The 55309-nt window shown below is 64.7% G+C and carries 58 protein-coding genes and 2 pseudogenes (2 of these 60 only partly in view); 18 read left to right on the forward strand and 42 right to left on the reverse strand.

Annotated features, from left to right (window positions below):
* The 8 genes from phaC to ppsR form a co-directional block, all read right to left on the reverse strand.
* On the reverse strand, positions 1-307 hold the start of the coding sequence (gene phaC / locus AC5P8F_RS17375) for a class III poly(R)-hydroxyalkanoic acid synthase subunit PhaC (protein WP_046431281.1). Its footprint begins 761 nt before the window's first position; 307 of the gene's 1068 nt are visible here — the first part of the coding sequence; the start codon lies at positions 305-307; its stop codon lies off the left edge, out of view.
* Complete coding sequence (gene phaE, locus AC5P8F_RS17380; protein ID WP_495220549.1) at positions 304-1383, reverse strand: class III poly(R)-hydroxyalkanoic acid synthase subunit PhaE; 1080 nt, start codon at positions 1381-1383, stop codon at positions 304-306. The genes phaC and phaE overlap by 4 nt, the downstream gene beginning before the upstream one ends.
* A 22-nt stretch (positions 1384-1405) precedes the next feature.
* Positions 1406-2020, reverse strand: a complete 615-nt coding sequence (locus tag AC5P8F_RS17385) for a CDP-alcohol phosphatidyltransferase family protein (RefSeq protein ID WP_014647547.1) — start codon at positions 2018-2020, stop codon at positions 1406-1408.
* Between the two features lie 455 nt (positions 2021-2475).
* The gene (locus tag AC5P8F_RS17390; protein WP_495220548.1) at positions 2476-3837 is read right to left on the reverse strand and encodes an MATE family efflux transporter; all 1362 of its coding nucleotides are present in this window, start codon (positions 3835-3837) and stop codon (positions 2476-2478) included.
* A gap of 118 nt (positions 3838-3955) precedes the next feature.
* Entirely contained in the window at positions 3956-4573 is a 618-nt protein-coding gene (locus AC5P8F_RS17395; protein WP_032956104.1) for a DUF2239 family protein, read from the reverse strand.
* A 124-nt stretch (positions 4574-4697) separates the two neighbouring features.
* The gene (locus AC5P8F_RS17400) at positions 4698-5186 is read right to left on the reverse strand and encodes an NUDIX hydrolase (protein WP_014647550.1); all 489 of its coding nucleotides are present in this window, start codon (positions 5184-5186) and stop codon (positions 4698-4700) included.
* A 41-nt stretch (positions 5187-5227) separates the two neighbouring features.
* A complete protein-coding gene (locus AC5P8F_RS17405; protein WP_032956108.1) occupies positions 5228-5737 on the reverse strand; it encodes a DUF1249 domain-containing protein in 510 nt (169 codons plus the stop codon).
* Positions 5738-5915: 178 nt separating this feature from the next.
* A complete protein-coding gene (gene ppsR / locus AC5P8F_RS17410) occupies positions 5916-6737 on the reverse strand; it encodes a posphoenolpyruvate synthetase regulatory kinase/phosphorylase PpsR (protein WP_014647552.1) in 822 nt (273 codons plus the stop codon).
* Between the two features lie 144 nt (positions 6738-6881).
* Between ppsR and ppsA the strand changes: the two genes are divergently transcribed.
* The gene (ppsA, locus tag AC5P8F_RS17415; RefSeq protein ID WP_014647553.1) at positions 6882-9260 is read left to right on the forward strand and encodes a phosphoenolpyruvate synthase; all 2379 of its coding nucleotides are present in this window, start codon (positions 6882-6884) and stop codon (positions 9258-9260) included.
* A gap of 148 nt (positions 9261-9408) precedes the next feature.
* Positions 9409-10302 carry a mechanosensitive ion channel family protein gene (locus tag AC5P8F_RS17420; RefSeq protein ID WP_136191781.1) on the forward strand — a complete coding sequence of 298 codons (894 nt, stop codon included), beginning with the start codon at positions 9409-9411 and terminating at the stop codon, positions 10300-10302.
* Between the two features lie 89 nt (positions 10303-10391).
* Here AC5P8F_RS17420 and AC5P8F_RS17425 read toward each other — a convergent pair whose 3' ends face one another.
* The 5 genes from AC5P8F_RS17425 to AC5P8F_RS17445 form a co-directional block, all read right to left on the reverse strand.
* Complete coding sequence (locus AC5P8F_RS17425) at positions 10392-11507, reverse strand: alkene reductase (protein WP_014647555.1); 1116 nt, start codon at positions 11505-11507, stop codon at positions 10392-10394.
* 200 nt (positions 11508-11707) lie between these two features.
* Positions 11708-12580 (reverse strand): EcsC family protein, encoded by an 873-nt coding sequence (locus AC5P8F_RS17430; protein ID WP_495228646.1) that lies wholly within the window; start codon positions 12578-12580, stop codon positions 11708-11710.
* A 170-nt stretch (positions 12581-12750) separates the two neighbouring features.
* Positions 12751-13323: an oligoribonuclease gene (gene orn, locus AC5P8F_RS17435; RefSeq protein ID WP_495228648.1), complete on the reverse strand. Its 573-nt coding sequence runs from the start codon at positions 13321-13323 to the stop codon at positions 12751-12753.
* Positions 13324-13398: 75 nt separating this feature from the next.
* Positions 13399-13923 (reverse strand): tRNA adenosine(34) deaminase TadA, encoded by a 525-nt coding sequence (gene tadA, locus AC5P8F_RS17440; protein ID WP_014647558.1) that lies wholly within the window; start codon positions 13921-13923, stop codon positions 13399-13401.
* A 75-nt stretch (positions 13924-13998) separates the two neighbouring features.
* Positions 13999-14358: a winged helix-turn-helix transcriptional regulator gene (locus AC5P8F_RS17445; RefSeq protein ID WP_049441669.1), complete on the reverse strand. Its 360-nt coding sequence runs from the start codon at positions 14356-14358 to the stop codon at positions 13999-14001.
* A 78-nt stretch (positions 14359-14436) separates the two neighbouring features.
* On the opposite strand from AC5P8F_RS17445, the gene AC5P8F_RS17450 reads away from it, so the two are divergent.
* Complete coding sequence (locus tag AC5P8F_RS17450) at positions 14437-15204, forward strand: NAD(P)H-dependent oxidoreductase (RefSeq protein ID WP_111205482.1); 768 nt, start codon at positions 14437-14439, stop codon at positions 15202-15204.
* A 68-nt stretch (positions 15205-15272) separates the two neighbouring features.
* Positions 15273-15710, forward strand: a complete 438-nt coding sequence (locus tag AC5P8F_RS17455; RefSeq protein WP_111205483.1) for an acetyltransferase — start codon at positions 15273-15275, stop codon at positions 15708-15710.
* A 33-nt stretch (positions 15711-15743) separates the two neighbouring features.
* Here the strand turns inward: AC5P8F_RS17455 and AC5P8F_RS17460 are convergent, their stop codons facing one another.
* Positions 15744-16280 carry a GNAT family N-acetyltransferase gene (locus AC5P8F_RS17460; RefSeq protein ID WP_414615647.1) on the reverse strand — a complete coding sequence of 179 codons (537 nt, stop codon included), beginning with the start codon at positions 16278-16280 and terminating at the stop codon, positions 15744-15746.
* A gap of 228 nt (positions 16281-16508) precedes the next feature.
* Between AC5P8F_RS17460 and AC5P8F_RS17465 the strand changes: the two genes are divergently transcribed.
* From AC5P8F_RS17465 to AC5P8F_RS17475, 3 genes are read left to right on the forward strand one after another with little or no spacing between them, the layout of a single operon-like run.
* Positions 16509-17165 (forward strand): hypothetical protein, encoded by a 657-nt coding sequence (locus AC5P8F_RS17465; RefSeq protein ID WP_229653708.1) that lies wholly within the window; start codon positions 16509-16511, stop codon positions 17163-17165.
* A 43-nt stretch (positions 17166-17208) separates the two neighbouring features.
* Positions 17209-17862 carry a hypothetical protein gene (locus AC5P8F_RS17470; protein WP_014647564.1) on the forward strand — a complete coding sequence of 218 codons (654 nt, stop codon included), beginning with the start codon at positions 17209-17211 and terminating at the stop codon, positions 17860-17862.
* The gene (locus tag AC5P8F_RS17475) at positions 17859-19187 is read left to right on the forward strand and encodes an XVIPCD domain-containing protein (protein ID WP_111205485.1); all 1329 of its coding nucleotides are present in this window, start codon (positions 17859-17861) and stop codon (positions 19185-19187) included. Before AC5P8F_RS17470 ends, AC5P8F_RS17475 begins: the two co-directional genes overlap by 4 nt.
* 54 nt (positions 19188-19241) lie before the next feature.
* On the opposite strand, the gene AC5P8F_RS17480 is transcribed toward AC5P8F_RS17475, so the two are convergent.
* From AC5P8F_RS17480 to AC5P8F_RS17595, 24 genes and pseudogenes are all read right to left on the reverse strand, one after another.
* A complete protein-coding gene (locus AC5P8F_RS17480; RefSeq protein ID WP_414615646.1) occupies positions 19242-20513 on the reverse strand; it encodes a hypothetical protein in 1272 nt (423 codons plus the stop codon).
* 96 nt (positions 20514-20609) lie between these two features.
* On the reverse strand, positions 20610-21617 hold the full coding sequence (locus AC5P8F_RS17485) for an XVIPCD domain-containing protein (RefSeq protein ID WP_075075582.1): 1008 nt from the start codon (positions 21615-21617) through the stop codon (positions 20610-20612).
* 57 nt (positions 21618-21674) lie between these two features.
* Entirely contained in the window at positions 21675-22211 is a 537-nt protein-coding gene (locus tag AC5P8F_RS17490; RefSeq protein ID WP_069118276.1) for a hypothetical protein, read from the reverse strand.
* A 490-nt stretch (positions 22212-22701) separates the two neighbouring features.
* On the reverse strand, positions 22702-23664 hold the full coding sequence (locus tag AC5P8F_RS17495) for a hypothetical protein (RefSeq protein WP_321186029.1): 963 nt from the start codon (positions 23662-23664) through the stop codon (positions 22702-22704).
* A gap of 27 nt (positions 23665-23691) precedes the next feature.
* On the reverse strand, positions 23692-23859 hold the full coding sequence (locus AC5P8F_RS17500) for a hypothetical protein (RefSeq protein WP_321186030.1): 168 nt from the start codon (positions 23857-23859) through the stop codon (positions 23692-23694).
* 269 nt (positions 23860-24128) lie between these two features.
* Positions 24129-24623 (reverse strand): DUF4189 domain-containing protein, encoded by a 495-nt coding sequence (locus tag AC5P8F_RS17505; RefSeq protein ID WP_495228649.1) that lies wholly within the window; start codon positions 24621-24623, stop codon positions 24129-24131.
* 318 nt (positions 24624-24941) lie between these two features.
* Complete coding sequence (locus AC5P8F_RS17510) at positions 24942-25487, reverse strand: DUF4189 domain-containing protein (RefSeq protein WP_321186032.1); 546 nt, start codon at positions 25485-25487, stop codon at positions 24942-24944.
* Positions 25488-25522: 35 nt separating this feature from the next.
* A pseudogene (locus tag AC5P8F_RS17515) lies at positions 25523-26035 on the reverse strand (type IV secretion system protein); the annotation flags it as partial.
* Between the two features lie 245 nt (positions 26036-26280).
* On the reverse strand, positions 26281-26940 hold the full coding sequence (locus AC5P8F_RS17520; protein WP_495228651.1) for a DUF4189 domain-containing protein: 660 nt from the start codon (positions 26938-26940) through the stop codon (positions 26281-26283).
* Positions 26858-27561, reverse strand: a pseudogene (locus AC5P8F_RS17525) (type IV secretion system protein); the annotation flags it as partial. The pseudogene AC5P8F_RS17525 and the gene AC5P8F_RS17520, both read right to left, overlap by 83 nt.
* A gap of 179 nt (positions 27562-27740) precedes the next feature.
* Positions 27741-28256: a DUF4189 domain-containing protein gene (locus tag AC5P8F_RS17530; RefSeq protein WP_088375208.1), complete on the reverse strand. Its 516-nt coding sequence runs from the start codon at positions 28254-28256 to the stop codon at positions 27741-27743.
* A gap of 33 nt (positions 28257-28289) precedes the next feature.
* A complete protein-coding gene (locus tag AC5P8F_RS17535) occupies positions 28290-29453 on the reverse strand; it encodes a TrbL/VirB6 family protein (RefSeq protein ID WP_235650358.1) in 1164 nt (387 codons plus the stop codon).
* Positions 29454-29536: 83 nt separating this feature from the next.
* Positions 29537-30352, reverse strand: coding sequence for a hypothetical protein (locus tag AC5P8F_RS17540; protein ID WP_053091844.1), 816 nt, complete (start codon positions 30350-30352; stop codon positions 29537-29539).
* Positions 30353-30404: 52 nt separating this feature from the next.
* Positions 30405-32852 carry a VirB4 family type IV secretion/conjugal transfer ATPase gene (locus AC5P8F_RS17545; RefSeq protein ID WP_069118278.1) on the reverse strand — a complete coding sequence of 816 codons (2448 nt, stop codon included), beginning with the start codon at positions 32850-32852 and terminating at the stop codon, positions 30405-30407.
* Between the two features lie 81 nt (positions 32853-32933).
* Entirely contained in the window at positions 32934-33242 is a 309-nt protein-coding gene (locus tag AC5P8F_RS17550) for a VirB3 family type IV secretion system protein (protein WP_019660289.1), read from the reverse strand.
* Positions 33235-33642, reverse strand: a complete 408-nt coding sequence (locus tag AC5P8F_RS17555) for a TrbC/VirB2 family protein (protein ID WP_046431329.1) — start codon at positions 33640-33642, stop codon at positions 33235-33237. The genes AC5P8F_RS17550 and AC5P8F_RS17555 overlap by 8 nt, the downstream gene beginning before the upstream one ends.
* A gap of 73 nt (positions 33643-33715) precedes the next feature.
* Complete coding sequence (locus AC5P8F_RS17560; protein WP_111205490.1) at positions 33716-34699, reverse strand: lytic transglycosylase domain-containing protein; 984 nt, start codon at positions 34697-34699, stop codon at positions 33716-33718.
* Positions 34700-34702: 3 nt separating this feature from the next.
* Positions 34703-35746: a P-type DNA transfer ATPase VirB11 gene (virB11, locus tag AC5P8F_RS17565; RefSeq protein ID WP_069118280.1), complete on the reverse strand. Its 1044-nt coding sequence runs from the start codon at positions 35744-35746 to the stop codon at positions 34703-34705.
* A 14-nt stretch (positions 35747-35760) separates the two neighbouring features.
* Positions 35761-37032: a TrbI/VirB10 family protein gene (locus tag AC5P8F_RS17570; protein WP_495228653.1), complete on the reverse strand. Its 1272-nt coding sequence runs from the start codon at positions 37030-37032 to the stop codon at positions 35761-35763.
* Positions 37029-37808: a TrbG/VirB9 family P-type conjugative transfer protein gene (locus AC5P8F_RS17575; RefSeq protein WP_014037652.1), complete on the reverse strand. Its 780-nt coding sequence runs from the start codon at positions 37806-37808 to the stop codon at positions 37029-37031. The genes AC5P8F_RS17570 and AC5P8F_RS17575 overlap by 4 nt, the downstream gene beginning before the upstream one ends.
* On the reverse strand, positions 37805-38860 hold the full coding sequence (locus AC5P8F_RS17580; protein WP_049408147.1) for a VirB8 family type IV secretion system protein: 1056 nt from the start codon (positions 38858-38860) through the stop codon (positions 37805-37807). Before AC5P8F_RS17580 ends, AC5P8F_RS17575 begins: the two co-directional genes overlap by 4 nt.
* A gap of 89 nt (positions 38861-38949) precedes the next feature.
* Positions 38950-39396, reverse strand: coding sequence for a hypothetical protein (locus AC5P8F_RS17585; protein WP_032957008.1), 447 nt, complete (start codon positions 39394-39396; stop codon positions 38950-38952).
* 424 nt (positions 39397-39820) lie between these two features.
* On the reverse strand, positions 39821-41500 hold the full coding sequence (locus AC5P8F_RS17590; RefSeq protein ID WP_014647580.1) for a type IV secretory system conjugative DNA transfer family protein: 1680 nt from the start codon (positions 41498-41500) through the stop codon (positions 39821-39823).
* Positions 41501-41535: 35 nt separating this feature from the next.
* Entirely contained in the window at positions 41536-41793 is a 258-nt protein-coding gene (locus AC5P8F_RS17595) for a hypothetical protein (protein WP_014647581.1), read from the reverse strand.
* A 130-nt stretch (positions 41794-41923) separates the two neighbouring features.
* Here AC5P8F_RS17595 and AC5P8F_RS17600 point away from each other — a divergent pair, with 130 nt between their 5' ends.
* Together AC5P8F_RS17600 and AC5P8F_RS17605 are read left to right on the forward strand one after the other, a co-directional pair.
* Positions 41924-42343 (forward strand): HD domain-containing protein, encoded by a 420-nt coding sequence (locus AC5P8F_RS17600; protein WP_032957003.1) that lies wholly within the window; start codon positions 41924-41926, stop codon positions 42341-42343.
* Between the two features lie 126 nt (positions 42344-42469).
* On the forward strand, positions 42470-43681 hold the full coding sequence (locus AC5P8F_RS17605; protein WP_069118282.1) for an MFS transporter: 1212 nt from the start codon (positions 42470-42472) through the stop codon (positions 43679-43681).
* Positions 43682-43697: 16 nt separating this feature from the next.
* Here the strand turns inward: AC5P8F_RS17605 and AC5P8F_RS17610 are convergent, their stop codons facing one another.
* A complete protein-coding gene (locus AC5P8F_RS17610; RefSeq protein ID WP_197605944.1) occupies positions 43698-44177 on the reverse strand; it encodes a MerR family transcriptional regulator in 480 nt (159 codons plus the stop codon).
* Between the two features lie 89 nt (positions 44178-44266).
* On the opposite strand from AC5P8F_RS17610, the gene AC5P8F_RS17615 reads away from it, so the two are divergent.
* The 7 genes from AC5P8F_RS17615 to AC5P8F_RS17645 all read left to right on the forward strand — a co-directional run bounded on the left by AC5P8F_RS17615 (position 44267) and on the right by AC5P8F_RS17645 (position 49262).
* A complete protein-coding gene (locus tag AC5P8F_RS17615; protein WP_241887429.1) occupies positions 44267-45505 on the forward strand; it encodes an NADH:flavin oxidoreductase/NADH oxidase family protein in 1239 nt (412 codons plus the stop codon).
* Positions 45506-45597: 92 nt separating this feature from the next.
* The gene (locus AC5P8F_RS17620; RefSeq protein ID WP_495228656.1) at positions 45598-46074 is read left to right on the forward strand and encodes a hypothetical protein; all 477 of its coding nucleotides are present in this window, start codon (positions 45598-45600) and stop codon (positions 46072-46074) included.
* Between the two features lie 103 nt (positions 46075-46177).
* Positions 46178-46447, forward strand: a complete 270-nt coding sequence (locus tag AC5P8F_RS17625) for a hypothetical protein (protein WP_032957425.1) — start codon at positions 46178-46180, stop codon at positions 46445-46447.
* A gap of 124 nt (positions 46448-46571) precedes the next feature.
* Positions 46572-46817: a hypothetical protein gene (locus AC5P8F_RS17630; protein WP_032957423.1), complete on the forward strand. Its 246-nt coding sequence runs from the start codon at positions 46572-46574 to the stop codon at positions 46815-46817.
* A 114-nt stretch (positions 46818-46931) separates the two neighbouring features.
* The gene (locus tag AC5P8F_RS17635; RefSeq protein ID WP_241887427.1) at positions 46932-47180 is read left to right on the forward strand and encodes a hypothetical protein; all 249 of its coding nucleotides are present in this window, start codon (positions 46932-46934) and stop codon (positions 47178-47180) included.
* 16 nt (positions 47181-47196) lie between these two features.
* Positions 47197-47373 (forward strand): hypothetical protein, encoded by a 177-nt coding sequence (locus AC5P8F_RS17640; RefSeq protein ID WP_172980598.1) that lies wholly within the window; start codon positions 47197-47199, stop codon positions 47371-47373.
* 185 nt (positions 47374-47558) lie between these two features.
* Positions 47559-49262, forward strand: coding sequence for an ATP-binding protein (locus tag AC5P8F_RS17645; protein ID WP_041864224.1), 1704 nt, complete (start codon positions 47559-47561; stop codon positions 49260-49262).
* A 7-nt stretch (positions 49263-49269) separates the two neighbouring features.
* On the opposite strand, the gene AC5P8F_RS17650 is transcribed toward AC5P8F_RS17645, so the two are convergent.
* Entirely contained in the window at positions 49270-50793 is a 1524-nt protein-coding gene (locus AC5P8F_RS17650; RefSeq protein ID WP_346601162.1) for an FAD-dependent monooxygenase, read from the reverse strand.
* Between the two features lie 82 nt (positions 50794-50875).
* Here AC5P8F_RS17650 and AC5P8F_RS17655 point away from each other — a divergent pair, with 82 nt between their 5' ends.
* Positions 50876-51520, forward strand: coding sequence for a TetR/AcrR family transcriptional regulator (locus AC5P8F_RS17655; RefSeq protein ID WP_046431363.1), 645 nt, complete (start codon positions 50876-50878; stop codon positions 51518-51520).
* A gap of 73 nt (positions 51521-51593) precedes the next feature.
* On the forward strand, positions 51594-53735 hold the full coding sequence (locus AC5P8F_RS17660; RefSeq protein ID WP_329768177.1) for a TonB-dependent siderophore receptor: 2142 nt from the start codon (positions 51594-51596) through the stop codon (positions 53733-53735).
* A gap of 49 nt (positions 53736-53784) precedes the next feature.
* On the opposite strand, the gene AC5P8F_RS17665 is transcribed toward AC5P8F_RS17660, so the two are convergent.
* Together AC5P8F_RS17665 and AC5P8F_RS17670 are read right to left on the reverse strand one after the other, a co-directional pair.
* The gene (locus AC5P8F_RS17665) at positions 53785-55107 is read right to left on the reverse strand and encodes a Smlt3024 family type IV secretion system effector (protein ID WP_049442493.1); all 1323 of its coding nucleotides are present in this window, start codon (positions 55105-55107) and stop codon (positions 53785-53787) included.
* A gap of 19 nt (positions 55108-55126) precedes the next feature.
* On the reverse strand, positions 55127-55309 hold the final stretch of the coding sequence (locus AC5P8F_RS17670; protein ID WP_014647603.1) for a Smlt3025 familytype IV secretion system inhibitor. It continues 684 nt past the right edge of the window; only the last 183 of its 867 coding nucleotides appear in the window; the start codon falls outside the window, past its right edge; it ends in the stop codon at positions 55127-55129.

Raw genomic sequence — 55309 nt, forward strand, 5'->3', positions numbered from 1 at the left:
CGTACACGTCCTGGCCCAGCGCCAGCAGCTTCTGCACCAGCGAACGGTCGGCCTGCAGGTCGACCATGTACGGCCGGTTGACCAGCGCGTAGACGATCAGCAGCGGCGTGCGCCGGGTCGGCGCCTGCTCACCGACGAAGCGATACAGCACCACCTTGCCGTCGCGCCAGACTTCCTCGCGCGCGGTCACGCCATAGTCCACGTCTTCCACCTGCGGCAGCAGCTTCAGCCCTTCCATCAGCTTGCGCTGCATGGCCAGGCTCTCCTGCATCAGGTCATCGGCGTTGAAGCCCAATGGTCCCTTCATCGGTCACGCGCCCGAGCGGAAGCGCGAGGTGCGGCCTTCTTCGCAGATGTCTTCTTTGCAGATGTCCTCTTCGCAGGCGCCTTCTTTGCCGGCGCGGCCTTCTTCGCGGCCTTGCGCGCAGTTGGCTTCACCTTCGCCGGCGCCGGCTGCGCCACCGGATCGACCTCAGCGGTTCCAGCCAGCACAGCCACCTGCGCCTGCAGGCGGCGCAGGCTGCGCTCCAGCTCGGCGATGCGGCGGTGTGCGGCATCCATCTCGCTCCGGGTCGGCAGGCCGATCCGTTCACTCATCTGTTCCACCTCCCGCTGCAGGCCGGCGCGCAGGCGCATCTGCGCGTTGCCCAGCGAGGCGTACACCTGCTGGAACGGTTCGGACATGGCGACCTTGGCGTAGGCCTCCTCGGCAACTTCGATCCACAGGTCGAACATCGCGCGGGCGCTGGTCAGCTGGCTGCCGGGCTGTTCGTGCTCGGCCAGGCGCTGCTCGAACAGCGCAAAGGCTTCGTCCAGTGCCTGCTTGATCTGATCGACATAGGCGCGCGAATGCTGCTGGTATTCCTCCTGCGCACGCAGCAGGGCCTGCCAGCGCGCCTGGTGCTCGCGGCCGGGGCCGAATGCCGGGCTCTGCAGCCACGGGCCCGCCTGCAGCTGGAACTGCTGCAGCCAGGCGGCGAATTCGGGTATCGCGGCGCCGGCGTGCGTGCTGCCACGGGCGCCCTGCAGCATCCACTGGAGCATGCCGTCGCCCTGCCCCTGCACCGCCTCGCGCCAGGCCTGGGCCACATCGGCACTGCTGGCGTCGCGGCCCGCAAACCGTGCGGCGACCTCCTGCATGGTGCCGTACCAGCTGCCCGCCTGTTCGCGGAACCGGCGCACGGCATCTTCCGGCGCGCCCTGCGCCTGCTCGGGCAACAGCTGGCCCCACCAGTCGAACAACCGCTGCCAACTGCCGGGATCGTCACCGGCGGGTGCGCCGGGCGTGCTCGCATGGCGCAGGGCATCGCCCCAGGCGCCGAAATACTGCCGGGCCAGGGTTTCGAAATCGCTGCTGCCGGTGTCGTGGGCCGAGCTGGTCATCGCAGGCCTCCGCAGGGCTGGCTCATGGCTTGGGAATACGCAAGGTCTTGCTGATCATCAGCGACCCGGACAGGGCGAACAACAGCACCATCGGGTGCAGCTGCCACGGGCCGATCTGCCACTGGCCGAACCAGATGTTCTGGCCGATGGCATCGGTGCCGGCGGCAATCGCCAGTACGATCACCAGCACCAGGCTGGTCGGGATCGGGGTGCCCTCGAAATACGTGACCTTGCCCTCGTCGCCGGCGAGCGCCTCGGCAGTGACGTTGTAGCGTGCCAGGCGGCTGACGCCGCAGCAGACGAAGTAGCTCAGCACCAGCCAGTCCCATCCGCCCTGCATGCCGCAGGCATAGGCCAGCGCCGCCGGCGCCACGCCGAAGGAGATCACGTCGGACAGCGAGTCCAGCTCGCGGCCCAGGGTGGAGCTGGACTTGCGCCAGCGCGCGATGCGCCCGTCGAGGGCGTCGAAGATGAAGGCCAGCGGGATCAGCGCCATGCCGAACAGCAGATAGCCGCGCTCGCCGTCCTGCAGGAAGCGCATCGCGGCAAAGACCGCACCGGTGCCGCAGAAAGCATTGGCCAGGGTGAACCAGTCGGCCAGCTGGAATTCGCGCAGCATCGAGAAGTGACGTTTCATGGGGTCTCACGGAGCATCAAGGCCCACAGGTTACCGCGAGCGCCGCCGCTGGCGACAGCGCTGGCTCAGCCGATCCTTCACCGCCCCCTCACCCGCCGTCACCGGCGGTGAATTTTTCGCCACCCATCTTGACAGCCTAGGGGGGTGGCGCCTGTCGGGGCTTATCCACAAAGTTGCCCACGCGTAATCCACACCCCCTGTGGACAACCAGATCTCACCGACTGCGACGGTGGACATTTCCTCATCACTCGTCCGCGGGGTTTCCCTACTTCCCAAGCCGCAGAGTCGGCGCTATGGTCACCGGCGGGCCCGCCGCCGCCGCGTCCGATTCCTGGTGACGGGCGGCGATGATGCCGGATGCTTCCACCTGCCGCTGGCGCAGCGGCCCTGAAGTGGTAGAGCCGGCCGCTGGCCGGCTGCCCCGACCGTTCCGCGTTGCCGGCCAGCGGCCGGCACTACCCAGCCTGCACCCGCCGCCAGCGCTCGAAACAGAACACCTGCATCACCAGCATCGCCAGCAACCCCAGCGGCCACGCCCACCACACGCCGGCCAGCCCGTGCTGCGCCTGCATCCACATCGCCAGCGGCAGCTCCAGCAGCAATACCGCCGCCATGCCCAGCAGCGCTGGCCGCCATACCGTGCCACTGCCGCGCATCACTCCTACCAGCACGGTGCTGCCGCCCATCGCCAGCACGCCCCATGCCACCGTGCGCAACTGCAGCGTCGCCAGTTCACGCGCTTCGGCAGCCACCAGGATCAGGCCGGTCAGCCAGGGCGCAAGCACCATCACCAGCAGCACCACTGCACTCAGCATCGCCAGTCCAAGCAGCACGCCGGTGCGGGCGATGGCCGGCAGCCGTGCCGTACGCCCTGCACCCATCGCATGCGCCGCGAGGATGGTGGCGGTAATGCCCAGCGACATCGCCGGCAGCTGCACCCAGCTCATCAACTGGTTGACCGCACCGTAGGCGGCCGTGGCCGTGTAGCCGTAGCGGTTGATCCAGCCCAGCAATACGATCTCGGCAATGGCCAGGCTGAGCATCTGCAGCGAAGACGGTACGCCGATGCGCAGCATCGCGCGGATGAGCGCGCCATCGAAACGGATGGCACGCAACTGCTCGCGCCGTGGCGCCAGGGGATGTCCTACCCGATGCCAGCGCCACAGCAACCAGCCCAGGGCCAACAATGAGGCAAACGCCGCCGATACAGCCGCACTGGCCGACCCCAGCCGCGGCAGGCCGGTCCAGCCCAGGATCAGCAGCGGCGTGCACAGCAGGCCGACCGCCGTGGCCAGCAGCAGCGCCTGCAGCGGCGTCTTTGCATCGCCCACTGCGCGGCTCACGGCAGTGGCCAGCCACAGCAGGAAGAACACCGGAGCCGCCAGCAACAGCACGCGCGCGTACACGATGGACTCGCCGAGGATCGCTGCCGGCGTGCCCAGTGCCGCCAGCAGCTGTGGCGCGAAACCGCCGCCCAGGGCCATCACCAGCACCGACAACAGCAGGATCAGCGCCACCGCGCTGCCGGCCACCGCGCGCGCCTGTTGCGGGCGGCCCGCGCCCCAGGCCTGGCCGATCAGCACCATCGCGCCCGTGGCCAGGCCCATCACCAGGGCCAGCAGCAGGAAAAAGACCGGGAAGAACGCCGCGGCCGCAGCCACCGCCTGTGTGCCAAGCAGGTGGCCGAGATAGATGTTGTCCAGCGTGCCTGCGGCCAGCTGCAACGCATTGGTCAGCAGCATCGGCAGCAGCAGCGTCAGGTAGGTGCGCCACAGCGGGGGTGCTGCCGGAGGTGTCGGATGTACAGGGGGGCTCATGGGATTCTCTGGGCAAGGCGCCGCCCTGCCCGGCGTTTCCGCCAGCAAAGCAAGCACAGGGGAAGCGGGCCGCGGCCCGCGATCAGATGACGCCGTCGCTCAGCAACGGCGCGATGGCTCAGCCGTCAGCGTCTTCGAACGCCAGCCGCAGGGCGTGGTCGCGCACATCCCTGGGCCAGGAATGCAGCGCCGCTTCCAGGCCCGCGCGGTCATGCGCGAACAGCACCCGAATGGCCTCCTCGAAGCCCGGCAGGTCACCGGCGATGGCCTGCAGGAAGTGATAGGTACGCTCGCTGTGGCGGCGCTGCCGATCCTCGTCGGCACCGGCACGGCTGGCCGCTTCCACCAGCCTGCGCAGCACCACCGAAGCCCCACCCGGCTGTTCGGCCAACCACGCCCAATGCCGCGGCAGCAGCGTCACTTCGCGGGCGACCACGCCCAGTCTGGGGCGGCCACGGCCACGCGGGGTTGCGGGCGCCTCTCCGGTAGTGACGTCGGCATCCGCCTCCACGGCGGAGGGAAACGCTTCGGTCACCCGTGCCAGCAGCTCTGTGTCGCTGCCGCGCGTGTCGAAATCGCGGGTTCGCCCGCTGGCGTTGTCGAACACCAGCAGCGGACCGGCTGCGTTGTCGGCACGCAGTTGTTTCAACGCCAGCGCTGCCACTTCCGGCGTGCCGGAAGCGACCAGGCGATGGCCGTCGAAACAGCTGAAGGGAGGAAGTCGGGACACAGGCATGGCAATGGCATCAGAGGCGATGCGTGAATATTGCCCGGGTAATTTCACCGAGTCAATATTGTCCGGGTATTAATTTGCCAGAAGAGCGTGCCAACCAAGGTTGGCACCCACCCGATTCGTCACCTCACAGCCGGCTGTAGGACCAACTGACCATGCGGCCGTCCTTGTACGGCATCACGCCGTGGAACGGGCGCGGGTCGGCGTCGAACACCAGCGGCAGGAAGTTGCGGTCGCCCTCCCACATCGGCAGCGTGTCCAGCTTGTCCAGGTCCACCCACTCCAGCGTGCCCTCGTGGTTGCCGCCGTGCGGGGTGCCTTCGAAAGTGTCGATGACGAACACGAAGCCCAGCCAGTCTTCACCGTGCTTGCCGAAGCCCGGCCAGCTGAGGGTGCCGCGCAGGCGCATGCCGGTGCAGTCGATGCCGGCTTCCTCGGCGATCTCGCGACGCATGCTGGCTGCCACGTCCTCGTCCGCTTCGATCTTGCCGCCCAGCCCGTTGTACTTGCCCAGGTGGTGGTCACCCGGACGGGTGTTGCGATGGATCATCAGCACCTGGCGACGATCAGGCGACAGCACGTAGCCCAGGGTGGCGACGATCGGGGTGTACGGCATGGGCGGCATCCAGCGGCAGGTCAGCCGTGGATTATGGCCGATCAGCGCACCAGCGACAGGCGGCGCTCGGCGGGTGTGCCTGCGCCATCGGGATCGCGGCGCAGGGTGGCCACGCCGTGACCGCGCTCAGCCAGGTATTCCAGCCACTTGCCGAGGAAGGTGTTCATCCGCATGCGGTGGCTGATCAGCTCGGCCGGCGGCGGGTACAGGCCCATCGTGTCCTGCCAGCGGCGGCCGACGTAGCAATGGGTGGTCTCGGCCTGGCGTGCGTCACGGTAAAGACGCACATACGCCGAGGGATCCGGCTCACCGGTGACCGGGTCAGCCAGGTCGTAGGTCAGGCGCAGTTCCACCGTGTAGCGGTGGCACTCGATCACGTCCAGGCGTACGTCCAGGCCGTCGCCGATCGAGGAAATGTAGCTGCCCGCCACCAATCCGGCCGGTTCGAACAGGCGCACCAGATGGCGGTAGTTCTCCGCGTACAGGCCCATGAGCCAGCTCAACCGGCTCAGGCGGGGAATACGTTCGGTGCGGGGCGAGGCTTGGGCCATGGGTCGATCCTACACGTTGGTGCTTCAACGTGGGGGCGCCTCAAGCCACAGCCAACCCGACAACGACGATCCCCGTGTAGAGCCGAGCCCATGCTCGGCTGCTGTTCGGGAAGAACCCGGCGGCCCAGCCGAGCGTGGGCTCGGCTCTACAGGGCGAAGTGCGGCGCGCCGGAAAGGCTCAATACAGCTCGCGCTGCAGCCCCAGCGTGGCCAGCACCTTGCTGGAAATCTCCTCGATCGAGGTATGCGTGGTGCTCAGGGTCGGGATCCGCTCCATGCGGAACATGGTCTCGGCCGCAGCCACCTCGCGCTTGCAGGTCTCCAGGTTGGCGTAGCGCGAGTTCGGACGGCGCTCCTGGCGGATCTGCTGCAGCCGGTCCGGATCGATGGTCAGGCCGAACAGCTTGCGCCGGTAATTGCGCAGTCGCGGCGGCAGGCGATCGCTTTCCAGGTCTTCGTCGGTCAGCGGGTAGTTGGCCGCGCGTACCCCGTAATGCAGGGCCAGGTAGATGCAGGTCGGCGTCTTGCCCGCGCGCGACACCGCCACCAGGATCACGTCGGCATCGTCGTAGTTCACCGCGATGCCGTCGTCATGGGTCAGGGCGAAGTTCATCGCGTTGATGCGACGGTGGTAGGTATCGAAATCGACCATGCCGTGGGCCTGGCCGACCCGGGCCAGGCGCGGGCTGGCCAGTTCACGCTCCAGCGGCTCGATGAACGGCGCGAACACATCCAGCATCAGCGCCCCGCTGTCGGCCAGGATCAGGCTCAGGCTCTGGTCCACGCAGGAGTTCACCACGATCGGCCGGACCTGGTAGCGCTCCCCTGCCGCCTGGATCCGGGCACAGGCTTCACGCGCTTTTTCGGGGTCGTCGACAAACGACATGCGGTCGGTAATGAAGCTGAACCCGGAGAACTGGGTCAGCAGGCTATGCCCAATGGTTTCAGCGGTGATACCGGTTCCATCGGAAACGTAGAACACCGGACGGATGGTCGACATGCGCGCTTTTACCCCCTACGAAGCTTAAAAAGGCCGCCAGCACAAGCTTGTGCCGACGGTGCTCTGCCCGGCATCATATCGGCTTCTTCCTACGGACGCGGCCACTCAGCCCGCCTCGGGCGATGGCCAAACGGAGCATCGCGCTTGAACGAGAACATCCTGTGGTTGCACGAACTGCGTCTGGCCGATCTGGCCCGCGTAGGCGGCAAGAATTCGTCGCTGGGCGAGATGATCGGCAACCTGGCCGGTCTGGGCGTTTCGGTGCCGGGCGGTTATGCCACCACCGCTGAAGCCTTCAAGGACTTCATTGCGCACAACGATCTGTCCAAGCGCATCTTCGACAGGCTGGCCACGCTGGACGTCGAGGACGTCAACGCGCTGACCGCCGCCGGCAAGGAAATCCGCAGCTGGGTGATCGATGCGCCGCTGCAGCCGCAGCTGGACCAGGACATCCGCACCGCTTACGCCAAGCTGAGCGCCGACAACGGCGGCGGCGATGTGGCCGTGGCCGTGCGTTCCTCGGCCACCGCCGAGGATCTGCCGGATGCCTCCTTCGCCGGCCAGCAGGAAACCTTCCTCAACGTCACCGGTGCCGACGACGTCGTGCACAAGGTCAAGGAAGTGTTCGCCTCGCTGTACAACGACCGCGCCATCGCCTACCGCGTGCACCACGGCTTCAAGCATGAGGATGTGTTCCTGTCCGCCGGCGTGCAGCTGATGGTGCGTTCGGGCGTCGGTTCGTCCGGCGTGCTGTTCACCCTGGACACCGAGTCCGGCTTCCGCGACGTGGTGTTCGTCACCTCTTCGTTCGGCCTGGGCGAAATGGTCGTGCAGGGCGCGGTCAATCCCGACGAGTACTACGTCTACAAGCCCACCCTGCAGGCCGGCAAGCCGGCGATCCTGCGCCGCTCGCTCGGCAGCAAGGCGATCCGCATGGTGTATTCCGATGTTCCGGGTGAGCGCGTCAGGATCGAGGACACCCCGGCCGAGCTGCGCAACACCTTCTCGATCAGCGACGAGGACGTGCAGGAACTGTCCAAGCAGGCGCTGGTCATCGAAAAGCACTACGGCCGCCCGATGGACATCGAGTGGGCCAAGGACGGTGTCAGCGGCAAGCTGTTCATCGTGCAGGCGCGCCCGGAAACGGTGAAGTCGCGCAGCCACGCCACCCAGATCGAGCGCTTCGCGCTGACCGAGAAGGGCGGCAACGTGCTGGCCGAAGGCCGCGCCGTCGGCGCCAAGATCGGCTCGGGCGTGGCCCGCGTGGTGAAGACGCTGGACGACATGAACCGCGTGCAGCCGGGCGACGTACTGATCGCCGACATGACCGATCCCGATTGGGAACCGGTGATGAAGCGCGCTTCGGCCATCGTCACCAACCGTGGCGGCCGTACCTGCCACGCCGCGATCATCGCGCGCGAGCTGGGCGTGCCGGCCGTGGTCGGTTCGGGCAACGCCACCAAGGTGATCGAAGATGGCCAGCTGGTCACCGTCAGCTGCGCTGAAGGTGATACCGGCTTCATCTACGAAGGAAAGCTCGGCTTCGAGCGCACCACCACCGATCTGGGCAACATGCCGCCGGCACCGCTGAAGATCATGATGAACGTGGCCAACCCGGAACGTGCCTTCGACTTCGGCCAGCTGCCGAACGCCGGCATCGGCCTGGCCCGCCTGGAAATGATCATCGCCAGCCACATCGGCATCCACCCGAACGCGCTGCTGGAATACGACCGCCAGGATGCGGCGACCAAGAAGAAGATCGACGAGAAGATCGCCGGCTACGGTGATCCTGTCAGCTTCTACGTGGACCGCCTGGCCGAAGGCATCGCCACGCTCACCGCCTCGGTTGCACCGAACCCGGTGATCGTGCGCCTGTCGGACTTCAAGTCCAACGAGTACGCCAACCTGATCGGCGGCAGCAACTACGAGCCGCACGAAGAAAACCCGATGATCGGCTTCCGCGGCGCCAGCCGTTACGTCGACCCGAGCTTCTCGGCCGCCTTTGCGCTGGAGTGCAAGGCCGTGCTGCGCGTGCGCAACGAAATGGGCCTGGACAACCTGTGGGTCATGATTCCGTTCGTGCGCACCCTGGAAGAAGGCCGCAAGGTCGTCGAGGTGCTGGAACAGAACGGCCTGAAGCAGGGCGAGAACGGCCTGAAGATCATCATGATGTGCGAAGTGCCGTCCAACGCACTGCTCGCCGATGAGTTCCTGGAGATCTTCGACGGCTTCTCGATCGGCTCCAACGACCTGACCCAGCTCAGCCTGGGCCTGGACCGCGACTCGTCGATCGTCGCGCACCTGTTCGACGAACGGAACCCGGCAGTGAAGAAGCTGCTATCGATGGCGATCAAGGCCGCACGCGCCAAGGGCAAGTACGTCGGCATCTGCGGCCAGGGCCCGTCCGATCACCCGGATCTGGCCGAATGGCTGATGCAGGAAGGCATCGAGTCGGTGTCGCTGAACCCGGACACCGTGGTCGATACCTGGCTGCGCCTGGCCAAGCTGAAGGCCAACGGCTGATGCCGTAATGGGCTGACGTCGCTTTCATCGACGTCCGCACATACTGCTGCCGCACGCAAGCCCCGCCTCTGCGGGGCTTGCTGTTTCTGGCGTCCGTGCACGCCACGCGCACCTCGCGCCTGTCCCTCAGCAGCAAAGGAACTCCCGCATGATCGCCGCCGCCCGACCCGCCCCCGCCGCAACGCCCTGGTTCCACTCGCTCAACTGGGAGCGCCTGCTGGAAACCTACGGCGTACCGTTGCTGGCCGCGATCGTGGTGCTGCTGGTGGGCCTGTGGGTGGCACGGCGCCTGTCCAACGCGATGCCGCGCGCTACGGCTCGCATGGGCGTGGACCCGATGCTGGGCAGCTTCCTGCGCAACGTGGTGTATGCCGCATCGCTTGTGATCGTGGTGGTGCTGGCGATCGGCACGCTGGGCGTGCAGATCACCCCGTTGCTGGCCGTGCTCGGTACCGCTGGCCTGGCCGTCGGCCTGGCATTGAAGGATTCGCTGTCCAACATCGCCTCGGGCGTGATGCTGGTGACGCTGCGACCGTTCCGCGTGGGCGATGTGGTCACCGTGGCCGGACAGACCGGCACGGTGCGCGAAGTGCGCATCTTCCAGACCGTCATCACCGGTGCCGACAACCAGCACACCACCATTCCGAACACGTTGATCACCGCTGCACCGATCATCAACCTCACCGCCGAACCGACCCGCCGCGTCGAACTGGTGATCGGCATCGGCTATGAAGACAACATCCAGCTGGCGCGCGATACCGCGCTGGCGTTGATGAAGGCCGACCCACGCGTGCTGCAGACACCGGCACCGGACGTGGTGGTGTATGAGCTGGGCGCGCACGCCATCAACCTGGGCATCCGCTGCTACGTGAAGTCGGCCGACTGGTTCGGTACCAAGGTCACGCTGCTGGAGCAGCTGAAGCTGGGCTATGACAAGGCCGGCATCAACATCCCGTATCCGCAGCAGGACATGCACCTGTACCTGCATGGAAAGGATGGCGGGGTGATAGAGGCTGACGCGCTGGTGCGCGACAAGCCCTGATCCATGCCGGTAGTGCCGACCAACGGTCGGCACCCACCCATCGGCGATACGACATCGGAATGCCGGCCGCTGGCCGGCAGCGTCCAGGATCAGGCCGCGACGCTCTCTTCCAGCGTCGGATAATCGGTGAAGCCCGCCGCGCCACCGCCAAAGAATGTCGCACGATCCGGCGGATTCAGCGCCGCACCGGTACGCAGTCGCTCCGGCAGGTCCGGGTTGGCGATGAACGGCCGGCCGAAGCCGATCAGGTCAGCCCAGCCTTCAGCCAGTGCCTGCTCGGCGCGTTCGGCGGTGTACTTGCCGGCGTAGATCAGCGTACCCGGGTAGACCATGCGCAGCGCCTGCTTGAACGCCACCGGCATCAGCGGTGCATCGTCCCAGTCGGCTTCGGCGATGTGCAGGTAGCCCACGCCCAGCTCACCCAGCAGGTGCGCCGCGGCCAGATAGGTCGCCTGTGGCGTATCGTCCACCGCGCCCTGCAACGTCGTCAGCGGCGCCAGACGGACACCGACGCGGTCACCACCGGCTACGGCCGTCACCGCCTGCACGACCTCGCGCAGGAACCGCAGCCGGTTCTGCAACGCGCCGCCATAGCCGTCGGTGCGCCGGTTGGCCTGCGAGTCGATGAACTGGTTGATCAGGTAGCCATTGGCCCCGTGCAGCTCCACGCCATCGAAGCCGGCGGCCAGTGCATTGCGGGTGGCCTGTGCATAGTCGGCGACGATGCCCGGAATCTCGTCTTCGCGCAGCGCGCGCGGCATCGAGTGCTGGATCATCTCGCCCACGCCCGCTTCCGGGCCAGCGCCTGCAGGGTCGACAAACACCTTCACGCCTTCGGCCAGCAGCGCCGACGACGACACCGGTGCGGCACCACCCGGCTGCAGGGCCACGTGCGAGACCCGGCCCACATGCCACAGCTGGGCGTAGATGCGGCCGCCAGCGGCATGCACGGCATCGGTCACCCGGCGCCAGCCCTGCACCTGTTCCGGGCTGTGGATGCCCGGGGTCCAGGCATAGCCCTGGCCCTGCGGGCTGATCTGGGTGCCTTCGCTGACGATCAGGCCAGCACTGGCGCGTTGGGCGTAGTAGGCGGCCATGTCCGCGGTGGCGACGTTGCCGTCGGCGGCACGCGAGCGGGTCATCGGCGGCATCACGATGCGGTTGGGCAGGGTCAAGGCGCCCAGGCGGTGGGGAGTGAACAACATGGCGGCGATCTCTTGCGGGGGGGACTGCCGCAAAGGATGGGGATGCCAGCTGCCAGGCAACAGGCATGTACTGGCAAAACAATTGTTCCCCCAAGGCAAGGATGACCGGCAGAGCCCCTTCCTGCGGAACGGGATCCGACCCCGCGCGCAACCGGGGTCGGATCCCTTTGCAACGCAAAGGGCTCCGACCCCGAAGCCGGTTACAGCGTGGGCTCGATCAGCACGCCGCCATGCGCCACGCGGTCATAGCAGGCGCGCACCACGTCTTCCCCGTACTTCAGCTCCAGCCGACGCACGATGAAGTGGCCGCGCGCCATGTCCTGGTAGTAGTCGGTGAACATGGTATTCAGTGTTGCACCGGCGGCGGCACCGACGATCGGCACCGCCTGCGCAGCGAATTTCTCGGTAACCACCACGCCGAAGCGCGCCGCCACCTTTTCCACCATCTTCGCCAGCAGCTTGCCAGCTTCCTTTGGCGCCACGCCCAGGGTCAGGTCGCGGCCGGTCACCACGCGCCCGGCCAGCTCGGCCGACAGGTGGCGCATCACATCCGTGGTGAAGCCGCGGGCCAGGTAGTAGCCGGTCTCGCTGGCATCATCGCGCGGCGAGTTGCCGCCCAACGCGAACACCTCCAGGCACGCCTGGCGGGTGCTGAACTCGGACAGGTCGAAGCCCTCGCTGCGGGCCACGTCGGCCACCGCACGCATCATGATGGTGGTCGACACCGGCAGCTCGATGAACAAGGCCGCGAAGCCGAAGGCCCCACCGACCGCGCCCGAGGTGGCCGCCGCCAGTTTGTGCCAGCGGGTGGACGCCCCCTTGCCGGGGCTGTTGTCCATGCTCCACAGCGCGGCCTGCGCCGATTTGCTCAGCGCCGCCTGCACAGCGCCGTGGATGCGGTTGGAGACCGAGCTGGGCAGCGCCTTCACCGCGAACTCCAGCGGCGTGCCGACCAGGTTGGCCATGCGCGAGGTCAGGGTCGGCGCTTCCAGCAGGGCCACCGCGCGCTGCAGGTCGGACCAGTCGCGGGCGTCATGGGCGATGTCGCGGGGGAGCAGGATCGGCTCGTTCATGGCGCCGATCTTAGCGCCAGGAAGTTGAACGGTTCGTCGCGGGGTACGACAGAGGGGGCAGAGCCCTTTCCGCAGGAAAGGGATCCGACCCCGGCGCCTTGCCGGCCAGCGGCCGGCACTACCCGTTGGCGTGTCATCCGATAGCGCCGGGCCATGCCCGGCGTCGTTGTTCAGGCAACCGGCAGCCCCGACAGCGCGCCCATGAACTGGCGGTAGTGGCGCAGCTCAGCGATCGAATCGTGCACGTCGCTCAGCGCGGTGTGGTTGCTGTTCTTGCCGACGCCGGCGGCCACGCTCGGCGCCCAGCGCTTGGCCAGTTCCTTCACCGTGGACACGTCCAGGTTGCGGTAGTGAAAGTACTTCTCCAGTCGCGGCATCTGGCGGTGCAGGAAGCGGCGATCCTGGCAGATCGAGTTGCCGCACATCGGCGACAGGCCGGCCGGGATCCACTGCGCCAGGAAGTTCACCGTCTGCGCCTCGGCCTGGCCCAGGGTGGTGGTGCTGTCCACCACGCGCTGCCACAGGCCCGAGCGGCGGTGCTGGTTGCGATTCCACTCGTCCATCGCTTCCAGCGTTTCCAGCGGGTGGTGGATGGCGAATTCCGGCCCTTCGGCCAGCACGTTGAGCTGGGCATCGGTGACCACGGTGGCGATCTCGATGATCGAATCGTTGTCGGTATCCAACCCGGTCATTTCCAGGTCGATCCAGAGCAGTCGCTCGTTGGCCGCGCCGTTGTCCGCCATGTGTCGCCTCGTTGCTGGGCAGGCGCGCGGCCTGCCGGTGATGGAAAGAGGCGCCCATCATACCGGTTCGCCCCCTCAGGCCTCACCGGCATGGTCTTCCAGCAGCAGCGGCGGCTTGCCACGCTTGGCACGGAAATAGTTGGTCAGGCGCATGCTGGCCTCCTTGGCCAGCACCCCACCGTGGATCTCCACCCGGTGGTTGTGGCGGGCATCGCCCAGCAGGTCGAACACGCTGCCGCAGGCGCCGGTCTTGGGGTCGCTGGCGCCGTAGACCAGGCGGGCAACGCGTGCATGAACGATGGCCATCGCGCACATCGCGCACGGTTCCAGGGTCACGTACAGGGTGCTGCCGAGCAGCCGATGATTGGCCAGCCGCGTGCCACCGGCCCGCATGGCCACGATCTCAGCATGCGCACTGGGATCGTGCGAAGCGATGTTGAGGTTCCAGCCCTCGCCCAGCAGCTGGCCATCGGCGCCCACCAGTACCGCACCAACGGGGATCTCGTCGTACTCGCGCTGCGCACGCTCGGCCAGCGCCAGCGCATGGCGCATCCAGTGTTCATCGGCGTCGTGCACCGGTACACCCAGGGCGTCGGTCATGGCGGTTCTCGCGTGTCTGCAGGGCCAGGATGGCCGCCGGGGCCGCATTGTACGCCCGCGGCCGTGCAGGCGCCGCTAACGCGTGTCGAAGCGCTCGCGGGCGGCGTCCAGCGCCGGGAAATTGTGCTCGGCCCAACGGTCCAGGGCGGACAGCGTGTCAACCAGTCCACGTGCGACCTCGGTCAGCCGGTATTCCACATGCAGTGGCTTGCTGCCCAGATCACACCGCTCGACCAGGCCGTTGCGCTCCAGCTGCCGCAGGGTCTGGGTCAACACCTTCTGCGAGATCCCTTCGATCTTCCTCAGCAGCGCGCCATTGCGTTGCGGGCCCTGCGCCAGCGCCGGCAACAGCAGCATCACCCACTTGCCGGAGATCAGCGCCAGCGCATCGCGTGCCGAGCAATCGGCGGCATAGACATCGCCCGGGTAGGCCATGGTTACCTCAAGGTGCGTAATTGCCGGGGCACTCCGGCATCGCGAGGATGGTCGCACACTCCACCAACACCTCGCCCCATGCGCGCCCTCATCCTGCTTGCCCATCCCGAACCCCGCTCGTTCAACGCCCACCTGGCCGCACAGGCCGCCGAACAGCTGCGGCATGACGCGCTGCAGGTGGACGTGGTCGACCTGTATGCAGAGGGCTACGATCCGCTGGAAGCGGCCCGCCATCATTCAAGTCGCTTGCAGCCCGGCCGTTTCGATGCCCAGCGCGAACAACGCCACGGCGCCGAACAGGGTCGGCTGCCCGCCGATGTGCAGCGCCATCTGCAGCTGCTGCAGGCCGCGGATCTGGTCATCCTGCAGTTCCCGCTGTGGTGGTTCGCGCCGCCGGCAATCCTCAAGGGCTGGCTGGATCGCGTGCTGGTCTACGGGCCGATGTACAACAGCCGCCTGCGCCACGAGCACGGCGCGATGCGCGGCAAGCGTGCGTTGCTGAGCGTCACCACCGGCTCATCGGCACGGGCCTGCGCCGTCGACGGCCGCGAGGGAGATACCCGGTTGTTGCTGTGGCCCTTGATGTACAGCCTGCGCTACGTCGGCTTCGACGTGCTGGAGCCGCATCTGGTGCATGGCGTGCGTTCCGGGCTGGCAGCGGAGCACGTGCAGGCACACGACGAGGCATTGGCTGCAGCCACCCACTACTACCGCGAACGCCTGGCGCAATGGCCGCGGTGGCCCACCGTGCCCTTCAACGACAGCGGCGATTTCGAGGATGGCGTGGTGCTGCGCGCGGAGGCCACTGCCTACAGCCCCTTCATCCGCCATCGCAACACCGGATGAATCCACGCCTGCGCGCTGGGTCGGGACGCGCCATACTACGCGCTCTTTGCAAGCACCTTGGTGAACCCATGACCACCCTCCGTCCCTCGCGCGCCGACGACGGCGCCGCCCTCGTCGACCTCTGGCGCCGCGCCGTCGACGCCACCCACGAGTTCCTCAGCGCCGACGACCGCCAGGCCATCGATGCCGAAGTCGCCGGCTTCCTGCCGCAGGCTCCGATGACCGTGGCCGTCGACGCTCAGGACCGCCCCCTTGGCTTCATGCTGATCGACGGCACGCACATGGAAGCGCTGTTCATCGATCCGGACGTACACGGCACCGGTATCGGCCGGCAGTTGCTGCAGCACGCGCTGGCCCTGCATCCGCAGCTGAGTACCGACGTCAACGAACAGAACGCGCAGGCCGTCGGCTTCTACCAGCGCATGGGCTTCGTCGAAACCGGACGTTCACCGCTGGATTCGCAGGGCCGCCCGTATCCTCTGATCCATCTCCGGTACAACGGCTGACATTCGACGGATGTTCGAGGCCCGCCCCGATCATCAGGCCGTGGCCTCGAATGCCGGCGAGTACTGCACCTCTCCCTGCGCCATCGGTGGCCGCAGGCACAGCGCCTGGAAGTACTCTGGCGGCACACCCGGCAGCACCAGGCCCGGCTCGGCGCGGAATCCGAATCGACCGTAATACGCGGGCTCTCCCAGCAATACGCAGCCCTGTGCCCCCTGCTCACGCAATGCGCCGAGCGCCGCGTGCATCAGCGCCGCACCGATGCCCTGCCCCTGCCAGTCCGGCAGTACCGAGATTGGCCCGAGGCCGAACCAGCCGGTGCTGCCATCGCTGATCGTCACCGGCGACAGCGCGATGTGCCCGACGACCTGTCCGTCCTTCTCGGCGACCAGCGAAAGACTCAGCTCTCCACGCGAACGCAGCGCATCCACAATGAACTGCTCGGTGTGGCTGCTGTGCGGGGCTTCGCGGAAGGCCGCCTCGGTGAGTGCATGGATGACAGCGTGGTCTTCGCGGGTTTCAGAGCGGATCGTGCAGATCAAGGACAACACCTTTGATGAAGTGATGGACATGTGAATGATCGATTCCGGTCACGGATTCAGCTGCGAACCTGCGTCGGCGTCAGAGCCAACGCGACGATCGGATGCCCTGTGCGGCAAGCGATCTGCCGGCGGCGCGCCCCGGGAGCGTCAAAAATCCGTCTCCAAGGGTGGCACAGGGCTCCCGGCACGCTCCATAATCGAGAAACCTGCCACCCAGGAAGGATAGACGGACATGGACGCACGATGCAGGATCGGGCCATGGGTGTAGCGCACCTCGCACACAGGGGACGGCCGCTGCTGGCAGTGCTCGCCCTCGTCCTGCTGGCGGCATGCTCGCCCTACGCCGATGCAGAGCGCGACGTCGCCGCGGGTGGACGCGGCCTGGCCAAACTCAACCCGGCGCCGAAGCAGGCCTATGAGCTGGTGCTGACACTTAAGGGCGCGCCAGGCCCGTTCGCCGTTGTTGAGGGCGTGGCCCAGTACGACGCCATCAACTACGCAGACTGTGGACGGATCGTGCCTGCAACAGGCACTGCAGGCCGCATCACCAGCCAGGAGCCCATCACCCTGCACAAGGTCAGCGAGAACGAGTACCGCGGTACGTTTTACCTGGACCGTATGCTGGATGAGGACTACTACGGGCGTGGCGTCTGCCATTGGACGCTGACGGGTGTCGGTGCGATGTTGCGCGCCACGACCAGCAAGGCGGATACGCGATTCCTGACGTTCATCGACAAGAAGCGCATGGAGTACGACTCGCCTCTGACGCTTTATTACCCGAACCTTGTCTATCCGCGCGCCGACACTGTCGCCAACTTTGGCGCCAGTGGCGAGGAAGCTCCGTCGGGGTACAGCGAAGAGCTGCGCAATGCGCTGTTCTCAACCACCACCACTGTGCAGAAGCTCGTGCCATGAGCCGCCAGTGCCACATTCACCCTTACACACCAGGAGGCCGACATTGCGCCACAAGATGATTCCGTGCCTTGCTCTACTTCTGTTGACCGCCTGCCATCCGGAGACCGCCATGAACCAGGAACGTGCCGCTGCTGAAGCCGATGTCGCCCAGGGTGGGCGCGGCCTCGCCAAGCTCAACCCCAGCCCGCGCAAGGCCTATGAACTGGTGCTGCGCCTGAAGGACGCCCCGGGCGATTTCGCGGTGGTCGAAGGTGTCGCGCAGTACGACGTCACCAACGAAGACCAGTGTGGCTATATCGAGCCGGCCACCGGCACGGCTGCACGGATTACCAGCCAGGAACCGGTGGAACTGCGCAAGGTCGCTGATGGCGAGTACCGGGGCACTGTATACATCGACCGCATGCTGGATGAGGATTACTACGGTCGCGGTGTCTGCAAGTGGGAGTTCACCGGTGCAGGCGCGATGCTGAAGGCGACGGGGGCCGAGGGCGAGACGCGTTTCCTTTCATTTATTGAAGCAGCGCCATTCGTGAAAGGCGAGACCGAGACTCGCCACTATCCTCGTTCGGACTATCCGCGCGTGAACGAGATTCCTGACTACGGCGCAAGCGGCCAAGAAGACCCCACCAAGTTCCGCCCTGAGCTGCAGAATTCGCTGTTCTCGGCTTCACTTGAAGCCAATGAGGTCCGCCAATGAGCCTCAGCAGCCAAGACTATGCGGGTATTTCCGACGACGTGTACAAGGACCGTGCGGTCGGTCGACGCGCTCCCGGCAAGGAAGAGCTCGTAGCGATCAACGGGCATGAGTACAAGATCCTCGAGCACGTTGATAATCGATTGAACGGTTATCAGGGAACGATCTACCAGCGAGTCGACACCAATGAAATTGTCGTCGCACATCGCGGCACCGAACAGATCGCCCGCGATGCGATCCTGACCGATGGTGGCATGGTTGTCGCCCGCACCAACGTCCAGGCACCGGACGCCATCGCGCTGACCCAACGCGCCCTGGCCTACGCCAAGAAGGAGGGGCAGGATCTCGGACAGCGCCCACCCGAAGTCACCGTCACCGGCCACTCTCTCGGTGGCGCGCTGGCCCAGATCACCTCGCACCATTTCAATGTCAAGGGCGAGACCTTCAACGCCTATGGCGCGGTCAGCCTCAGCTACCGCATCCCGGAAGGCGGCAACACCATGATCAACCATGTCATGGCGTCCGATCCGGTCAGCGCGGCGTCGCCGCACTTCGGCCAGGTGCGCATCTACGCCCGGCCAAATGAAATCAGCACGCTTGCCGCGAACGGCTTCAGCAATCACTCGTTGCGCGCCCTGATCCCTGACCGGCCGATCATCGCCGCAGGCAGCTCGTTCGGTGCGCACAAGCTGGGCAACTTCCTCGGCGACGGCTCGGTGCTGAAACACCCGGAAACGCAGAAGCTGGCAAAAGACAACGCCAGGATGATCGAGGAGTACCGCGACGACGTTGAATCACTGCGCCGTGGTGTCACCCGCGCGGCGCGCGGCATTCCGGGCGGCGCCGTCGATCTGTACGACCATATCCGCGGCCCGCTGCAGCCCGGTGAGCCGGCACGCCGCGAAGCGGAGAAGAACGGCCATCACACCAGCATGCTGCGCATGGACGACGCCAACCATGTGGGCAACCCACTGTTCAACGACGCGATCCGTGGCGTGCACGCGCAGGACGTCCGCGTCGGCCGGGTACCGGACGTAATGAGCACGCAACTGGCCGGCAGCCTGGCCGCCGAAATGCATGCGGCGGGCGGCAAGCGCATCGACGAGGTGGTCATGAATGCCGATGCCTCGCGCAGCTTCGCCGTGCAGGGCCAGGGCGGTGACCCGGCCCACCTTCGCGTGTCAGTGGATACGGCGGTGGCGATGAACACACCGCTGGAACAGAGCAGCCAGCGCATCGACCAGCAGGCCGCAGGTCAGCGCCTTGCACTGGAGCGCGACCAGCAGCTGGAACAGCAGCAGAATCAGACCCGCAGCCTGCAGGCCTGATGGACAGCACGGGAGCCGGTAATTCCGGCTCCCGTTGTACATCGGCACTCTGGTTCAGGGGCTGGGGGCCGCCACCGGCAGCAGTGATGCTCCGGCCGTCACGAACAGATCCGGCCCGGAATCCGGGAATCCACCACAGGCGCGATCGCCAGGTGCTACCGGATCACAGGCCCACTGCGCCCGCGCGACTTTGTCGCGCAGCTCGAAGCGATCGCCGGTCCAGACCACGAACGCGATGTGCTCGCGGTTCCAGTCACCGTAGGCGCGCGGACCACCCTTCTGCGCCGACTCCGGATACTGCACGAACCAGCGCATGGCCGGGCCATACTGCAACTTGCTGTGGTCCAGGCTGATCCGTCCCTCACGCGAGAGCTGGCGCGCACGATCAGCTTCCGCCTGCTGCGGCATGGCCGGCATGGCATCGGTGGTTATATCCCTCGGCGCCGCATCCCCGCGGACCTGGTACACACGCTGGGCCACATGGGCCTCGCGGCATTCACCCGCTGGCACGCGGACCGGCTCCGCGCCGTACTCATCCCGGTTGGCGACCTGGTCGCTGCAGGTGAACGGCGCCGACACCAGGTAGAACGTGCTGTCGGCGTCGCGCCCTTCCAGCGAGCGCACCCAGATGTCGCCCATCCGCACGATGAAGTCCGGGCGCTGGCCGTAGCCCGGCACCGCCTTGAACCAGGCCTTCTGCCGCACCTCACGCTCGCGCCAGCTGCGCGGCAGGTGGATGTCCTGCTCGGGCAGCGCGACCAGCATCGCAGCCAGATGCGCCGGCATGGTGCCCTGGCAGGCGCCGATCAGCAGGTCGCCCTGGCTCGCCAGCCGCCCGGCCAGATCCACCGGGCAGCGGGCACCGAGCGCACGCTCGGTCGCCTGCTCGGGCGGCAACGGCACGATGGCCAATGCAGGCGGTGCCGGCGCTACCGCCGGGACCGCTGACTCGACGACTGTAGGCGGTGCAGCCACAGGCGCCGCCGCTGCGGGCGGAACGGGCGCAGGCGCCGGGTCCGCAGCCGGCGCCGGCTGCGTGTCCACCACCGGTGTCGCAGGGGGTGTCGCGGCAGCCGGTACTTCGGGAGCCGGCGCCGCGACAACGGCGTCGGCCGCCGCGGGCGCTGCAACGGGCGCCGCCCCTGCAGGCGCCTCAACGGTAGCCTCGGCAGCGGGGCGCGTCTCCACGACGGGCGCCGCTGCCTCCTGGGCTTGTGCCGACGCTGCGGCAAGTCCAAGTGACAGCAGCCAGAGCGGCGGCAGGCGACGCACGGGTGCATTGCAGCGGGCAGCGGCGTGGCGGGCATTCGGGGGAACGATTCGCATGTGGTGTCCTTACGGGTGGGTTTCCATGTCGGCGCCACAGGGCGCCACGCGTCGTACGTAAAGCGCCAGCGGGCACCCTGCCCGCCGGCATCGGTGTTACAGGGATCGAGAACGCTGCTCCTGCTCGCGGGCGAGCGCGGCCGCCGGGTCCTGCTGGGCGACATTGGCAGCCAATTGCTGGCTGCTCTGCGCCAGCGGCTGCTGCGCCGCCTGTTCGCGATCGACCGATGCGCGCAGCATGGCCGGATCGCCCAGCGCGCCCTGTACAGCAAACAGCGTGCGACCGTCATTACCCGCCAGGAGATGATCGATGCGCGACATCCCCGCCTTCTGCGCGCTCAGCGCCAGTGCGCCGGCGGCATTGTCCAGTTCCTGCACGCTGCGCAGACCGCTTTGCGGCCCCATCTGCTGCAGGTGCTGGCGCGCTCCCGAGAACAGCGTGTATCCCGGCTCGCCCGGTTGCGACATGTCGCGTCCCGTTGTGGGCTGGGCAGGCGCCCCCACTTCGCCACGCTCCAGGCGCGCCATCACATCGGGGGTCAGCTTCTGCTGCCACACGTCAAAACGCTGCTGGCGGGCTTCGATGCCGTTGAGCGCGCCATTCAGGGCACGCGTCGCTTCGCGCACGTCCTCGCGCGCCGCTTCCGGCACCCGCGTCTGCCACTGCCACACGGCAATACGGCCTGCGTGCTCGGGTTGCGCGGCCAGCTCCGGCTGATTCACCAGGTCCAGGTCCAGCGCCTTGCCGGCACGCTCGTAATTCTCCTTGCCGACCAGCGGCAGATAGCCACGGCCGTGATACTTCAGTGCATCACCGGGCGCGTCATTGCCCATGCGCCCGCCATACATCAGTTCGGCCAGGTTCTCCGGCCGCCCACGCAGCGCCTCCTGGCGGGCGCTCTCAAGCGCGCCGTTGCCATTGCGCCACGCTGCTTCCACCGGGATCTGCGAGATGCCCCGGGTGAAGTTGAAACTCTCGTTGAGACGGCTCAAGCCACGGGATTCATGCCCGGCCTGCGCCATGAAGTTGGCCAGTTCCCGGGACGAAGTCATGCCGGCCTCCGTGGCCTGCCGCAACAGCAACGACTCCCTATCCTGCGACACGGTGAAACTCCTGCTCGATCATCGTTGGATACTCCCGCCTCCTCACAGGCATGGCACTCAAGGCAAGCTCACGTCGGCGACGACGGACGGATCGAAATCCTCGAACCGCACCCGGCCAAGCTCGGCCGCGGAGAAATCGCGCGTGTGGGTTGCTTCGGTTTCGGTGTCCACCACCTTGCGCTGCACGCCATGCACCCAGCACGTCTGCTCGGCAGGTGCATACCGGAAGGTGTAGACGCTGCTCCAGCGTTCGCGGCTGCCGCCGTTGGTAATCACGCTGAACGCGCCGTCTTCAATCGTCACGTAGGCGAAGGGGTCACCGGCCATGCCACCGCGCGTTGAGCACGGCACCAGCTTGTCGTTGCGTGCCGCCAGCTGCCAGCGGCCCGTGGCATCGCCCAGCAGCAACAGCAGGACCCGGTTCGGTCCGTGCTCGCCGGGCAGCAAGCCCTCCGGAGGAGGTTGGTCGATCACCAGGAGCTGGTCCTGGAAACCATTGCCGGTCAGATCGCCGCGTACGGCTTCCAGCAGGTTCGCGCCGGACGGAACGAACGCCAGGGCATTGTCCATGTGCGTGCCACTCCCCTTCTCCATCCCCTGCAACTCCTTCAATCCCGTCTTGCCAGTTCCCGAGCGGAGGCCGGAAACGGGGCGATGCCTCGCACGTGCCCTGCGGCCGCCATGGCGGATGATAGCCCCGAGCCCACGGCAACCGCGATGGTGGCAAGCGTCACCCGCACCGCGGGGGGACACAGTCCTCATGGACGGAAAAGCTCCTGTGTTCGATGGCACCGGCGCGTCGGGATTTTGACGCGCACGCAGCTTACTTCGAGGAGGCAGCGCTCGTCGAAGGGTGCTTGGGATGAAAAGCGCACTTGATCACAGAAACAGCGCGGTTAACGTGAATGGTGGCTTATCCGACAATCAGACACGCGGTGGATGGCACCGCAGGTATGGCTCGCATTCCCACATACGGTCTGGTCCGGCCGGGGCGATGTTGCACGGAAAGCCTACGCCGCTTAAGTCGACGGGTGCGGGACCCAGCACAAGCCATGCTTCCTCGCGTCGTGGCCAGCAATCGCGCTCAGCGCAACTGCTGGGCGCATGCGGCCCCCTGTGTGGCGTAGTCGCGGACGTAGCCGTCCGTCGTCAGCACCGTGATATCGCATCGATTGTTTACGTCACTGACGACATGCCCATAAGCATTCAATCCCTGCACACGCTCGCCACGATGCAGGTACAACGTGCGCGAACCATCGGCCCCGTTCTCCACACGATCCGATGGGCCCCACGTCCGCACGAATTCCTGCTCTGTCTTGCCGATCCACAGGTCCATGAGATTGTTACGACCCACCCGGTTGGCTGCGCGTCGCGACTCATCCAGAGCTTTGCTGGTTTCACTCTGGCCGCGCGCCACAGCCGCTTCCAGGCCACGCACAGTACGATCCATTTCAGCGTCGCTCGGCAGATAGGTGAATGCTGGACGTTTGCCGTCCTTCCACAGGCTGGCCCAGATGAAATCCACAGGCGATTGCCCGACGTCACCGATGGAAAGGAAGCCACGCTTCATCATTTCCGCTGGCACCTTGGCCTTGGGATCAGGCCCAACTAGACAGGCAAACCGCACCAGTTGCACCTGCCAGGGAGCAATCGCCTCGGCCTGCGGTTCGAACTTATCCGGCGGGACGTTCTCCATTGGCCGATCGCGCCACTGGATCAGGCTCGTCCTGATGGCCACGCTGTTCTGCGAACAGTTCACCCAGTACTTTCTGACCAGTCGATTCGGTTTGGTCGCGTTCTCGTAGACGGTATTGACCTGGATTTCGCACACCGGCTCCGGACCCGCAACTGGGTCACCGGGCTTCGCCGGCTTCCTGCGGCGCAACTGCTTCAGGTACGCGTTCTGCTCTGCCGCATTTGTCGTCTGCGCAGGTGTATAGCTGCCCGGCGGCTGCCCATTCGGACCAGGCGCCGCCGCAGGGCTGCCACCTATCTGCGAATATTCCACGAAGCCACCCAGCATGCCCTGGAAGAACATGGCCGCCATTGAGGGTCAGAATCAAGGTCGTCAGGATCAATCCATGCCGCCCTGCTGCATCGCCTGACTGGTCATACCGTCACTGGACGCGCCCATGAGCGGGGACTTGTTCACAAGCGGCGTCATCCAGAACGAGGCAGACACGCGGATCACCATGTCCAGCGCGATCGAGACCATCGCCGCCAGCACCGCCATGGAGAACATGGTTCCAATGCCGTAGAACAGCCATCGTGGGAACAGCTGCTTGGTTTGTTGAACAGCAGCGACATTGAACTCACAGTCACTGCTGGGCCACCCGTGCCGGGGGCGATTAATCGAATGACCCGAGCCTTGTCCTGCTGAAGTCCGGAATCACTCAGATGATTCATGCAGTCGAAGTTTGACGTAGCCCCGTGTATCGACGACAGGCGCTCTTCGATCTGCAAATCCCGGCTACTTGTCGTTTCCGACCATAGCAGCAGCCGAAACCTAAATCAGAATTTCTCAAACTCTGGCTCGGTGCACCCGGAATAAATGACCTTGCAACCGTTACTTCCCTGTCTCACGCAAGCATCCACAGCCATCTTGCTCGCAGCATCGACAGAAGCCGCACGCGCAAACGTAGAGCCACCAAACCTTGCGTCACTGGGTGATACGAATGCAGCGCATTGATTATTGAACGCCAACACAACCTTGCAATCCGTTGCCCCACGCTGTCCACAATTGGCAAGCGACTCAGAAGCTGCGTCTCCCTTCTTTCGTTTACCAAGAGCTACTCCTACGTCCCCGCCCTTGGCCAAAGCGATGGCGCCCCAAGTTTTGATCCAGCGCCCCGTTGCAACTGGCGCCGCCGATACCGTTCCAGTGTTACCCCCCGGAATGGGGGCGCAGCCACCCACTCCCTGACCACCAATTGGATACTGACCGGGAGGACATCTTCCTTCCGCACTGGCCGTCTGTGGCAGGCTGGCAATGACTCCCATACCCATAAGGAGTACTGCAACTTAATAGACACGAATTGACTTCATTTCCGGCTCCTAATGTAAAGCTAAGCCTTTACGGCCAGTATCAGAATTTCCTGACCCGACTGTGGAGTTACTGCCCGTCACTACGACATTACTCCCAACTGAAGTCGAACCGCCCGATTGACTGCCACCGCTCGTCGAAGGCTTATCCGGCGTGTCATTCCTCCACAAACGTTGGTGAAGACTGCAGGAATTTCCTGAGTAGGGCCACTGAATTCACCAACTGGTCGAAAGTCAATCCATGACTGACCGCATGTGATGCGCTCTTCGCCCCAACTACGATTAAAAGCTCTCAAAAAGCGGCTTAGTACAAGCACTGTACAGTTTGCTGCACCCCGCACTACCCCGCGTGGTGCAGGTCTTCATCGCCAACTGAGTAGCGACCTGCTCGGTTTCCGCACTTGAGATCACAGAACCTCCGCGCTCAGATGTAGTTGGCGAGATCAACGCAATACACTGATTTTTATAAGCCTGCGCCATTTTGCAATCACGGCCACCCAACTTGACGCATTGAGAAACTGCTTCCTTGGCTGCATCAGACTTTGAGAGCTTCTCAATTGCCACGCCAACTTCGCCAGTTGAGGACGTTGCGATTGCACCCCAGGTTTTGATCCAACGTCCTGTTGGTCGTGCCTCCTGGGGCGCGCCACCGCCGCTGGCGATTGGCGCACATCCCCCGACGCCTTGTCCGCCAATGGGATACGAACCAGGAGGGCAACGACCCTCTGCGCTCGCAACAAGCGGAACACTCAATAGTGCAATGCAACCAATTGCAAGCACCATAATGACTTTCCGCAGCATTGCAACACTATAAGGACGTTGCATCATAGGAATACACCTTACCTAACTTTGTTTGCCAGACCCTAACGACCTAGATCAATTTCGGATTGGCCTGGAGATGCCCCCTGCCCCGACACCCGCGAGGATACATCAGCCTGTGTTGTCGTAGTCTGAGCCGCATTAGCACTCGGCGCCGGCGGCGTATAGGAGCCCGGCGGCTGACCCTGCGGACCTGGCTGAGCTGCCGGGGATCCACCTATCTGCGAATATGCCATGAAGCTACCCAGCGTGCCTTGGAAGAACATGGCTGCCATTGGGGGCGCAGTCGGAATCAAGGTCGTCAGAATCAGGCCCATGCCGCCCTGCTGCATCGCCTGACTGGTCATACCGTCGCTGGAAGCCCCGTCAAGCAGGAACCTGTTCAGCAGCGCCGTCGCCCAGAACGAGGAAGACACACGGATCACCATATCCAATGCAATGGACACCATTGCCGACAGCACCGCCATCGAGAACATGGTCCCGATTCCGTAGAAGAGCCATCGCTGGAACAACTGTTTGGCCTGATCGAACAATAGATAAAGTACTAACGTCACCCCATGCCAATGAAATCAGTATTGCAGCTATAAGCCAGCAGGCAAATGAATTTCAGACCGAAGCTTGCTCTCCAAGAGCGCTCGACACTCTCACGTAGACTAAACCTGTGAACAGCGACACCCAACCTTAGTGCAAAGTAGACGTCTCAAGCGAAAAATAGAAGCGACCCACTTCTCAGCAGGCCACCCTCTAAAACAACAAACAAAATGTCATTATTCACAACATCAACCCAACGCCAGGATTCACATCAGTGGAATGGCTTAAACTCAGACATGCTGCAGGCAGAGTAGATAACAGTACAACTGCGACCCTTACCCTCGGACTCACAACGGCGCACTGATTCCACCTTCGCATCTTCTTCATTAGGTGATCGATACGCCACAGTTTTCACGTCGACGAGGGGTACTGAACCAATCACCGGGCCAGCTAGCGCGGCGCATTGATTGTGATACTCAAGAATAACTTTACACTTCTGCCCCCCCATGCGCTGACATTCAGAAAGCGCGAGGGACCTAGCTTCTCTCTTTGTTTTTTTAACCTCTGCCACACCAATCGCCAAATTCTGGCCGACTTGATGGTCTGTGTCTTGCGCCAAAGCACCCCATCGGGTTTCCCATTTACCGGTCGGCATGGGGCCACTGCTCTCACCACCAGCTTGACCACCGGGAATTGGCGCACAACCTCCTACACCCTGACCTCCCACGGGGTACTGCCCTGGGGGGCAACGTCCTTCTGCCAACGCCACATTAGAAATAACGAGCAGCAAAAGTACGACAATGCACTTCATACGCACACCTTTATCATTCGACACTGTCAATCCACGCTCAGGCGCCCACCTGCCCATACTTTCCAGTATGTTTCTTGACCTCACCTGAGCGCCCGATACCGTAACCAGAAGTCGCGCCATGGCCGGAACTGACCGATGGAGCACTGGAATGATCCTTTGTCTGGGCCGGCGCATAGTAGCTACCCGGTGGCTGCCCACTTGGCCCCGGCGCCTGTGCCACCGGGCTGCCACCTATCTGCGAATATGCCATGAAGCTACCCAGCGTGCCCTGGAAGAACATGGCCGCCACTGGGGGCGCAGTCAGAAGGTCGTCAGGATCAATCCCATGCCGCCCTGCTGCATCGCCTGGCTGGTCATGCCGTCGCTGGAGGCGCCCTCGAGCAGGAACTTGTTGACCAGGGCGGTGGACCAGAACGCGGTCGAGATACGGATCACCATGTCCAGCGCGATCGATACCATCGCTGCCAGTACCGCCATCGAGAACATCGTGCCGATGCCGTAGAACAGCCATCGCTGGAACAGCTGCTTGGTCTGGTCGAACAGCAGACACAGAATGAACAAGGGACCCAGGCCGATGAACAGCGCCAGCGCGACCTCGTAGAGCAGCAACATCGCACCAGCGGTGACGGCCGGACCGCCCGTGCCCATGCCGATGAACCAAAGCGCCCGCGTCTTGTCCGCCTGCAACCCTGGATCATTCAGGATCTTGATGCCATCAATGCTCGACAGCGCCACCTGCATCCGCTTCCTGGTCCCGGCTATGGGATACGAAATTCAGGGGCAAGGTCACACACTCAACATTACCACCTAGATCGGCCGTTCCAGCTCACCCACAAATGAGATGGCCTGCTCTTCAGCAGGCCATTCCCAACATGCAAAGGCCGATTCAAGGATCCCGTCCATGATTCGACTGGCATAGCTTAGAAAGATTCAAATATTGGCTCAGCACAATCCGTGTACAACACCTTGCACTGCCCTCCACCGTTCTTCGCGCAGTAGGAGAGAACCCGACTGGTCGCGTCCTCTCTTGAGCCGGCGACTGAAATAGAAACTATTCCCTTACTGCCCGGCTCAGGGTCAGCATATGCGACGCACTGGTTCTTGTACGTTGTATCGATCTTGCAGTCTTTCGCTCCATGTGTCGCGCACCGAGCAAGCGCTTCTGAGACAGCCTCTCGCTTGGAGCGCCTTCCAACGGAAGCCCCCATATCGCCCGTGCTTGCCGCCCCCGCAATAGCCCCCCAAGTCTTGATCCAACGCCCAGTAGCAATGGGGCCGCTCTGGACGCCACCGGTACCGGAGCCCGGAATAGGTGCGCATCCACCTACGCCCTGACCACCAATGGGGTACTGCCCTGGCGGACAACGCCCTTCCGCTCTCGCCTCACCCGCCACAAACAAACATAGGAGCAAGCCGACAAGAATGAGAGGAAACATGTATTTCACACTTCTACTCCGTACGCATGGGGGCTATTGATTGCCGGGATGTGCAGCTCTGAGACCGGTTTCGGCAACCCTGGAGGATTCCGACGACGGAAGGGTTGAACGTGCGGTCGCATGTCGATCATGCGCACCACTGTCTTGGCCGGACTGCCCCTTCTCCGGAGCGGCCGGCGTGTAGTAGCTACCCGGCGGCTGCCCATTCGGGCCCGGCGCAGCAGCAACCGGGCTGCCGCCTATCTGCGAATATGCCATGAAGCTACCCAGCGTGCCCTGGAAGAACATCGCTGCCATTGGGGGAGCGGTCAGGATCAGGGTCGTGAGAATCAGGCCCATGCCGCCCTGCTGCATCGCCTGGCTGGTCATGCCGTCGCTGGAGGCGCCTTCGAGCAGGAACTTGTTGACCAGGGCGGTGGACCAGAACGCGGTCGAGACACGGATCACCATGTCCAGCGCGATCGATACCATCGCTGCCAGTACCGCCATCGAGAACATCGTGCCGATGCCGTAGAACAGCCATCGCTGGAACAGCTGCTTGGTCTGGTCGAACAACAGACACAGAATGAACAAGGGACCCAGGCCGATGAACAGCGCCAGCGCGACCTCGTAGAGCAGCAACATCGCACCAGCGGTGACGGCCGGACCGCCCGTGCCCATGCCGATGAACCACAGCGCCCGCGTCTTGTCCGCCTGCAACCCTGGATCATTCAGGATCTTGATGCCATCAATGCTCGACAGCGCCACCTGCATCCACGCCAGGCTCTTGTCGATCTGGTCTTCCGGCTGCTGGTCCTTGCCGGTCACCACGTGGGTGATCAGGCCTTTGACGTCCTCGTTGAGGAATTTCTGCAGGTTGCTGCCGAACATCGCCATGCTGGTGGCAACACTCACAATCAACGCCGCGCGCGCCATGTTGGTCACCAGCACCATCATGGAGTCGCGACTGCGGCCGGTGACGATCCGGAAGCCCTGGATCAGTACCCACAGCGTCATCAGCACCAGGGCAATGCCACCGACCCAGGACATCATGCGCCCCATCAGGTCGATGCCGTAGTCACTGATCCTGTCGCGCAGGTAATCCATGATCAGCTTGAAGAAGACGAAATCGCCGATCGACTGGACACGCACAGCGTAGCCCAGCAGATCCTGCAATCCGCCTGAGAAATCAAAGTTGGCCAGCCACCTGATCGTCATTTCCACAATCCCTTGGTAATTCCGTTACTGCATGAAATGCCGCATTGCTTTGCAGCGCATGTCTACGTATTAGCGGCCTGCGATCACTTGACGCTGAGCGCGGCCTTCAGTGCGGTGGTCTTGACCATGTCGCTGATCAGCTGCTTGGTCGGGTCCCCCTTCAATGCGGCCTGCGCCACCACCTTCTGGTTGGCCTCCATGACCTCGATATAGGCATCATAGGATTTCATCCGTGCTTCCCAGCTCTGGGCAAGTGCGGCAATGTCATTGGCGGTGCGGAGCGATTCGCTGTCGGCACCCTGCACGGTGCCCTGATCGTTGTTGGTCAGGCGGATCTTGAGGATGCGGGTCAAGGAGTTGTTGATGCGCGGAACGGTCTGGGTCAGGAAATCGATCGCGTCGTTGTACTTGCGGTTCTGCATCATCCGGATGTTGACGCAGATCTGCATCTGCTGCTCCTTCACATCCGCCTGCGGATTGAACACGAACACCTTGAAGGCGGACTCCAGGCTGAAGTCCAGCGCCTTGCCGCAGGTTTCGGCAACCAGATAGTTCGGTGCCACCGGCACCAGCGGCGCGCTGTCGGGCATGCCGAAGCTGTTCACCGCCGCCTGCACCTGGATCAGCGCCTGGCGATACTGCTCCAGCGTGCGGATCCAGCGGGTGTTCTGCTCGACGTACTCGGCCGCGTCCTGCGCTTTGGCCGCGTAGACGGTCGCCTCGGTCTTGTAGGTGTTGATCTGATTGAGCAGGTGCTGGATGAGGCTGGTACCGGTCTCCTGCACGGGAATCCAGGCGCTGACATTGCCGGTGCCGAGCGCCATCATGGCTGCCACGGTCATCGCTGCAAGACGGGGCGCGCGGCGGCGGGGCGAGGAAGCTTGCTTGGTATTGTTCATATCAGTCTCCATTGATCGGAACTCGTAGTCTTCGGGCAGGCCGTCTCGCGGATCAGGTAACAGTGTCGCGCGCTGCGACAGCCGCCTTGCCCGAGCCCTTTCGATTCTTGTAGAAATCTTCAAGCCACTGTTCCGGCGTCAGCTCATCCACCGTCACCCGTGCGCGTACCGCAGCTGTCTGCAATACCCGATGCATGATGTCGATGTTGTCAGTGGACGCCGAGATCACCGACAGAATGTCATCCATGCCGCGCAGGTTGAGCTGGCACACGCTGGACGCGTGACCCTGCTTGACCAGGAAGCAGCGCGAGCGCTCGTCCAGGGCAGTGACCACCTTGAACTCGGCCTCGGTCAGCTTCAGGCCGTCCATGTAGTCGCTCTTGCTGGCGTTCGGGTTCGGCAGCAGGATCAACGTGGCAGTCTGCTCGATCAGCGCTGCCGAGATGTCGCTCTTCAGCGCGTCCTCCGGGCTCTGCGTCGCGAAGATGCCCAGGCCATTCTGCTTACGAATGGTCTTCTGCTTGTTCTTCGCGAACTCCTTCAGGCCACCTTCGCCATCCAGGATCTTCCAGAATTCGTCCATCACGTAGATCAGCGGACGACCATCGATCAGCGACTCCAGGCGGTGCAGCAGGTAGTTGATGACCGGCACGCGCACTTCGGGGTTGTCGATGATGTCGGTGTAGTCGAAGCCGATGATGTTGGCCTTGCTCAGATCAACGGTGTCGACCGGATTGTCGAATACCCAGCCCAGCGAATTGCCCGAGGTCCAGCGGCGCATGCGCGCGTAGAGCCCATCGTCGCCCATGTTGGGCAAGCTCTTCTGGAAGTTGGTCATGCTGCGCAGGTGCATCGGCGTATCGAGCATGCTTTCCACTGCGCGGTAGATGTCCTCTTCCTCGCGCGCACTGTACTCACGCTTGCCGGCCAGCACCTTGATCAGGTCGGCCAGGAACTGCACGTTGGCTTCGTTGTTCTCGCACTGGAACGGGTTGAAACCGGTCGGCGCGCCGTTCTCCAGGGCCAGATAGTTGCCACCGCAGGCGCGCACGAAGATCTCCGCACCACGATCCTTGTCGAAGAAGAAGATGGTCGGTGACGGCTCGTACTTCTGAACCTGGCTGAGCAGGAAGTTGATCAGCGCGGTCTTACCGGTACCGGACTTACCAATCACCATGGTATTGGCGATCGCCTTCTCCCCCAGCGAGTTTTCCGACGGATGGGTCGCGTGGAAATTGAAGTAGTACGGCTGGCCGTTGGTGGTCTGCAGCGTGGTGACGCAGTCGCCCCACGGGTTGTTGTGCTGCTTGCCGGTGGCGAAGTTGTGCAGCGGCGACAGGCCCAGGAAGTTCAGCGAGCTGACATTGGCCAGGCGGGTACGATAGCGCCAGTTGCCCGGCAGCTGCGAATAGAAGGACGAGGTGACCGCAAGGTCTTCCTTGGTCGACACGAAGCCGGCGTTGGACAGCTCGGCGCGGGTCGATGCGACGTTCTGCGACAGCTTGGCCTGGGTGTCACCGTAGACCGCCATGATGAAGTGGTATTCACCCAGCACGAAGTTGCCGGACGACAGCTGATCCATGGCCTGGTCGAGCTCGACGATCTGGCTGACCGCCTTGTCGCCGGAGGAGATCATCATGCCCTTGGTGCGATCGAGCACCTTCAGCGCGTCCTGCCGCCCCATCGGGCTGAACGAATGGGTGATGACGTACTCGTAGTCGAGGTACTTCAGGCCGTTGAGGATGCCCGGGTAAGTGCCCTCGGCATACTCCTTGATGTTCAGAATGGCGCCGAAGTGGTTGGCACCATTGGGGGTATTGATCGCGAAATCGCCGGTCTTGGCCGAGAACATATGGCGGCTGACAGGCAGGTAGTCCTTGATCGGTGCCGACAGCACCGGCACCGGCTCGTCGATGCGATTGATCAGGTAACCGAACAGCTCCAGCGTTTCCGAGAACACCACGCCGTTCTTGGCCTCGTACATTCCCAGGCGGTATGGCGCATAGTCCCGGATGACGGCCTCGACGTTGCCGGCCAGCTCCATCAGCTTTTCGACCGCCTGCTCCTGCTCGGCGCGCAGCTTGTCCACGTTCGCCGACTTCTCTACGAAGCGCTTACCCGCCACCACGGGGCGGTAGATCATGGTCAGGTACAGCTCGTTCTGCATGATGCGCTGTGAGGACAACATGCCCATGTACTGATCGGACACATCCTGGTTGAAGCGCTGCTTGTAGTTGCTCTTGCCCTTCAGGGTGCGGCGACGACGGATGTCGTGCACCCAGAAGGCGACGTTGACGAAATCCGGCGCGCGCAGCGTCTGCAGCAGGCGGTTGAACGTGTTGTGGCGATGTTCGAGCTCCCACTCCTCGCGGCCGACGAACGGCAGCCCTTCCAGATGCCAGGTCAGCAGGTAATCGCCGCCCGTGGTCTTGACCACGTTCGGAGCGACATGCGACGACAACGGAATGAACTCACTGATGGAGGTGTCAGGGCTGAACATACGACTGCTTCCAAAGAGGTAGTGCCAAGGAGTTACAAAAGACCCGGCGGGCGCAGACGCCCGCCAGGCCGGATCCGGACCTCAATCCATTCGGGCCGGCTTGTCGCGGTAATGGTTGGGGTTGAATACCCACATGCCATCGTGTTCCTGCACGTTGCGGACTTTCAGCTTGAACATCAGGCGCAGGCCCAACAGGCGGAAGATCATTTCGTCACGCTTGGCCATCTGCCGCATGATGAAGACCGCCACCGGAATGGTGAGCAGGAACCAGAAGTTCGTGTACATGCTGAGCAGCAGCAACCCACCTGCCACCATGAAAAATGGCAGGTAGGGGACACCCAGGAACATCGCTGGGCGCGTGCAGCCGCGGAACACGACGTTCTTATGCACTGTAGTACTGGATCACGTGGTTGATCAGGTAGGAGGTGCTGGTGCCACCACCGCACTTGCCGTCGCTACCCTCGCCCAGCAGCATGCGCGCAATCTGGCCGGCGGCACCGATCAGCACGCCACCGATCAGGATCGGCGCGACGTCACCGATGCGCTTGTGCGCGAAGGCGATCTGGTAGCCGGCGAAGATCACCGCAATGGTCACGACGGCGATCGAGGCCATGTTCAGCAGGCCGTTGATGTTGGAGAAGAAACCGCAGACCTTCTTGTCGGTGCCGCCGAAGTCGGTGCCGGTTGCGAACACCTGCGGGGCGAACAGTGCGCCAACGAAGATCGTGGCCATCAGCAGGGTCTTCAGCGTGCGCTGGGCCTGGACGAGGTCGAGATTGGATCGCTTCATGGATTGATTTCCTTGTTGATGGACTAACACAACTGAATCGGCCAGCCGGGGGACTGGCCGCACCACGACTTCGTCAGAACACGAAGGCCGCATCCCCTGCGGGAATCTGCTGCACCGGCGCAGCCTGCACCGGTGCGTTGAATGAATTGTCGCCACCGGCGACAGGCTGGTTGCGCTCGCTCCAGGGCCGCAGCATCACTGGCCCCTCATTGCCGGCGCCGGCAGCGCCTGGCAACTGCTGCGGCATGGCCATCGCCTGTGCAGCACCCTGCTGAGGCAGCTGCTGCGGCATGCCGCCGGCCTGCTGCTGCGGATAAGCGCCCGCCTGGGCCGGCTGCGCCTGCGGCTGCATCATCCGATCCACCGAACCCAGTACCACCTTGGACAGTGCCTGGTCGGCGATGTTCAGGAGGCTGCCCCGCGCCATCGCCCCGGTGGACGGGTACACGACATAGGCGCGTGCGGGATCTTCCGACGGCACGTACACGGGGCCATTGGATTGAGCAACGATGCGCGCCTGCGCCGGCGAAGGCAGCTGCGGGTGATGCTCGACCTTCACCGCGCGGCGCTCCCCCCGACTGACCACGTCGATCGGTGCGACACCATTACTGGCGACCTGCTGCCCGCGGCGGATCGAGTCGTAGATCTTCTGCACGTAGCCATGACGGAAGCCGGTCTCGAAGTTGCCCGAGTAGTAGCAGCTGAACGACTTGCCCCAGTCACCACCGGAGCGCTTGTAGCACTCGGCGAGGATGCGCGAACCGGCCTGCAGGTTCGGGCACTGCTGGAAGGCCTTCTCGTAGGAATCCAGGCCGTACTTGCCCAGGTTGTAGCGATTGACCTGGGCCAGCCCGATCGAGAAGTTGTAGCCCTTCTCTTCCAGCATGCGCACCGTCGCCAGTGCTTCATCCAAGGCCTTGGGCTGGCGCACCAGTGCACCGCCAACCACGCCGATCGCGTAGGGATTGCGCGACGATTCGACGTTGATGACGTGCTGCATCACATCCATCGACACGGCCATCTCCGGGCACGCCATCATTTCCAGTCCTGGCAGCATCCTTCAGCCCCCCTGCCCCTGGGCACGCCCAGGATTGAAGTCGATGCCGGTGATGTAGCGCGAGCCGGCATGCGCCTTGATATGCACGACGATGTCGATGGTCATCATCAACAGTCGCTTGATCACGTTGAATTCCAGGCCCGAACCTTCGGTCGAGGCCTTCACCATCAGCGCCAACTGGTCCCAGGTCTGCTCCGGGCTGCCCGCATGGCAGCTGGTGATCGAACCCGGATGACCGGACGCGCAGTTGCGGATGAAGTAGAACGCCTCGTCACCGCGCAGCTCGGCCAGGATGATGCGTTCGGGCTTCATGCGCAGGCAGGCTTCCATGCAGCTCTTGGCGCTGACATTGCTGGTGCTTTGTCCACCCTTGGAATACAGCAGGTGCACGACGTTGGGCTGGGTCAGGAACAGTTCGCGCGCGTCCTCGATCGTGACCAGGCGCTCGCTGTCCGGGATATGGTTGACCAGCGCCTTCATGAAGGTGGTCTTGCCGCTACCGGTCGCACCGGATACCACGATGTTCTTGCGGTACATCACCGCACGCCGGAAGAACTCGGCGTACTCGCGCGAATGGCGCAGCTCCAGCAGCTCGCGATCCTGCTCGCTGATGCTGCCATCACTCTCCAGGATCTGGTTGAAGAAGCCATCTTCGTGATACTGGCTGAGCGACTTGGTGTGCTTGGACGGCAGACGGATGGTGATCGACACCTTCCCTGCATCACATGCCGGCGGAATCACGAACTGCGCACGCTGGCCGGTGGGGAACGTGAGCGACACGACCGGATCGGCATCGGTGATGCGCTGGCCGGTGTTGCTCTCGTTCACCACCGCCGTGCAGAACTGCCGGGCCCGCTCGAAGGTCAGGCTCGGCACGTCCACCCGCTGCCACCCGGCCCGCGTTTCCAGGTACAGCTCACCGGGACGGTTGATGCAGATTTCCGTCACTTCCGGGGAGGTCATGTACTCGGCGATGCCCAGCACTTCGTACTGATAGCGCAGGAAATCGCTGGAGACGAGGGCGAGGGGTGACACTTCAGCGTCCATGATCGTTCGTTGGGTTACCGGCGGGGGTGCAGCACGTTGGTGAAGTCGACGTCCTTGGCGACGTAGACGTTCACGATCGTGCCCTGGTTGATGGTGACGGTCGGCGGGCGACGGTTGCTGCTGAGTGCCTCGTTGGCCAGGCGCTCCATCGTGCGTGCGGTAGCACTCTCATAGGGCGACTGCACCGTCATGCCGTTATTGGCGATGGTGGTGGTCTCCGGACCGTGTTCGGCGGCTGCGTACTTGAAGGCATCGGAAATCAGGCTGATCATCAGCGCCGAGGCGATACGGCTGCCCCAGTGCGCGCTGTACTGGCCCGGATGACCGGCGCCACCCAGCTGATCCACGCCCGGGCTGGACATCGCAACGTCGATGCCATTCGGAGTGGTGATGCGATCCCAGATCACTTCCACGCGCTTGCCCATCGGACCGCCGCCGTAGGCGCCATAGATCTTGGAGCCCTTCGGCAGCAGCAGGTTGCGACCGTTGATCGAGTACACCGGCTCGGTCAGCAGGCACGAGGTATAGCCGGCGAGATCGGTGATGATTCGGGTTTCCAACACGCAACGCAGGTAGGTGCCACGCACCAGCAGCGCGTCGGGGCTCTGGATGTAGGTGGCGCTGGAAACATCCTCGACGTCCGGGCCGCGGCGAACCTTTGCCGGCGCCGCCTGATTGTTGGGCAGCTGGGCCAGCATGGCACGGGTGTACTCATCCATGCCGCGGCCGCCATTGCTCCCGTTGCCATCCTGTCCATCACCACCACCCACCCCGCTCCCGGAGCCGATGCGGCGGTCCAGCAAAGTCGGGCCACGGTCAATCTCGCGCGCCGAATCGGACTGGGGAACGAACAGCGGGGTGGAATCCAGCGGCGGCGGCGGTAGCGGCGGCGTCATCGGAATCGGATCAACCGGTTGCATGGCCTGGGAGGGCACCGGACTCGTCTGCACGGCGTCCGGCAGAGTCGGCGTAGACACGCGCGCAACGTCCGGCACCTTCTGCACAGCGTCCTTGTCATCCTGGCCCTTGCGGAACAGCAGGAAACCCATGGCCACCAGCAGCACCACGATGCCGCCCAGGAACAGCAGCGCCTTGCGGTCCAGCCGCTGCTCTTCGGCCGAGCGCAGCTGCGGCGCGGCCGCATCCAGATCCGGCGCAGGCTCGGCCTGGGTCGTGCCGAAGTACGGGTTCGACTGCGCGTCCGAAGCACCCTGTGCGCCATACGGGCTCTGGCTCTCGTCGCGTCCGTTGTTCGGGTCGTTTCCGGGAGTGTTCTGCTGGCTCATTTCTTCACGTTCCTTCGCAGGCCGACGACGAAGTCGCCGTGGCGGATGACCAGGTACGGGTGTGTCCCGTGCACGATCAGCGTATTGCCTTCAACCGTGGTGTTGACCACGAAGTCTTCACCGTATTCTGTTTCACGACCAAACACCGCCGGGAAGATGCCGGTCTTGTACTCCGGCGAATTCGGCAGTTTCAGGTAGGTGAAACGACCATCGTCATAGGCGTTGACCGGGATCAGCCACCCCATCTTCTTCGCCTTGCTGGTCGAATAGGAGTAGTTGAAGTTGTACTGGCGGTCCTTGGCCAGTTCCGAGCTCAACAACGGCTTGGCCTCTTCCTCGACCGCTTCCTGGGCGACGCCGAACACGGTGTCGTTCGGATAGACGAAGGCGATCTTGTACTGCACACCGGCACGACGGGCCTGTTCCAGCTGGCGCCAGTCGGTGGCCACCACCTTCAGCTCGAAGATGTAGGAATGGGTCTCGGTGCGCACCATCATGTTGGTGTCGACGTCGACGTTCTTCGGCTTGAGGTAGAACACGTTCTCGCGACGGGTCAGTTCCCAGCCGCTGCTGAAGCCGGTGCTGTAGTCGAGGATCTTCTCGTTCGGGCTCAACTCGATCTGGGTGGTCAGGCCCAGGCCGGTGCGAACCGGATAGATACGGTCCTTCTCGTACTCGTAGTGGTCAACCGCCTGCGCCATCGCCGCTGCTGAGAACAGCAACGACAACATCGACAGCAGCGCCAGCGCGCTTCCCCTGATATTTCGACTACTCATCGGTTGCTTGCTCCATCAGCAGTTCCGGTGGAATTGTTCTGCGCCGGCCTCATGGCCGGCTGTCCGGGCATGGCCTGCCCCGGCATTGCTTGCCCCTGCACCGGCTGACCCGGCATGGGTTGACCCTGTACCGGCTGGCCCGGCATTGCCTGGCCCGGCACCTGGCCGTTGACCGGAGCCGCGACCGGCTGGCCGGTGGCCGGATCGATCATGGTGGCCGCGGCCGGATTGTTGGGATCGTAGACACCCTGTGCCTGCTGCGCCGCCTGTGCGGCCTGCTGCGCCTGCGCCTGCATGGCGCCGTCATCCGGCACCGGCACGCCACGCGAGTAGTCGTTGTCGACGCGGTACTCGGTGACCTGGAACGCCAGTGGGTTCAGGATGCGATCCTGTTCGGACAGCGCCAGGTTCTGGTTGTAGCTGAAGCGCATCGTCACCAGCTGGTTGTCCAGGTAGGTAGAGACGCCGGTGCGCTTGTCCAGCAGGCTGCGCTGTATGCGCACCGAAGCGCCGCGGAAGCTGCCGTTCGGCTCGGCCCCCAGTGGCGTGATGCTGAGGATCTTGACCCGGATGGCGCGCTCGCGACCGTACATCACGAACGGGTTCTGCGGATTGTTGCCGGCGTAGCGGACACGCATGGACTGCGCCACCGGATCGGTGGACATCACGAACACCAGTTCCCAGTCACGCAGGCCCATCACCGCCGAGTCATACGATTCGCGCGCGAGCACGTACTGGGCGACGTTGCTGCGATTGATCGCTTCGTTGGTGGTGATCGTCTCGCCCTGGAACGTGCCACTCAACCGCGCGACGGTCGCCGTACCCGTGTAGGCATCGGCCATGACCAGGAACGGCACCTTTTCCTTCAGCGGCAGCATGTAGTAGTAGCCGCCCGCCAGTGCGAGCGACATCAGCAACGAGCCTGTGGCGACCCACCACGCACGCCGCTCGCTGCGGCGCGCCATGTCGGCCACGGTGATCTCGTAGCTGACCGCCTTGGCGACCGACTGCTCGACCTTGGGACTATTGCCGGGATCCTTCTTGCGGAACATGGATTCTTCCGTACTGCTGAAACATCAATGGGCGTGGCACCCCTGCGACAGGCGCGGGGAGCGGCACGTTCGATGATTTCGAGGTGGACTCAGGTGCCGCTGTTGGAATCAGCGCCCTGTGCCGACGCGGTCGGCGTCGAGCCAGCGCTCTGCACAACGATCTGGTTGCCAACGATGGAGACGGAGATGCCCTGCGCTGCATAGGCCGCCGTCAGATCGATCACGGCCTGCTGAGCGTTGGTGGTGTCGATGCTGGAGACCGCGCCGTACAGGGTGAAGTCCGAGCTCAGGCGGTAATCCAGCGTGCGTCCGGAATCCTTGGCCCAGCGCTCGAGCATGGCTTTGAGCGTGCCATCCATCGGCGAGGCCTGGTAAACGTAGCTGGAGTACAGCGGGATCTCGGTGGGTGCCGCAGCAAAGCGGTTGACCGGCTTCCAGCGGCCTCCGAAATCGGGAGCGGACTTGGTGGCGCAACCGGCCACCATCAACGCCGCCACTGCGGCGATGGACATTTTCGCGATAAACGCCTGATTCATACGGGCTTCACTTTGACGTACGAAAAAGCAGTCCCGAGCATTGGCCCCCTGGTCGTCCGGCGCTGCGTCGCGCACGCCGGAATCGGAGCGACGCACTGACTGGCAGCACACCTGCTCCGGCTCCCCTGCAGCCAACGGCCGCCAACCAAGTCGCGGGGCCGCCAGACACTGCCGACGACACACCCGCATACCTCACCAACGTCGAAACCATCCTTGTTTCATGGCACAAACTCCTGGCCACCCTGCTCTACAACATCTGCCATCCATCACACATTTCTGAACGACATGCACAGGGTCGCACAACCACGCGTCAATTCCATGTCAGACAAGTCTGAAAATCCATGAACAAATGCCAAATTCTTGACCGAAATCACGAATTCACATTCTTAACTACGAATTGTGATCACAAATTCAGCGACGTGAATTAGACGTTCAGCATCGGAACGTCCACCTTCGGCAGCAGCCTCGAGGTGAAGTAGCGATCCTTGTAGTACCGGATCTTGTCGCACTTCACCGGGTGAGGTATCCCCTCGTACAGGAACACCTCCATGTCCGGCCCCATCGCCTTCAGCTCCTGCGGCAGCATCAGCGCGCGCCGTTCCTCGGTGAAGTTGTGGGTCTTCTCGCGGGCATGGGTGACGTTCTTCCTGCGCACCGTGGTGTAGCCCAGCATGTCCGAATAGTCGTTGGCATCCTGCTGTTCGCGCGGCGCGTACAGGATCTGCAGCGCGTGGTTGGTGATGATCGTGCGAGAGACTTCCCGGCCGTAGGTGGCGTCGAGCTGGGACATGCTCTGGATGATCGGCAGCAGGCGGATGTTGTAGCCGGCCATGTAGGAGACCGCCGAGGCGATGATCTCCACTTTGCCGATCGAGGTGAATTCGTCCATCAGCAGCAGGCACTGGTACTTCAGGTCCGGGTTGGACTTGGGCAGTTCCTTGGTGTTGAGGTTGATCAGCTGGCTGAAGAACAGGTTGATGATCAGCCGGCTCTCGGCCAGCTTGTTCGGCTGGATGCCGATGTAGATGGTCATCTTCTTCTTGCGGACGTCGGTCAGCAGGAAGTCGTTGCTGCTGGTGGCCTTGTCCAGCACCGGGTTGATCCAGGGATTGAGCGGCTCCTTGAAGGTGCCCAGGATCGAGGCGAAGGTCTCATCGGCCTGCGACAGCATGTTGGCGAACGCCGAACGGGCATTGGCGCTGAGGAACGGTCGCTCCGACAGGGTCTTGAGGTACTTCTTCAGGTCGGTGCCGTCGCCGGAGGACAGACGGTACACCGCACCGAGCGTGGGCGTGCCGGCGCCGCCCGGGAAACCGCTGCTGCGCTCGTCGTCCCAGTTCTCGAACAGGTACAGGGTAAAGGCCATGAACGCGTTGCGTGCCTGGCTGACCCAGAACTTCTGGTCCTCGGCCCCGTCTGGGTACAGCATCGCGGCGATGCTCATCAGGTCCGACACCCGGAAGGCCGGATCGTCGGAGACGTAGCTGAGCGGGTTCCAGCGGTGCGTGCGCCGGTCCTCGGCGAAGGGGTTGAACAGGTAGATCTCCTGGCCCTGGCTGGCGCGCCAGCCGCTGGTCAGGTCGAAGTTCTCCTGCTTGATGTCCAGCACCACCAGCGATTCGCCGTACTCCAGCAGGTTCGGGATGACCACGCCCACGCCCTTGCCCGAGCGGGTGGGCGCGGCCAGGATCACGAACTGCTGGCCATCCAGGCGCACCAGCTTGCCGCCATGGCTGCCGACCACGATGCTCTGGCCGGTCTTCTTGAACATGCCGTGCTTGGCCAGGTCGGCGCCGGTGGCGAAGCGCGCGTCGCCGTGCAGCGAGCGCTTGTCCTTCTTCAGCAGCAGCACCAGGCCGGCCACCAGCAGCACCAGCAGGGGCAGGCCGAAGCCTACGTAGCCCGCCCATTTGATCTTGCCCACGAAGGGCGCGACCTGCGGTTGGCCGATGGCGTGGACGTACTGGTAGTAGGTGTTCCAGGTGAACAGCTGGGTGTCCAGCCCCAGGAACAGCAAGGTCAAGTAGCCGGAGAACACGAAACCAAGCAACAGGGTCGCCAGCGTGATGATGGCGATGAGCAGATACTTCTTACTGGGCAACACCCGAATCCTCCATGATGCGCACGCGGCGCGACGGCCTAGCGGTGGCGCCAGCGCGACGCCTTCTTCCGCAGGTGGTTCTCGTTTTCCAGCCCGGGCTCCTCGCCCTCTTCACGCACCAGTTGCAGCAAGCGTTGGCGCGCTTCGGCCAGTGATATCAGGTCGGTCAGACGATCCCCATCGTCGGCGACGACCGCATGGCCGACCACATCGCCGGGAGCGTACACCGGCTCGTGGGACACCGCTACCAGCTGGTAGCGGCCACGGGTTTCCAGCACATGCCTGAATTCCTGCATCGCACTCCTCCTTGTCGGGGCAACACTGCGCCCCCTGCCCCGCCATCATGCCGGTGGCAGCGTCATGGGCGCATCCACAACCGCTGCGTCTTCTGCGCGAAACTGTGCGCGGATATCCAAGGAGACCGCAATGGACTGGGTAGCACTTGCCCGTACGCTGGCCACCGAGGCCCACGCGGGGCAGATCGACAAGGCCGGCCAGCCTTACATCGGCCATGTGGCGCGGGTGGCGGCTGCGGTGCGCGGCGACGATGACGCCGAAGTGGTGGCCTGGCTGCATGACGTGGCCGAGGACTGCCCGGCGTTTGCCGCGCGGATCGAGGTATTTCCCGCACCGCTGCGCGAGGCGGTGCAACTGCTCAACCGCGATGCAGCACCCGACGCGGACAGCTACTACGCGCGCATTGCCGCCCACCCGCTGGCACTGAAAGTGAAGCGCGCCGATCTGGATGACAACGCCGATCCGCAGCGGCTGGCGATGCTCGATGCGGCGACGGCCGCGCGCCTGCACGGAAAGTACGCTCATGCCCGGGCGGCGCTGGGCATCTGAGCCGGGCGCGACGAGGCTCGGCAGGCCGGCGTGTCACCGATCAAACGCTGATTTACCCTGAGTGCTGCTGCTCCTGCTGCAGTGCAGCAGTACAATGGGCGGCTACCGCCCCCATCGCGCCCCCGCATGAGCCCCAACTCTTCCCTGGCTGCGCGGCTGACGCCCCGCCAGCGCACCCTGATCATCCTCGCCCTTTCACTGGGTGGCTTCGCCATCGGCACCAGCGAGTTCGCCAGCATGGGCCTGATGCTGGAGATCAGCCGCGGCCTGTCGATTTCCGAAACCCAGGTCGGGCATCTGATCAGCGCCTATGCCATCGGCGTGGTGGTCGGCGCCCCGATCCTCGCCTTCGTCGGCGCCAGCTTCCCTCGCCGCAAGCTGCTGCTGGCACTGATGGGCTTCTACGCGGTCGGCAACCTGGCCAGCGCGCTGGCACCGAACTACGGCACGATGCTGGTGGCGCGCTTCGTTGCCGGCCTGCCGCATGGCGCCTACTTCGGCGTGGCGATGCTGGTGGCCGCGGCGATCAGTCCCGCAGGCCAGCGCGGCCAGGCGATGTCACGCGTGCTGCTGGGCCTGTCGATCGCGATCCTGGTCGGCAACCCGCTGACGACCTGGCTGGGTCAGCAGCTGAGCTGGCGCACCGCCTTTGCCCTGGTCAGCGTGCTGGCCATCGCCACCGTGGCGATGATCGCGCGCTTCCTGCTGCCGGACCCGGATGAAGTACGCACCTCGCCGATGCGCGAGCTGCGCGCCTTCAACACGTCCCAGGTGTGGCTGGCGCTGGCGATCGGCGCGGTCGGCTTCGCCGGCATGTTCTGCGTGTTCACCTACCTGGCACCGACCCTGGTGCAGGTCACCGGCGTGGCCGAATCGTGGATGCCACTGGCGGTGGGCGTGTTCGGCATCGGCGCGATCATCGGCAACATCGCCGGTGGCTGGCTGGTGGACAAGTTCCACTTCAAGGCCGCCGCCGTGGTGCTGCTGTGGTCGATCGTGATGCTGCTGCTGTATCCGCTGGCCGCACAGTCGGTGTGGACCATCGGCCCGATGATCATCACTGTCGGCACCATGGGCGCACTGGCGGCGGTGCTGCAGACCCGCCTGATGGACGTGGCCGGTGAGGCGCAGACGCTGGCGGCGGCCTCCAACCACGCCGCTTTCAATACTGCCAACGCACTCGGCCCGTGGCTGGGCGGCATGGCAATCAGCGCCGGCTTCAGCCCGGCCAGTACCGGCTATGTCGGCGCGGCTACCGCGATCGGCGGCCTGCTGCTGTGGTGCGTGGCGGTGATGTTGGACAAGAAGCGCAGCACCGCCGTCGCCGGCAGCCACTGAACATTGCGCCGGATCGTCAGTTGCTGCCTCTGCGGCGACGGCGATCCGGTCGCAGCAACGCTGTATCGCCGGCCACCAGGGTCGGCCGCGCCAGCTCACCGCGCTTCACACGGTCCAGCACCCGCCGCGAATTGGCTGCACAGTCGATGCCGTCCGGCCGCGCCTGGATGTCCTTGATCAGGGCCAGCAGGTGCGCCCTGCTCTCTGCCAACCGCAGCTGCAACGCTTCGATGTCAGCCACCTTCTGCTGCAGCATCGCGATCAACGCCTCATGCTGCCACTGGCCCATGTCCGGTGGCAGCAGGGCGCGGATCTCTTCCAGGCTGAAGCCTGCACGCTGCGCGCCCGTGATCAACTCCAGCAACAGCACCGCCTGTTCCGGATAGTCGCGGTAGCCATTGGCCTGGCGCTGCGCCACCAGCAGCCCCGCGTCTTCATAGAAGCGAATGCGCGACGCCGCGAGGCCCGTGAGGCGGGCCAGCTCACCGATCTTCATCTGCCTGAATCCTCGCCATGGGAGCCTGTTGACCTTCAATAAAACTTGAAGGTTAGCGTAGCGCCATTCCCCTGTCCTGGAGCTGTCCGATGTCGCTGTTCTCGCCCCTGGCACTACCCTCCGGTGCCATCATCCGCAACCGCATTGCCAAGGCCGCGATGGAGGAAAACATGGCCGACGCCGACCACGCGCCGTCCGCTGCACTGCTGCAGCTCTACCAGCGTTGGGCCGATGGCGGCGCAGGACTGATCATCACCGGCAACGTGATGGTCGATGGCCGCGCCATGACCGGCCCCGGCGGCGTGGTGCTGGAAGACGACCGCCACCTTGACCGCTTCATCGCCTGGGCCGAAACGGCACGCTCACGGGGCGCGCAGATGTGGATGCAGATCAACCATCCCGGGCGGCAGATGCCGGCCGCACTCGGCCAACCGGCACTCGCGCCGTCAGCCGTCGCCCTGGAGATGGGCGCGCTGTCCAGGCAGTTCGCACCGCCGCGGGCGATGACCGAGGCGGACATCGAAGAGGTGATCGCCCGCTTCATCCGCAGCGCCGAGCTGGCCGAGCGCGCCGGGTTCAGTGGCGTGCAGATCCATGCCGCGCACGGTTACCTGCTCAGCCAGTTCCTGTCGCCGCTGTCCAACCGCCGCGACGACCGTTGGGGCGGCAGCCTGCACAACCGTGCGCGCCTGCTGCTGGAGATCGTGCAGGGGGTGCGCGCCACCGTGTCGCCCACGTTCGCGGTGGCCGTGAAGCTCAATTCCGCCGATTTCCAGCGCGGTGGCTTCTCGCCCGAGGATGCGCGCGCAGTGGTGGAAATGCTGGCGCCGCTCGGCGTGGACCTGGTCGAACTGTCCGGTGGCAGCTACGAAGCACCGGCCATGACCGGTGCCGCGCGCGACCAGCGCAGCCTGGCCCGCGAGGCCTACTTCCTCGAGTTCGCGCGGGAGATCGCCACGGTGGCAACCATGCCGCTGATGGTCACCGGTGGCATCCGCCGTCGCGCCGTGGCCGATCAGGTACTTGACAGCGGTGTGGCCATGGTCGGCATCGCCACCGCGCTGGCGATCGAGCCGGATCTGCCCCACCGCTGGCAGCAGGGCCGCGACCCGGTGCCGACACTGCGCACCATCGACTGGCGCAACAAACCGTTGGCCGCCAGCGCACACATGGCCGCAGTGAAGTACCAGTTGGCGCGGCTGAGCAGGCTCCGGCCCACGGCGCCGGGTGTTTCGCCCGTCTGGGCACTGCTGCTGGCACAGGCGGCCGCAAAGTGCCGGACCCGCCGCTACCGGCGCTGGATCGGTGCACGCGCAGGAGGATACTGAGCGGGCAGGCTTCTCATCACCGAATCGATGCTTCACCATCTGCACGATCGGCGGCAGCCCGTCGCCGGTCGCAACACGCAGAAGGAACCCTCGTGGCAGCAGGACCAATCAGGAACCACGAAAAGCTGCTCGATGACCTGCTCTCACTGGGCCGCAACTGGGCGCTGGCCATTGCCATCGCAGGTGCCGGAGCTGCGGTCCATTACAGCGAGTCGGTCTACGAAGCAGGCATCTGGCGCGACCTGCTGCCCACGCTCTGCTTCCTGGTCGCCATCGTCTGGATCGTGCTCAGCATCATCCGCTTCGACCTGACCATCCAGCAGCACTTCGAGCGGAAATTGTCACGCTGGCTCAGCCGTCTGCTGTATGTCGTGCTGCTTGGCACCGGCATCACTGCCGTGTTCTTCGTCACCGAACTGGCGGAGAACAATCACATCGCGCGGATGTGCGACTCGGTGGCCAATGAACCCGGCAGCCGCATCCACAGGTCGGCCGAGTGCCAGCGCCTGTACCAGCATCGCGCGGCGTACCGGCAGCGTCTGGAATCGGCCGAGGGTGAGTTCGACTGAACGGGCTTCATCGCGGTCTTCGCGCGCGATGAACACATTTCGTGGATGTGCATTTGGGCACAGTGCAGCCGACGCCGCGCTCTCGGCCCGTACCGGACCCGCAATGCACCCCCATCGCGCACCTGCCCGCCATGATGCAATCGCCTTGCAGGCCGGCATGCTGGGCAGCGTGTTGGGCGTGGCGCTGTTCAAGGCCATCGCACTGTCTGCGTTGGCGACGGGTTCGATGATGGGTATCGGGCTATGGGTGATGGCCTGCGCGCTGCTGGCAGCGTGGGCGCTCGCAGCCTATCTGGCCTGCCTGGCACTGAGCCGGCGCGTGTTCGTGCTGATGCTGGTGCTGTGCACGGTACTGGTGATCTGCATCGCCTGACGCCGGCAGGGGCCGGACTATCGCGCATCTGTTATAGGATAACAAGTGCGGTTGGTCCGATTGTGCATGCCCGGTGTCACGGATTTGAATTCCATGGCCATCCCGGCATCACCCGAGGCCCCCCGTGAACCTGCAGCCCCCGCTCCGCGTGACCCTCATTGCCATCGCCCTTGCATCGCTCAGCGCCTGCGCCACCTATGACGACAGCAACATGCATCAAGCCTGCCAGGAGTCGCCGCACCTGAAGGACCTGCCGCCCGAGGTCGCTGCCCGCGAGAGCCGCTGCAACAAGGGCATGGAAGTGTGGTCGAGCGAGCGCAAGGGCAGTGACAAGCCGCTGGACCTGAGCGGAAAGAAGAACAATCCCTGACGAAGGTGCGCACCCGGTTGCCGCGCCTGTCTTGATCGCGCCCATGCATCCGGCTGACTGCTCCATCACAGCCGGCGCGCGACGATGAGGTCTCCCCACCCTGTCGAGACTCAGATGCCGGACACTGCCCACCCTGTCATTCGCGCGTTCGAGGCCGTGTTCGATCTATCAGGCAGCGTGCAGCGCATCACTGCGCTCACGGTCACCTGCCGGCATTGCTCGTCGACCAGCTCTGCCAGCGAAGACAACCTGGTGCAACTTCCGGGCGGGGCGTTGTTCCGTTGTGACGGGTGCGGCTGCCATCAACCGGTCAGCCACGCCCGCCTGTCGGACTGGCAACCGGCGTCGTTGCTGGGTATGTGAGGGCCGCCACGTGGAAATGACTGCGGAACAGCGGAAAATACTCCAGGCAATCGCCGCTGCAGAGCCGGTGCGCGGCGATGCCGCAACGTGGGCGGTGACCGCCGGATGGGCGGTACAGGCGGAAGACGGGGATATCGATCTGACCGAGGCTGGCCGGGATGTGCTCACCGCGCAGGCAGGTCGTAAGGGCTAGACCCGCCGATCAGGCCAGCTTCGCCTCCCTTCGCGCTGCGCCGCGATAGCGGCAACCTGCTGAACAAAGGGTGCATCCCTGCCACGTCAACGGCGAAGTGGCGAGGCCCTTCATGCCGACGGTGTGCAGGGCGTCATGACATGCGCTCGGCTATGCTGCGCCACCTCCCTGCGCCAATGGCGGCCATGCATCCTTTTCCCCTGCCAGTCTCCGCACCTGATCAGCTCGCCTACCGACTGCTGCAGGACAGTGACTGGGCCCGCTCGGCCACTGCCGCAAGCGCACCTGCCGAACTTCGCACCTTGCTGGCGATGATCCTGGATTCGCCGGAACCCCTGTGGCTTGCCTGGGGCAAGGAAGACAAGGCGTTCTTCTTCAATGATGCCTATCTGCCGATGCTGGGGGAAAAGCTGCACGGCGCGATGGGCAACCGTCTGGAGGATGTCTGGGCGGACGTATGGCCGGACGTGGTGCATGCCGTCGACGACGCCTTTGCCGGCACCAGCCGCAGCTTCAAGAACCTGCCATTGATGATGGATCGCGACGGCACGCTGCGCGAAACATTCTGGACGTTTTCCTATTCACCGCTGCGCGTCGGCTGCGGCAGTGTCGCCGGTATCCTGTGCGTGGTCAGCGAGCAGACCGAACGGGTGATCGAGCGCGACCTGCACAGCCGCCAGGTCGCGGCGATCACCGAGCAGGCGCGGGAGGCCCATCTGGAACTGGTGCGCGCCCGCGAGCAGCTGCGCCAGTCGCAGAAGCTTGAGGCGATCGGCCAGCTCACCGGCGGTGTGGCCCACGACTTCAACAACCTGCTGCAGGTCATCACCGGTTCGGTGGACATGCTCCTGCACACGTGGCCGTCAGACGACACCCGGCGCCGCTACATCCAGGCCATTGCCACAGCCTCGGACCGCGCCACCAAGCTGACCGCGCAACTGCTTGCGTTCTCGCGTCGCCAGAGCCTGTCGCCGGAGGTCTTCGATCTCTGCGAGAGCGTGCACGCGCTTTCGGACATCATCACCACGGTACTGGGTGCACGCATCCAGGTGTCGTTGACGTTGCCCGGCACGCCATTGCCGGTGCTGCTGGACCGGACCCAGCTGGACACTGCATTGATCAACATCGCGGTCAACGCGCGCGATGCGATCGAGGGACACGGCAGGGTGACCATCGAGGTGGAGCAGGTAACCGCGGTGCCTTCGGTGCGCTTCGCCGCGCCGATGAAGGGCGACTTCGCCGCGATCAGCGTGACCGACACCGGAGCAGGCATCGACCCCGCCGTCGTCGACCGCATCTTCGAGCCCTTCTTCACCACCAAGAGCGTCGGCGCCGGAACCGGCCTCGGCCTCAGCCAGGTGTTCGGCTTCGTCAAGCAGTCGGAAGGCGAGGTGGACGTGCAGAGCCAGGCGGGCGCCGGTACCCGCTTCACCCTGTACCTGCCGCTGGCGCAGGCGAGAGAAATGACGGAACGGCCGGCGACGCTACCGGGGCTGCAGCATGGTCACGGTGTCTGCGTGCTGGTTGTGGAAGACAACGTCGATGTGGCCGAATTTGCCGTCGGCGCCCTGCGCGAGCTCGATTACAACGTGGTACTTGCGCACAATGCGGACGAGGCCCTGGCGGAGCTCGAACGGGATGCCTCCCGCTTCGATGTAGTGTTCAGCGACGTAGTGATGCCTGGCATGAACGGCCTGGATCTGGCCCGTACCATCCGCAGCCGCCTGCCTGGGCTTCCAGTGATCCTTACCAGCGGCTACAGCGAACTGCTGGCCCGGGACCCTGGCCATGGCTTCACCCTGCTGCGCAAGCCTTACTCATTGAAGCAGCTGGCCTCGGTGATGACCGAAGCCGGGCGCTGCGCGCAGGCCGTGGTGGCGTCGCCCTAGCGGGCGGTCACCGCAGCGAACCGAACCAGCGTTCCAGCGAAGGCTCCAGCCCCGACGTGTCACCGCCAGCATCGCAGGCCCAGGCGACGATACCGTCGGGGCGGACCAGCACGGCGCCCAGTCCCAGCGTGTCGCGCGCCGTGGACATCACGCAGGTGACCGACCGCTGCCAGCGCTCAATGATCGGACCGAGCAAATCGCCGGTATCGAGCCCCAGCAGCACGCCCTGCCCTGCACGCAGCAGCTCTCCCATCCGACGGTCATCAGCCAGTTGGACGTCCGGTGCGCTTCGGCCAACCCGCGGATGGCTGCCGTCGAGCACCGGTGGCGGTGCTACACCCCACAGCCGCTCGGCGAGATAGGTGGCACCGTCGCGGGTCGCGGCCAGGTCGGCGATGACCGCCGCCAGCGCGCGCGACCCGCGGCCTGGCCGCATCAACGCCACCTGCGCACGTGACCAGTCGAGCACCTGGGCGCCGATCGGATGGCGCTCAGCCTGATAGCTGTCCAACAGCGACTCTGCCACATCACCTCGCACCACCGCGGCCAGCTTCCACCCCAGGTTCATCGCATCGCCGATGCCGAGGTTCAGCCCCTGCCCGCCCAACGGCGAATGCATGTGCGCGGCATCACCGGCCAACAGCACGCGGCCGCTGCGATAGGCCGTGGCCTGGCGCGCGGCATCGGTCCATGTGGTGGCCAGATGCAACGCCGTGATCGTTGCCTCTCGCCCGGAGACACGCCGCAGCAGCGCCTGGGCGGTGTGCCGGTCCAGCGGCGTGCGATGGCCGGCGCCACCGTCGAAATCGGCCAGCGCCAGCATGCCCGGCGGATTGAAATTGCACATGCCGTGTTCGGTGAACTGACGCCCCGGGACGAGCACCGACGGGTCTGCCAGTTCGACCTGCAGCGTGTGCCCGGTGAACTCCGGCGCCGTCCCTGCGAACACGAACCCCGACTGCTTGCGTACCGTGCTGCGGGCGCCATCGCAACCGACCAGCCAGCGGCCCCGCATCAGCCCGCGACCGGTCTGGACCACCATCTGTGCTTCGCGTGCGTGCACCGCCTGCACCGTGCAGCCACGCTCGATCTGTACACCCAGTGACACCGCACGCTCGGCCAGCACCGCCTCCAGCGACTGCAGCTCGACCGCCATCTGGGTGGGCACCGGCGTCGGCAGGCGATGGCGCCAGCGCGCACTGTCCACGTTGTCCAGCGCAAAAGGAATGCCGGCGAAGTGGCCGCCCAGCGGCCGCGGTTGCGCCAGCCAATGGGCGGTGCCGGGCGGCGGTGCGCCGTTGTCCGGCTTCAGCACCTGACTGGCGGCAACCGCATCCAGCAGGCCACGTCGATCCAGGGCCTCCAGGGTGGGCGCGTTCAAGCCGCGCAAGCCAAAGGGCAGGCGTTTCAAGGGTGTCTCGGGCGACACTGCCTGCTCCAGCAACAGGACCGAACAGCCGGCCTGGGCCAGCTCGCAGGACAGGAACAGGCCGACCGGGCCGGCCCCGGCGATGACGACGTCGTACAACATGGGATTTCCCTGTGAGCGCCGGGCCGGCGCTCTGGCGACGCCAATGTTACACTCGGTGTACGTTTCCACAAGTGAACCGCCCATGATCCCGCCCCGGGGCCGCCGCGAGCAGCGCAAGACCGAAACCCGACAGACCATTTCGGACGTCGCCACCGAACTGATCATCCGCCGCGGCTTCGAAGCCGTGTCCATGTCCGAGATTGCCAATGCGGCGGGGGTCTCGCGCAAGACGGTCTTCAATTATTTCGCCAGCAAGGAAGACCTGGTGTTCGACCGCGATGAGGAGGCCCGGACCCTGCTTCGCGAAGGCATGGCGGCGCGCCGTGGCATGGCCCCGCTGGCCGCCTTCCAATCGCTGGTGCGGGAGCTGCTGGACAGCGGCCATCCGCTGTTACGGATCAACTCCGGTGCAGCGGCCTTCTGGGCAACCGTGGCCGACAGTCCGGTGCTGGTGGCGCACGCGCGACGGCTGCAGGCACAGCTGGCCGACGACCTGGCCCAGCTGATGGCCGACGCGGCCGGTCGGCCCGCGCAGGACGCGGAGGCACGCCTGGGCGCAGCCATGCTGCTGGCGTCGATGGTGGCCGCCTATGAGAGTGGACTGGCCAGCCAGCAGAGGGGCGAGGATCCGCGCCAAGCGATGCTGCAGCTGATCGTGCGCGGTGGCACCGGCGTGCTGGTGGCCTTGGCCGGCACCCCATATACCGACCCGGGCCTGCGTCCATAGCGCAATCGGGGGATAGGTCACGAAGCGTTGCAAATGCTAATCTTTCTCATTTGCAGCCCGTCCCGACCCCCTCATGCCGCTTCCAACCCCGCTCAAGCACGCCCTCTGCCTGGCGCTGCCCCTTTCCCTGGCTACGCCTGCACTGGCCTCCGAGGCCTCCGCTGACACCCCGAAGGACCTGGACAAGGTCGAAGTCCGCGGCCGCGCGCAGACCCTGTACCGCGCCAACGATGCGGCCGTCGGCACCCGCACCGATACCCCGTTGGAACTGGTGCCGCAGTCGATCCAGGTCGTGCCGCGCGAGCTGATCGACGACCAGGCCGCGCGCCAGGTCACCGATCTGTACCGCAGCATCAGCGGCATCAGCTTCTTCAGCTATGCCGGCGTCACCCTGCGCGGGTTCCGCCAGGAGAACGTTCTCTACGACGGCCTGCGTGGTGATCCCTATGCGGGCTTCTCGGTGCCGCAACTGTTCAATATCGAACGCGTGGAAGTACTGAAAGGTCCGGCCGGTGCGCTGTACGGCGGTGGTGATGCGGGCGGTGTCATCAACTATGTAACGCGCAAGCCCAAGGCGCGCGCCGAACGCCGCATCGAGCTGCAGGCAGGCGACAAGGACTTCCGCGCCGGATCGATCGAAGGCACCGGCCCCTTGAATGCCAGCGGCAGCATTCGCTATCGCGCCGGCCTGTATGCCGACAGCGAGCAGGGCGTGCGCTGGAATGCCGACAGCGAAAGCGTGATCGGCGATGCCTCGCTGGCCTTCGACGTTGGCCAGACCGGCGAGCTGGTGCTGCAGTTCACCGACATCACCCAGAACCTGGGCGGCAACCGCCTGCGCGGCGTGCCGGTGAACGATGCCGGCAGCTTCCTGACCGACCGCCGCTGGAACCACAACGAGGCCAGTGACTTCCTCGACATGCGCGCCAAGGTCGCACTGGCGCAGTATCGCTTCGCACCGCGCGACAACCTGGACGTGGACCTTGCTGCGCGCTGGTTCAGCAACAACGAGCACCAGATGTACCACGAGCCGATGGGGCTGATTGATCGTGACCGCGACGGCGTGGCCGAGTGGATGACGCGCCAGCTGCGCAACCAGATCCGTGACAACACTGCCTTCACCGCCAGCGGCAATGCCGTCTGGCGGATCAACACCGGCCGTATCGAACACAAGGTGCTGTTCGGCGCCGACGTGTACCAGCTCGACGCCGACTTCACCGCGCAGACCGCCAACAGCGCCGACCTGGCACGCGGCGCCGGCCCGGTGCGCGGCATCGACCTGTTCAACCCGGTCTATGGCGCGAGCACCTGGCATGACTACAACCTGGCCGCTCTGCCCTGGCGCAGCACCGCCACCCGCAGCAAGCGCTACGGCGGCTACCTGCAGGATGAGCTGGCACTGGGCACGCGCTGGCATGTGCTGGCGGGGCTGCGCTGGGATGGCTTCAAGGATCAGGACCGCATGGGTGGCGGCAGCGTGGATGGCAACGATCTCAGCTGGCGCCTGGGCAGTACCTTTACCGTCCGGGACGGCGTGAACCTGTATGCCAACATCGCCAGCGGCTTCGTGCCGCAGAGTGCCACCAACCAGAACCCGGCGGCCGGCGGACCGTTCGACGCGGAGCGCAGCAGGCAATGGGAAGTCGGTCTGAAGTCCCTGCTGGCCGACCGTGTGACCCTGAACATGGCGGCCTACCGCATCGACCGCAGCAACATCGTGCAGGCCACCGGCGAGGTGATCGGCGGGGTAAACCAACTCGCTGCACTGGGCCTGGTACGCAGCACGGGCATGGAACTGGACCTGCTGGCCGACGTGACCGAGCGCTGGGTGGTGAACCTGACCTACGCCTACAACGACGCACGGGTGAAGGATGCCGGACCGAACGGCATCACCAATGCCTCCGGCGACCGCTTCGCCAATGCGCCACGCAACAAGCTCGGCCTGTGGACGCGCTACGACCTGCCGTCGATCAACTCGGCCATCGGCTTCGGCGCCGACCATGTGGGCGAGCGTGTCAGCCTGGATGGGCAGGCGGTCAAGGCATACACGGTATTCGACATGAGCTGGAAGACCACGTGGAAGCAGTGGCAGTTCCAGGCCAACGTCAAGAACCTGTTCGACAAGGTGTACGCGGCCAGCGGCTTCATCGAGCGCAACGGGCATTTCCCGGGCGAGCCGCGGCGGGTGTATGTGCAGGCGGCCTACCGCTTCTGAGAAGGCCTTCCAGCAGAGCCGGGCGCCCGCTCGGCTCTGCTACGTAACCTCAGCCCATCCGCATCGCAGGGTTGTCACGTGCGTGGACGTCGTTGTCCTGCTGGCGCTGCATGGCCGCCTGCTGTCGCTCCAGGCTGGCGGCCTCGATCTGCCGCAGCGAGTGTTCGACCGGCGTCTGCACTGCCGTGTCCGTAGGCATGACCGCTCGCAGATGCGCGGGATCGCTCATCTCGCCCTGCACCACGAACACGTTGCGGCCGGCCGGATGCTCGGCGGTCTGCGCGCTCAGCAGCACATGGTCGGCCCGTTCAAGCTGGTTGCGACGGGCCAATGCCATCACGCTCGCTACGAGGCGCTCACTGTTCTCGTCGTGGGTACGCCCGGCGCCGGCATCGATCGCGGCCACGCCTTCGCGCACCTGTTGCATCAGTGCGTAGTCGCGGTGGCCCGGACCAATGTCGGCCAGGCGGGTCGGTGCCTGCGAGAAATCCGGCACGTCGTCCACGGCTGCGGTCAGCGGGCTGCGGGTGATGGTCCGGTACGGGTCGTCCGGGTGGAACTGGGTGCGTTTTTCCTGGCGCTCCAGACGAACCTCGCGCGCGTCGTTGAGCTCGGCGATGCGAGCCGGATCGGTGATCTCACGCATCGACATGTGGCCACCACCCGCGCTGACACTGGCCCATTTCCTGTCCGCTTCGAAGTACATCGCGTAGTAGCTGTTGCCACCGATGACGTTCGGATCGACCGCCGAGCGCCCTTCCAGTGCCTGGGTGGCTTCCAGCACGCTCAACCGGGTCAGGTATTGCCCGCCCTTCGTCCATCCCATCTGGCTGATGGCATCGACGCTGGTGTTGCCTACGCGCGGGCCTCCGGCGTAGTCATTGTTGAGCATGTTGGTCCAGATCTGTTCCAGCTTCTCGGGGCCGCTCTTCTGCTCAGCCGCCTGCAGCAACACGCGCGGCGTCCAGCAGTTGGGATCGAGTTCATGCCGTTCGAATGCCCGGTCGTGTGCCAGCATTACATCCTTGCCGGGAAGATTCAGTGCAAATTCGGGACGCCCCTGCTCCATCCAGAACAGGCGTCGCTCCAGGTCCTGGCGCAGAAGCGTCTGCCCAAACATCTCCCATTGCCGCTCGCTCAGCTGCGCATCGGGAAAGCCGGAGCCCTTGCCTTCCTGATCTCGGGCGTAATCCTGTGCGTAGCTGTTTGCAACGCGGCCTGGCAGGCTGTCGTTGCGAACAACACCCAGCGCAAGCGTGCCATAGCCATCCGCATCTGGCAGCTGCGACAGATAGTTCCAGTACAACTCACGGTTTCCGGCCCTGGCATAGCTGGCCAGAATCCTAAGATTCTCTTGCGTCAATCCGCCCATCGCCTGCTCCTGAATGCACTCACTGCCGGACGCGGGAGCGCGCGAGAAGATCCCGCACCGCATCTTCCATCCGCTTCCAGTCCGCCAGGAAGGCCCGCTTGTAGTTCAGCGAGATGGAGAGCTTGTTCTCCACATCCGAGAAATAGTGGAAGCACCCCGCAGCGGCTTGCCCTTGCTCACTGATGACCTGATCGCCCTGCAG

The organism is Stenotrophomonas sp. YJH_SMC_69 (assembly GCF_059370495.1).

What these genes read in the sequence shown, in the direction of transcription:
- phaE (WP_495220549.1), bottom strand. Translation starts at nt 1,383, where the DNA reads ATGACCAGCTCGGCCCACGACACCGGCAGCAGCGATTTCGAAACCCTG.
- AC5P8F_RS17385 (WP_014647547.1), bottom strand. Translation starts at nt 2,020, where the DNA reads ATGAAACGTCACTTCTCGATGCTGCGCGAATTCCAGCTGGCCGACTGG.
- AC5P8F_RS17390 (WP_495220548.1), bottom strand. Translation starts at nt 3,837, where the DNA reads ATGAGCCCCCCTGTACATCCGACACCTCCGGCAGCACCCCCGCTGTGG.
- AC5P8F_RS17395 (WP_032956104.1), bottom strand. Translation starts at nt 4,573, where the DNA reads ATGCCTGTGTCCCGACTTCCTCCCTTCAGCTGTTTCGACGGCCATCGC.
- AC5P8F_RS17400 (WP_014647550.1), bottom strand. Translation starts at nt 5,186, where the DNA reads ATGCCGTACACCCCGATCGTCGCCACCCTGGGCTACGTGCTGTCGCCT.
- AC5P8F_RS17405 (WP_032956108.1), bottom strand. Translation starts at nt 5,737, where the DNA reads ATGGCCCAAGCCTCGCCCCGCACCGAACGTATTCCCCGCCTGAGCCGG.
- ppsR (WP_014647552.1), bottom strand. Translation starts at nt 6,737, where the DNA reads ATGTCGACCATCCGTCCGGTGTTCTACGTTTCCGATGGAACCGGTATC.
- AC5P8F_RS17420 (WP_136191781.1), top strand. Translation starts at nt 9,409, where the DNA reads ATGATCGCCGCCGCCCGACCCGCCCCCGCCGCAACGCCCTGGTTCCAC.
- AC5P8F_RS17425 (WP_014647555.1), bottom strand. Translation starts at nt 11,507, where the DNA reads ATGTTGTTCACTCCCCACCGCCTGGGCGCCTTGACCCTGCCCAACCGC.
- AC5P8F_RS17430 (WP_495228646.1), bottom strand. Translation starts at nt 12,580, where the DNA reads ATGAACGAGCCGATCCTGCTCCCCCGCGACATCGCCCATGACGCCCGC.
- orn (WP_495228648.1), bottom strand. Translation starts at nt 13,323, where the DNA reads ATGGCGGACAACGGCGCGGCCAACGAGCGACTGCTCTGGATCGACCTG.
- tadA (WP_014647558.1), bottom strand. Translation starts at nt 13,923, where the DNA reads ATGACCGACGCCCTGGGTGTACCGGTGCACGACGCCGATGAACACTGG.
- AC5P8F_RS17445 (WP_049441669.1), bottom strand. Translation starts at nt 14,358, where the DNA reads ATGGCCTACCCGGGCGATGTCTATGCCGCCGATTGCTCGGCACGCGAT.
- AC5P8F_RS17450 (WP_111205482.1), top strand. Translation starts at nt 14,437, where the DNA reads ATGCGCGCCCTCATCCTGCTTGCCCATCCCGAACCCCGCTCGTTCAAC.
- AC5P8F_RS17455 (WP_111205483.1), top strand. Translation starts at nt 15,273, where the DNA reads ATGACCACCCTCCGTCCCTCGCGCGCCGACGACGGCGCCGCCCTCGTC.
- AC5P8F_RS17460 (WP_414615647.1), bottom strand. Translation starts at nt 16,280, where the DNA reads ATGTCCATCACTTCATCAAAGGTGTTGTCCTTGATCTGCACGATCCGC.
- AC5P8F_RS17465 (WP_229653708.1), top strand. Translation starts at nt 16,509, where the DNA reads ATGGGTGTAGCGCACCTCGCACACAGGGGACGGCCGCTGCTGGCAGTG.
- AC5P8F_RS17475 (WP_111205485.1), top strand. Translation starts at nt 17,859, where the DNA reads ATGAGCCTCAGCAGCCAAGACTATGCGGGTATTTCCGACGACGTGTAC.
- AC5P8F_RS17480 (WP_414615646.1), bottom strand. Translation starts at nt 20,513, where the DNA reads ATGCGAATCGTTCCCCCGAATGCCCGCCACGCCGCTGCCCGCTGCAAT.
- AC5P8F_RS17490 (WP_069118276.1), bottom strand. Translation starts at nt 22,211, where the DNA reads ATGGAGAAGGGGAGTGGCACGCACATGGACAATGCCCTGGCGTTCGTT.
- AC5P8F_RS17495 (WP_321186029.1), bottom strand. Translation starts at nt 23,664, where the DNA reads ATGGCGGCCATGTTCTTCCAGGGCATGCTGGGTGGCTTCGTGGAATAT.
- AC5P8F_RS17500 (WP_321186030.1), bottom strand. Translation starts at nt 23,859, where the DNA reads ATGTTCTCCATGGCGGTGCTGGCGGCGATGGTCTCGATCGCGCTGGAC.
- AC5P8F_RS17505 (WP_495228649.1), bottom strand. Translation starts at nt 24,623, where the DNA reads ATGGGTATGGGAGTCATTGCCAGCCTGCCACAGACGGCCAGTGCGGAA.
- AC5P8F_RS17510 (WP_321186032.1), bottom strand. Translation starts at nt 25,487, where the DNA reads ATGATGCAACGTCCTTATAGTGTTGCAATGCTGCGGAAAGTCATTATG.
- AC5P8F_RS17520 (WP_495228651.1), bottom strand. Translation starts at nt 26,940, where the DNA reads ATGGCGCGACTTCTGGTTACGGTATCGGGCGCTCAGGTGAGGTCAAGA.
- AC5P8F_RS17530 (WP_088375208.1), bottom strand. Translation starts at nt 28,256, where the DNA reads ATGTTTCCTCTCATTCTTGTCGGCTTGCTCCTATGTTTGTTTGTGGCG.
- AC5P8F_RS17535 (WP_235650358.1), bottom strand. Translation starts at nt 29,453, where the DNA reads ATGACGATCAGGTGGCTGGCCAACTTTGATTTCTCAGGCGGATTGCAG.
- AC5P8F_RS17540 (WP_053091844.1), bottom strand. Translation starts at nt 30,352, where the DNA reads ATGAACAATACCAAGCAAGCTTCCTCGCCCCGCCGCCGCGCGCCCCGT.
- AC5P8F_RS17545 (WP_069118278.1), bottom strand. Translation starts at nt 32,852, where the DNA reads ATGTTCAGCCCTGACACCTCCATCAGTGAGTTCATTCCGTTGTCGTCG.
- AC5P8F_RS17555 (WP_046431329.1), bottom strand. Translation starts at nt 33,642, where the DNA reads ATGAAGCGATCCAATCTCGACCTCGTCCAGGCCCAGCGCACGCTGAAG.
- AC5P8F_RS17560 (WP_111205490.1), bottom strand. Translation starts at nt 34,699, where the DNA reads ATGCTGCCAGGACTGGAAATGATGGCGTGCCCGGAGATGGCCGTGTCG.
- virB11 (WP_069118280.1), bottom strand. Translation starts at nt 35,746, where the DNA reads ATGGACGCTGAAGTGTCACCCCTCGCCCTCGTCTCCAGCGATTTCCTG.
- AC5P8F_RS17570 (WP_495228653.1), bottom strand. Translation starts at nt 37,032, where the DNA reads ATGAGCCAGCAGAACACTCCCGGAAACGACCCGAACAACGGACGCGAC.
- AC5P8F_RS17575 (WP_014037652.1), bottom strand. Translation starts at nt 37,808, where the DNA reads ATGAGTAGTCGAAATATCAGGGGAAGCGCGCTGGCGCTGCTGTCGATG.
- AC5P8F_RS17580 (WP_049408147.1), bottom strand. Translation starts at nt 38,860, where the DNA reads ATGTTCCGCAAGAAGGATCCCGGCAATAGTCCCAAGGTCGAGCAGTCG.
- AC5P8F_RS17585 (WP_032957008.1), bottom strand. Translation starts at nt 39,396, where the DNA reads ATGAATCAGGCGTTTATCGCGAAAATGTCCATCGCCGCAGTGGCGGCG.
- AC5P8F_RS17595 (WP_014647581.1), bottom strand. Translation starts at nt 41,793, where the DNA reads ATGCAGGAATTCAGGCATGTGCTGGAAACCCGTGGCCGCTACCAGCTG.
- AC5P8F_RS17600 (WP_032957003.1), top strand. Translation starts at nt 41,924, where the DNA reads ATGGACTGGGTAGCACTTGCCCGTACGCTGGCCACCGAGGCCCACGCG.
- AC5P8F_RS17605 (WP_069118282.1), top strand. Translation starts at nt 42,470, where the DNA reads ATGAGCCCCAACTCTTCCCTGGCTGCGCGGCTGACGCCCCGCCAGCGC.
- AC5P8F_RS17610 (WP_197605944.1), bottom strand. Translation starts at nt 44,177, where the DNA reads ATGAAGATCGGTGAGCTGGCCCGCCTCACGGGCCTCGCGGCGTCGCGC.
- AC5P8F_RS17615 (WP_241887429.1), top strand. Translation starts at nt 44,267, where the DNA reads ATGTCGCTGTTCTCGCCCCTGGCACTACCCTCCGGTGCCATCATCCGC.
- AC5P8F_RS17625 (WP_032957425.1), top strand. Translation starts at nt 46,178, where the DNA reads ATGCACCCCCATCGCGCACCTGCCCGCCATGATGCAATCGCCTTGCAG.
- AC5P8F_RS17635 (WP_241887427.1), top strand. Translation starts at nt 46,932, where the DNA reads ATGCCGGACACTGCCCACCCTGTCATTCGCGCGTTCGAGGCCGTGTTC.
- AC5P8F_RS17640 (WP_172980598.1), top strand. Translation starts at nt 47,197, where the DNA reads ATGACTGCGGAACAGCGGAAAATACTCCAGGCAATCGCCGCTGCAGAG.
- AC5P8F_RS17645 (WP_041864224.1), top strand. Translation starts at nt 47,559, where the DNA reads ATGCATCCTTTTCCCCTGCCAGTCTCCGCACCTGATCAGCTCGCCTAC.
- AC5P8F_RS17650 (WP_346601162.1), bottom strand. Translation starts at nt 50,793, where the DNA reads ATGTTGTACGACGTCGTCATCGCCGGGGCCGGCCCGGTCGGCCTGTTC.
- AC5P8F_RS17655 (WP_046431363.1), top strand. Translation starts at nt 50,876, where the DNA reads ATGATCCCGCCCCGGGGCCGCCGCGAGCAGCGCAAGACCGAAACCCGA.
- AC5P8F_RS17660 (WP_329768177.1), top strand. Translation starts at nt 51,594, where the DNA reads ATGCCGCTTCCAACCCCGCTCAAGCACGCCCTCTGCCTGGCGCTGCCC.
- AC5P8F_RS17665 (WP_049442493.1), bottom strand. Translation starts at nt 55,107, where the DNA reads ATGGGCGGATTGACGCAAGAGAATCTTAGGATTCTGGCCAGCTATGCC.